Below are 57,671 nucleotides of genomic sequence, written 5' to 3' on the forward strand. Positions count from 1 at the left end.
TACATTTTAGCTCACGGCTATATTTGGACATAAAAAGACCCCCAATAATTGGTGTCCAACTATTGGGGGTCAGTTCATTACGCTCGGCTTTTAAATTCAGTGTCTAGACTAAAGCGTCTAAGCGACAGGTTGATTAACCTTCGTTACGCTCTGGACGACGACCACGGTTACCACCGCCATTGCCGTTACCATGGCCACGTTCGCCACGGAAGTTACCACGGTGATCGCCACCACGGTTACGGTCGAAACGACGTTCGCCATCACGTCCGCCAGCAGAGTTACCATCGCGAGCACCATCACGGTTGCCACGGTATCCACCACGACCGCCTTCACGGTTACCACCTTCGCGGTTGCCGCCTTCACGGTTACCACGGTAGCCGCCACCATCACGACCGCCACGGTTGCCACCACGGTTGCCATCACGACCGCCGCCGCCACGACGAGGCTCACGGAAGTCGTTGAAATCAACAACTACAGCGCCAGCTTCTTTTTGACGAATGCGAAGTTTGCTTAGCTTACCAGCAGTTTCAGAGTTCATTGCTTTTGGCAGTTGAACGTAAGTAGAACCTTGGTCTAGCTTGATAGCACCGATAGAACCTTTAGTTAGGCCAAGTTCGTTTGCTAGTGCGCCAACGATGTCTTTAACCTGAACGCCTTGCTCACGGCCAACTTGTAGTTGGTAAGTATCCCAATCTTGAGTATTGAAGTTGCGACCACCACCGTCACGGCCGTTGTCACGATCTTCACGACGCTCTTTGCGACGGTTCTTATCACGCTCAATAGCAGCGATCATTGGGTCTTCGCCAACGTAGAATAGTGGGCTCTTACCTTGCTGACGCTTAAGAAGCATTGCAGCTAGAGTAGCAGCATCAACTTCTAGAGACTCTTGAAGAGTAGAGATAAGACCTGCAAAGTTTTCTAGTGCTTTGCTTTCTTTCTCAGTTTCAAGTTCAGCGCCAAGCTTAGCAACACGTGCAGCAGCAACTTGGTCACGTAGAGGAAGTTGGATTTCTTCCATTTGAGACTTAGTTACGCGCTCGATTGTGCGAAGCATGCGAATTTGGTTAGTGCGAACTAGTAGGATCGCTTTACCTTTACGTCCAGCACGGCCAGTACGACCAATACGGTGGATGTAAGATTCAACATCGAATGGGATGTCGTAGTTGAATACGTGAGTGATACGTGGAACATCAAGACCACGAGCTACAACGTCAGTTGCAACTAGGATGTCGATAACACCTTGTTTGATGTGATCAACAGTACGCTCACGTAGAGACTGAGGAATATCACCGTGCAGTGCAGCAGCTTTGAAGCCACGTGCAGATAGCCAATCAGCTAGACGCTCAGTGTCTTGACGAGTACGTACGAATACGATTGACGCGTCAGTTTCTTCAGTTTCTAGAAGGCGAGACATTGCTTCGTCTTTTTCTACGCCTTTAACAACCCAGAAGTTCTGCGCTACTTTATCAACTGTGTGGTTAGTACCAGCAACGTCAACTTTAGCCGGGTTACGTAGGTAACGGTCAACAATAGTCTTAACCATTGGAGGCATAGTTGCAGAGAAAAGTACACGTTGTGCAGATTCTGGAGCTTGCTCTAGGATCCAAGTAACGTCATCTACGAAGCCCATTTTTAGCATTTCATCTGCTTCATCAAGAACAAATGTGTGTGCTTCATCTAGGTGTAGACGGTCACGAGTTAGTAAGTCTTTAACACGACCTGGAGTACCAACAACAATGTGAGCACCGCGGCTTAGAGCACGCATTTGGTCAACAATTGAAGCACCACCGTAGATTTCAATAACCTTAAGACCTTTGATATCACGGCCAAGGTTTTTGATTTCCGCAGCAACTTGAATCGCTAGCTCACGAGTAGGAGCCATGATGATTGCTTGTGGTTTGTGTTGGTTCAGGTTGATTTTGTTAAGTAAAGGCAGAGAGAATGCTGCTGTTTTACCAGTACCAGTCTGTGCTTTACCTAGTGCGTCACGGCCTTCAAGAAGAAGAGGAATAGCTGCTGCTTGGATTGGAGTCGGAGAAACGAAACCCATGCTATCAAGAGCTGAAAGAATGTTATCGTTTAGGGCTAATTCATTAAATTGAATTACAGATTCGGACATTGGGATCCCACTATATATAAGTAAACAAAAGGTCCCGGGAGCTCTATCAATTCCAATACTGATCCAATCAGATACTGATTCCATTCAGAGTTACGAAGCAGTAATAAAACACTTCAAGCCATTAGGGACGTCTAAGGGAGGCGGATTATTCCCTAAATGCATAAAAAAAGCCAGAAAAAATTGAAATACATCACATATTTTTCGGTTTTCTATCAATACTGGCTATCATATCGTCAAAACTTGATGAATATCTCGTCAGAGCGATAGAGTTCGACCAAATTGATAGAGTTAAATAAGAGGGCAATTAATTTACGCTCTCTTCGGCTTTAAGTAGTAATCGGGCCTCGCAATGATTATAGTGTGCTCAATTGTTCTCGTTAGATAAAAGTCAAATGTTTCAAGATAATCCTCTACTCGCTCAGCTCAAGCAGCAAATCCAAGAAACCCTCCCTAAAAAGGAAGGTACTATCAAAGCCACTGAAAAAGGCTTTGGTTTTCTCGAAGTTGATAGCAAAACAAGCTTCTTTATCCCACCTCCATACATGAAGAAATGTGTGCACGGTGACAAGGTGATTGCCATCATTCGCACAGAGAAAGAGCGCGAAGTAGCAGAGCCTGAGGAATTGGTTGAACAAGGTCTTACTCGCTTTATTGCGCGAGTTAAGCTTTTCAAAGGCCGATTGAACGTTGTTCCTGATCACCCGCAGCTGAAGAAACTGCAACTTAAAGCGAAAGCAATGAAGGGTCTGAACCCTGAAACGCTTAAAGAAGGTGACTGGGTTGTTGCTCATATCGTTCAACACCCATTAAAAGGTGACAATGGCTTCTTGGCTCAGATCTCTGAGAAAATCACAGACGCTGACGACAAGATTGCACCTTGGTGGGTAACGCTGGCACAAAACGATCTACCAAACAGCGAGCCTGAAGGCATCGACAACTGGCTAATCAACGATGACGCCGATCTTGAACGTGTAGACATGACGCACGTCCCTTTTGTGACTATCGATGGCGAAAGCACAAAAGATATGGATGACGCGCTTTACGCGAAGAAGAAAGAGAACGGTGATTTTGAACTGACTATCGCAATTGCTGATCCAACGGCTTACATCTCTCCAGATGATGCGATGGATAAAGTGGCACGCGAGCGCGGTTTCACTATCTACCTTCCTGGTCGCAACATCCCAATGTTGCCTCGTGATCTTGCTGACAACCTATGTTCACTAATAGAGAACGAAGTTCGCCCTGCACTTTGCTGCACAGTAACGGTATCTAAAGATGGTGTTATCGGTGATGACATTAACTTCTTCGCTGCAAACATCAAATCTCATGCTCGTCTTGCTTACGACAACGTATCTGACTGGCTAGAAACAGGTGCATCAGAGAAATGGCAACCATCAGAAGAGATTGCTGCAATTGTTTCTGATCTTCACCAATTTGCTCAAGCACGTTCAGCATGGCGCTCAGCAAACGCTGTTGTGTTCCCAGACCGCCCTGACTACCGCTTTGAACTTAGCGAAGATAACGATGTTGTTGCTATCCACGCTGACATGCGTCGTAGCGCAAACAAGCTGGTTGAAGAATCAATGATCAGCGCGAACATCTGTGCGGGCCGAGTACTAAAAGAAAGCTTCAACCAAGGTGTGTTTAACTGCCACTCTGGTTTCAAGGCTGAGAAAGTCTCTGACGTTCTTGAACTGGTAAACCCGCAAGCAGAAACGCCGTTCACTGAAGAGCAAATCGTTTCTCTAGAAGGTTTTGCTACTCTACGTCGTTGGTTAGGCTCTTTAGATAACAGCTACTACGACAACCGTATTCGTAAATTCCAAGCGTACAGCGAGATCAGCAATGAGCCTGCACCGCACTACGCGATGGGTTTAGATATTTACGCAACTTGGACTTCTCCAATTCGTAAATATGGAGACATGATTAACCACCGTATGCTGAAAGCGCACATTTTAGGTAAAGCGCCAATTCAAACACCAGATGAAACCATTGGTGATGAACTTGCTCTGCACCGCCGTCACCACGGCATGGCTGAGCGTAATGTTGGCGATTGGTTGTATGCTCGCACTCTAGCCAATGCTCCAGCAGAAGAAACTCGTTTCCAAGCTGAGATTTTCGATATTAACCGTGCAGGTATGCGTGTACGTTTACTTGAAAATGGTGCGGCTGCATTTATTCCTGGATCTCTCATTCTTGATAATAAAGAAAGAATAGAGTGCAACGGTGATATGGGTACTGTATCTATCGATAAAGAAATGGTATACAAACTGGGAGACGTTTTAGAAGTAGTTCTCTCAGAAGTTAATCAGGAAAACCGTAACTTAGTAGCAAAACCTACTCAAGTATTTGCGGACTTGCCTAGCGAGCCTGAAACGACAAACGAAACCGAAGCTTAAAGGCTTAAAGGCTTAAAGGCTTAAAGGCTTAAACAGCTACAGCTTTCAAAGTTACGGCTTTCAAGGTCAAAGCTTTCAAGGTCAAAAGCTTCAAAGGTTCACTTCTAAAGGCGCTAATTATTAGCGCCTTTTTTGTAAATGTCTCATGCTTAAACAATACTTAAAAAAAACAATCAATAAGCAATCAATTTACAACGTCAAAGAAGCTCACTATGTCATCAATCACAGTTACTCAGTTCAGAAACTTCATTCCCAGGAGACGAGAACGTTATCCTGCCTCTAAAAACGGTATCTTCATGGTATCGAAAGGCAGCATTTCTTTTGTGTTACCCAATGGTACTCAAGCCTCGTTGCAAGCCGGAGATTTCACCCTTTACAATTCTGGTCAGATTAAAGACATCACGGTTAACACTGAAAATGGCGAATTCAGTGCAACCTGCTTAGATTTTGATTTGGCTATCTTTCAGAAGTTCATTAATCAGTTCAGCGATTTAGAATCCACTCGAATCCCAGATAAGTACATTAAGTTCAATCAAACAGATACTGAGCTCTGTCAGTTGAAAGATCTCATCATGTCACTCGCCAACTCTTCTTCTCAGAATGACTACGCACTCACTCAGTTAGGCTTAAGCTTGCTGTCTTTGATGGTGGAACAGTACCCTGCTCTATTGGCTATTATTGCTCGAGCTTCAAGGTTAACCGTGACCCAAAGAGTCATTCATTACATCGAGCAAAACATTGAAAACAATATCTCTTTGGATACGCTCGCCAGTTACATGGGAATGTCACCGGCTACGCTTAAACGTCGCTTATCGGCTGAAGATCTGTCGTTCTCAAACCTATTAAAGATAAAACGTATTGCTCATGCGGCCACTCAGCTAAGAACATCGGATAAGTCGATCACTCAAATCGCGTATGAATCCGGTTTTAAAAGTGCCGCTCACTTCAGCACGGCCTTTAAAACGTATCACGGCAAAACACCAAAAGACTTCCGAGCGCTAGTGGCACAAGCACAACTGCAAAGCGTAAAGCCGCAAGTTTAAACAAACAAAGCAATAGATTGACGTGAACGTCTTAGTTGGGAACTGGTGTAAACCAAGTGGCTTCAATATTAAGCCACTTGGATGGGGGATGAGATCATTTGGCTTTGGGATTCAGTGGTTGAGTTTTCAGACTCATTGATTCAGCTTTGCGAGCAGGCCACCAGCAAACGTGAAACCAGAGTGACTATGACCAGAAATACGATTTAGGGTCTTTTTCTATCTCAACCAAGATAGCATCAAGATCCTTTGATTTAGGCAGGTACGGATAAGGCCCCCAATTAACAGAGTCGGTTTCGACATCCCCTTCAAGCGGCACCATCACTAACCAACAAGATAACGACTCATCAAAAGTCACGCAGGCGATCTCGTTTGTATAATCACTGTGAGATGAGTCGAGTAGATAATGCGCCTGAGAAAACAGCACACCACCCTCACACTCTTCATATAGGGATTTACCTAGCTCGACAGGTAAACTGCGATTTCGAGATGTACAGAGCTTCTCAGCCCCAATTAAAAGACGATTCAGTTCGATATGAATGACGGACATAACACCCCTTGTAACTTCATAGAAACTTCTAAGTAGTGAATTCCTCTACTTAGCTTAGGACTCAACAAACATTTTAGCGAACAAGCGCAATCAAAATACCCGCCCTGCTCCCAGAAACGAATTTTGCTCTCGTAAACCCAAAAAGCTATCACTCATCAATCAAACAGCTATACATCGAGCGTATGGAATTTCACAAAAGTGTCATATAACCGACCTATCATATGCGACAAATGTTATTAACTAGGAGTTGTTTATGTTACGAGTCGCGCTTGCCTCTCTTTTATCCTTAGCCCTGTCTTCTCATGCTGCTTTAGCACAAGAAACCACTATTTCGGGCTCCACTTCAGTATCACGAGTGATGGATGTATTAGCTGAGGAGTACAACAAGACTCACCCTGATAACTATATTGCGGTTCAGGGCATTGGTTCTACAGCAGGTATTACCATGGTTAATAAAGGTGTCTCTGACATCGGTATGAGCTCACGTTATTTAACCGACCGCGAACAGGACGATAAGTTGAAGGTATTTCCAATTGCCTTTGACGGCCTAGCTGTCGTAACTAACCGCTCAAACGCTGTAAGCAACGTTACACGTGAGCAGCTGTTCGATATCTACAAAGGCAAGATCACGAACTGGAAAGCTGTAGGTGGCGCAGATCAGCCTATCGCAGTTGTCACTCGCGAAGCCTCTTCTGGTTCACGTTACAGCTTCGAAAGCTTGCTTGGTTTAACGAAGATCATTAATGACCGTCTAGTGTCTGACATCAACCCAAATAACTTGGTTGTAAACAGCAACAGCATGGTTAAAACGATTGTTAACCATAACCCGCATGCGATTGGTTTTATCTCTGTTGGTTCGATCGACCGTTCGATTAAAGCAATCACATTTGAAGGCGTAGAGCCAACATCTAAGAACATTGCTAACCACAGCTATGAATTGGCTCGCCCATTCTTGTTATTGCACAAGACAGACTCAGTTTCTGACGAAAGCAAAGACTTCATCAAGTTCGTGAAGTCAAAGCAAGGGCAAGACCTTATCGAAGAGTACGGCTACACTCGCATTAAATAAGTGAGTGAGTTTTATCCTATGAAAAAAAGAGAGAGCATTAAGCTCTCTCTTTTTTTGGAATCTATATGGTTCGTTTAGAAGTGAAGTTGAATCACTGAAACGATCACAGCGCCAGGACGACGAATACCTTCGATTTCTACGCGGATTTCGCGTTCAATCTCTAGGCCTTTCTTAATTGGCGTTACTTTTGTTAGCGTACTCTTAGCACGAACGTTACTGCCCGATTTAACAGGGTATGGGAAACGTACTTGGTTAAGACCAATGTTTACGACCATCTTCGCTGTTGGGAATTGAGACTTGTCAGGGTCAACACTGTCAGTCAATCGAGGAAGCAGAGATAAAGTTAAAAAACCATGTGCGATGGTTGTTTTGAACGGAGAGTCTGTTTCCGCTTTTTCAGGCTCAGTGTGGATCCACTGCATATCTTCAGTAACAAGGCCGAACTGGTTAATACGGTCTTGACTTACATTGATCCAGTCGCCAGTATGGATGACTTCACCGATCTGCTGATTAAGCTCATCAAACACAAATTGTGCTTCTGGCTTAAGTACGATCGGCTGTTCCACCGGCATCTCTGGCGCATCTTCATTGACAGCAGGTTTGTGGTGATCACGAACCCACGCAAAGAAATGGCTATTTTGCGTACGATTAAGAAAGTCGCCCCAGTAATCTCTAAGAGCTGGAGACATCCATTGCATAAACTCTGAGTGTTGCGAAGACATGCTATCGCCTCGGTGTTTAAATAAATCAATGACCTTCATAAGAACCTCAATGCACAAAAAATTTCAATATAACTTCGTAATTTTGAAACACTTCACACTATTGTGCAAATGTTTTCGAGCATACACCCGTTAGCTGAACCTTGTTAAAATTATATTAAACATACACTTACCAATAAAACATCATTTTATTACAAAACCCAAATTAGAGTGTTAGCTCTATCACATAACAAACATTTGTTTATATAAAAGACGTTTTTATTCATAAGTGGAATAAAAAAGGCTTAGCGCAATGCTAAGCCTTAGTTTTTACAAGGATTTAATTCCCCAAGGGTTGGTCTTGTAAGAGACGAATCTTACAAGACACTCAATCCCCTATTCGTCATCAAGCGGAACCAGCTTGGTATTACCGCCGTGTGCTTTCTCACGCTTACGTTGCACGAATGCGTAGAAGCCAGGGATTAGGAACGTACCCGCCAGTAATACACATAGCAGACCGCCGATCAGTGAAATACCTAGAGAGTTCTGACTCACGTGACCTGCGCCCGCAGCGAAGATAAGCGGGAAGATACCTAAGATGAACGACCAAGACGTCATGTTCACAGCACGGAAACGCAGCGTACCGCCCTTCACCGCCGCATCTTCAATCGGTGCGTCTTTCTCTTCACGCTCAACCTTTGCGAATTCCACAATCAAGATTGCGTTCTTCGCGGCCAAGGCTATCAAGAGAACCAAACCAATTTGTGCATAAAGGTTCAGCGGTGTACCCGTTAGATTCAATGCTAAGAAGGAGCCTAAGGTTGCGACAGGTACCACGAGGATAATCGCAATCGGTATTGTCCAACTCTCGTATTGAGCCACCATAAACAGGTAGATGAAGATCAGAGCCAGTGCGAAAGCAAAAATAGCTTGGTTACCTGCTAGTACTTCTTGGTAAGCCATGCCAGTCCATTCGTACTGATAACCCTGAGGCAATACTTCTGCAGCTACGCGTTCCATTGCCGCAATCGCATCACCACTTGAGTAACCTTCTGCAGGTTGACCTTGAATCACGGCACTGCGGTACATGTTGTAACGCCATGCTACATCTGGTTCAAAGATCTGGTCGTAAGTCACCAATGTGCTTAACGGGATCATCTCGCCATTAGACGAACGAACGTGGAATCGTTGTAGGTCGTCCATGCTACTACGGTGTTCACTGTCAGCTTGCATGGTTACGCGGAAGTTCTTACCAAACATGGTGAAATCATTCACGTACAGAGAACCTAGATTACCTTGTAGTGTTTGGAAGATTTCCGACAACGGAATACCAAGTTGCTGCGCTTTCTCACGGTCAATGTCGACATAGTAGTGAGGTACATTAGCGCGGAAGGTACTGAATGTATGTGAAATCTCAGGCTGTTTTGCGGCCTCAGCAATCACGTCGTTCATAACCATCGCGAGATCAGTACGGCTACGACCTAGTGTATCTTCAAGAACGAACTCAAAACCAGACGCTGCACCCATACCTGGTACTGCTGGAGGTCCCATTGCAAATACAATCGCTTGAGGCAATTCTGTTGCTGCTCGACCGTTAATACGTTGTGAGATAGCTTGCGCTGAATGTTGACCGTCCAGTGCGTTACGCATATCCCAATCATGCAGTTTGATAAATAGCGACGCGCCATTCGAAGCAGAAGCGCCCGTCATGAATGCATAGCCATTAACCAGTGTTACGCCATCAACACCCGGCTCTTGCTCAACCATCTCTAGCAATTGCTCAGTCACATCTTCTGTACGAGACAGTGATGCCGCGTCAGGAAGCTGCACGTTAACCAGCAAGATGCCTTTATCTTCTTGAGGTACAAATGCCGTAGACGTAGTTTTCGCGAAGTAAGTTACCGCCGCTAGTGCCACAACAAAGAAGGTAAACAGTAGAACACCCTTTTTCACAAGGAAGCCTGCAATTTGACCGTACTTGTTGGTTACGGATTCAAGACCACGGTTAAACGCTTGGTACCAACGTGCTGTGTTACCACCGCCCTGTTTAAGAACCAATGAACACAATGCTGGTGACAGCGTTAGTGCGTTAATAGAAGAGATAACAACCGCAATACAGATAGTCAGAGCGAACTGACGATACATGATGCCGGTGATACCTGGCAGCATGGCTACTGGAATGAATACTGCTAACAGAACCAATGTAGAAGTAATGATCGGACCCGTTACTTCTTTCATCGCGATCAGCGTTGCTTTACGCGGCGAAATGGTTGGGTCTTTAGCCATCGTGGTATCAACGTTCTCGATAACCAAGATCGCATCATCTACTACGATACCAATCGCTAGTATCAAACCAAACAGGGTTACCGTGTTGATGGTAAAGCCCGTCATCTGCATGATTGCAAAGGTACCAATCAAAGATACTGGAATCGCGACCACAGGAATCAAGGTTGCACGCGCACTACCCAAGAACAGGTACGTTACCGCAATAACCAGCAAGATAGCTTCGATTAGGGTCTTTACTACCCCTTTGATCGACTCAGCAACAAACAGTGTGGTGTCATAGCTCGCCTCATAAGCAACGCCTTCAGGGAAATTCTTGCTTAAGTTTTCCAGCATCGCCATCACCGCTTTGCCACTTTCCAGAGCATTAGCGTCTGACTGAAGTGACAGCGTTACGATAGAAGCGTCTTGACCACGATATTTACCATTGCCGTCGTAGAACTTTTTACCAAGCTCAACACGTGCGATGTCTTTTAAGTAAACCGTTGAACCATCTTGGCTAGCGCGAAGCACAACATTTTCAAACTCATCAGCCGTTTCTAGTCGGCCTTTTGTTACCAAGTTGAACTGCACTTCTTGTGCGTTGTCGTAAGGTGCTGCACCAATACGACCAGCCGCTACCTGAACGTTCTGTTCAGCCAAGGCGCGATTCACGTCAGAGGTGGTTATATTGAGGTTAGCCATTTTCTCAGGATCTAACCAAACACGCATCGCGTATTCACCACCACCCAATACGTTAACTTCACTGATGCCCTTCACACGAGCCAGCTGATCTTTAATGTTCAAGTTCACGTAGTTGATCAGGAATTGGTCGTTGTACTCACCGTTTGGCGAGTAGAAGTTCAATACCATCAACAGGTCCGGAGAACGCTTCTTAACCGTTACACCCACCATTCTTACTTCTTGTGGAAGCTTCGATTCGATCTGAGCAACTCGGTTCTGAACGTTGACCTGAGCCATATCTGGATCAGTACCAACATCAAAGGTCACGTTAAGGTTGTATGAACCATCGTTAGCACTTTTAGAAGACATGTAGATCATATCTTCTACGCCGTTAACCGACGTTTCTATGGGGTCGGCTATCGCCTGTTCCACCACTTCAGCACTTGCGCCCGTGTAGAATGCCGAAACACTGACCGACGGTGGACTAATTTTTGGATATTCAGCCACTGGCAAGATAGCGAGAGAAATCGCACCCGCCAGCGTTAAGATTATAGATATAACAAGGGCGAACTTAGGCCTTTGAATAAAGAAACGACTTAACATAAATAGCCCCCTTACTCAGCTTGTTCAGCAGAAGCTTGAATACGAACAGACATACCATTACGTACACGCTGTAGGCCTTGAGTGATGACCGCGTCGTTTTTCTCTAGTCCAGAATGAACAATCACGCCACCTTCAATCTGGCGACCCATCTCGATGTTTCTGCGCTCAGCAACGGGTTCAGCTTCGCCTTCAACCAATACCATCACAAAGTCACCTTCGAGGTCGGTTTGCACTGCGCGACGAGGAATAGTCACAACATCAATAGGTTGTTTTTCACGTAGATCAACGCGAACGTGTTGGCCTGGAAGTAATTGCTGATTCGGATTATCGGCAATCGCGCGCATCGCGATCGTACCAGTATTGAGGTTGATACGGTTGCCCAAGAAGTCAAGCTGACCTAGGTGTTCGAACGCTTCACCATTTTCAAGCATGATCTGAACTTCAACACCTGCAGAGTCGCTGCTGCCATCGCCTTCGATACGGTCCATACCCAGCTCAATACGCTCACGCTCACTGATGCTGAACGATGCGTGGATTGGGTCTAGGCTAACCAAAGTCGTCAGCACACCTGAAGACGGTGAAACCAGATCACCCGTGCTCACTTTGGTATCGCTAATACGGCCAGAGAAAGGCGCGATGATTTTGGTATGAGAAAGCTGAACATTCGCAGCATTTAGCTGTGCTTGGCTTGCTTCAAGCTGTGCTTGAGAACCTAACAAGTTTGCGGTTAATGCATCGAATTCAGATTGAGAGATACTGCCTTTCGGAAGTAGGTTTTTACCACGATTAAAATCAAGCTCAGCTTTTTTAAGGTTCGCGTTCGCTTGAGCAACAGACGCTTTTGCGCTTGCTACTTCGGCTTCAAACGAAGAAGGTTCAATCGAGTAAAGCAATTGACCCTTTTCAACCATTTGGCCTTCATTAAAATGACGGCTTTGTAGGTAGCCAGAAACCTGCGCTGTAATAGCCGTGTCTTCAACGGCTTCTATACGACCGATATACGACTTACTTTGCTGGTGAGAAACAACGCTAACATCCTGTACAGCTACGAGAGGTAAAGGTGCTTGCTTGGCATTTTGAGCATCTTGCCCACACCCAGCAAGAATAAGAGAGCTTGCAAGAGCCGTAAGGATCAACTTTTTACGCATGGTTATACCGTCACTTATTAGTATTTGAACAGCATAAAATTTACGTAACACGTCTGTTACCATTGTCCGAGGAATATCAATTATAACTAGGCAAAGTGTATCAATATGTTAATTGAAACCAAGTGCTTATAAAGTGATTACAAACACGCTACAATTCCTAAGTAAATCAATCTCTCAGCTTTTGTTCTCTATGGATATTGTCTAACATAATGTATTGTCAGACAGATAAGCATTCACATTTAATTGTTAAGGAATTCTCATGATTTCAAAATGGGCTAAACGTTTCTATCAAATGGCGGAATTGGTCGGTTCTTGGAGTAAAGATCCTTCAACTCAAGTCGGCGCCGTAATCACTAAGCACAACCGCATTGTTTCTGTTGGTTTTAATGGCTACCCACATGGCGTGTCTGATAGTGCGGATACTGATGACAGAGAGATGAAGTACCTAAAGACGCTTCACGCTGAAGAAAATGCAATTTTATTCGCTAAGCGTGATTTGGACAGCTGCGAAATCTGGGTGACGCATTTCCCTTGTCCAAACTGTGCTGCAAAAATCATCCAAACTGGGATTTCAGCGGTACATTGCCCAGAGCAAAGTGAAGATTTCCTTTCTCGCTGGGGCGACAAGATTAAAGTTAGCCAAGATATGTTTGAGCAAGCTGGTGTACAAGTGGATTGGTTACCACTAGCTGACCTAGATTAAGCTAACAGATAGCAAGAACAAAAAAGCCGAGAGTCGATATTATCGCTCTCGGCTTTCTGTTGTTTGGACTTATAGTTTGGTCGCTATATTTTGGAAGCTATAGTTTAGAGGCTATAGCTTGGTCATTGTAAACTGATGAGCAAACTAAGCGCTCGTTGGGAATGCTTCCGCGTACGCTTCCATAAAGTCTTTACGAATATCTTGCTCTAAATGAATCGCTTTTTCGGTCGGACAGAAGATCATAAAGTGCACTTCTTGCTCACCTGTCGAACTACTTGTGATATGGATGTGAGGCTCAGAACCCGGAAGGTCAACGCCAGCGTGCTTTTCGATCACACCGTTGTAACGGCGGGCAACATCGATAAACTCTTCGCAATGCTCTTCAATTTTCACAATAAGACCCGGTACCATAGGGTATAGGTTTACAAAGTCTTTCACCGTCACAAAAAAGTTATGATAAACATAACGCTTCATGAAGTTGAGGTTCTTTACCGGATAAGTGAAGAACATACTATTAGGCAGCGTGGCTGTCTTGCCAGTGAAGTGATATTGCCCATGATACAAATCGATTTCTTGAATCACAGTCGCCATCAAATTGTGCTCAATCACCTCACCGCTGATTTTACCCACTTCGATCCAGTCGCCAATTCTAAATGAACGAGAACTCGCACGCTGAATAGAACCAGTGAAACACAAAATGATCTCTTTTGAAGCGACGACTATAGCAACAGCAATGGCCGTTACTGACAGCGCAAACTCGCTGATTTCGGATTTCCACAGCACAAATAACGTCACTACAATAATCGCGAATGTGCCGTTTTTGGTTCGTGACATCCAGTTACGTTGGTCTTCGCTAAGGAAAGCAACATCACCTCTTATTTGAGATAAGGTGATTCGGCGAATGATTAAAATAATAGTGATAATCAACGCACTAAAAATAAACTTATGAGCGAGTAGAAAATCAATTACTTGCCACAACTTTTCCATTACTTATTCCTTAGCATTACAACAGTTAGCTTTACAACGGTTAGCTTTACAAGAAAGCCGCTAATATCCTTTCTATGAAAAAGCGCTCAACTCCTGAGCGCTCGTATACATTCTGGTATTAGCCTAGCTAAGGCTATCATTTTATCTTGGCAGAAGTAATAAATTGACCAAAAGTTTCACACCAAATCACAACCGTATTAAATCGATTAAGATCAGTACCTTCAGGCAGCTCAACCATAAACCGATCAAATGTTTTCACATCTCCGACTCGAAGTAATTCGCTCTTGCTGTCATTGAATGCCTGCTCGGTTTCAATAAATTTAGGTGATAGGTAAACTTTGTAATCAGGCCCCGGTGCCAGTTCACCTTCAAAAGCTATCGCATTTTCAGAAACCGAGACGATACCTTCTCCCCAATGCAAGAAGTCACTGTCTTGTCGATCTTTAGTGAACTCACCCGTGTAAATAGCCTGTTGGCTGATCGCTTCAACCGAACTTGAAGACGGAGAATCAGGCTCAATCAAGATAGGTAGTGCATAGACACCAAGCCCAAAACCAAAAGCACCCACGGCTAAGTGGGTGCAAAGTAAAACTAACTTTTTCATCGCGTACTCCCTTATGCTTAAAGAGAGTATTATTGAATACTCTTAAAAATACAAAGAGATATAACGCTTTGATATCCTATTTTTGGTAATGAGTCGCCGTACGCTGAGACAATTCGACAATCACTTTTACCGCTTGCTCCATGCCTTGAATAGTAATGAACTCATGAATACCGTGGAAGTTATAGCCGCCAGTGAAGATATTCGGACACGGTAGGCCCATGAAAGATAAGCGAGCGCCGTCTGTACCGCCTCGGATCGGTTTGATCATTGGCTCAACATCGCACTCGATCATCGCTTGCTTCGCTAATTCAATAATATGTTGATGCGGTTCAACCATCTCTTTCATATTGAAGTAGCTATCGGTTAGCACCAGCTCAACACGGCCTTTCTCAAGACGCTCATTCAGCTCATCCACTTTCTGTTGCATGAATGCCTTACGCGCTTCTACACCCTCACGTTCAAAATCACGGATGATGTAACCCAGTTCAGATCGAGCCACACCCACTTCCGCCGATTTCAGGTGGTAGAAGCCTTCATAACCTTCTGTGCACTCAGGTGTTTCTTGCGCAGGCATCATCAATTGGAATTGCGCTGCAATGTTCATCGAGTTCACCATTTTACCTTTTGCGGTGCCCGGGTGAACGTTCACGCCATGACAGATAACATCGGCGCTCGTGGCATTGAAGTTCTCAAATTCCAACTCCCCTACTGGGCCACCATCGATGGTGTACGCCCACTCAGCGCCAAATTTTTCAACGTCAAACAGGTTCGCACCGCGACCAATCTCTTCATCCGGCGTGAAACCAATACAGATGTCGCCGTGCTTGATGTCTGGATTCGCTTTCAGGTAAGCAATTGCACTGATGATTTCAGCGATGCCCGCTTTGTTGTCGGCACCAAGTAGAGTTGTGCCGTCAGTCGTAATAAGGTCGTGACCATGTAAAGAATCAAGGTCTGGGTATTGGCTTGGGTTCAAACTCTCGCCACTTTCCCCTAATTCAATCGTTCCACCTCGGTAATCTTTAATCACTTGTGGTTTCACGTTGGCTCCTGATGCGTCAGGAGCGGTATCCATGTGCGCCACAAAGCCAATCGCAGGCGCTGGATAATCGACATTCGACGGCAGTTTCGCCATCAAGTATCCATTGTCATCTAAAGACACATCAACTAAGTCTAATGCCATCAATTCTAACTTTAAGGCTTCAGCAAAGGTAATTTGACCCGGTGAACTTGGGCATTGCTGATTAGAAGGATCGGATTTGGTATCAAAAGTAACGTAATTCAGAAAACGTTCTACAAGCTTTTCCATAATTCATCTCACCATGGATTAAGTAATTGATTTACTGACTTAATTATTATGTCGATAAGTGATACATCGTTAAATAAATACGAGCACAGAGTCAGTAACGAGGGTTTTCATCTTACGCCCCTGACCATGTATGTAATTGCTCTAAATCATTATTGTGCGAAATTAGATGCGCTTCCTATACTTGAAAACAGAGGGTTTCGTCAGTTCAACATTGCATACGGATGATAAGAGATCGCTTTGTACGCATTCTACGCCCTCCGCTCTCAGCCTAACAAAAGTACAAAGTGGATGATGATCACAATTTATCCTTGATGCAGAATCTGTCATACGTTACACGGAGACACAGTTATGACGATTAATAAATATTTCATTTTCTCTCCTCAAGCCTCTGAGGAAACGCTTCGACCAGTATTAACTGAGAAAGAAGTTCAAAGGCAGGAAGCTCTAAGACAGGCGCAAACCCAGGGTGGGTTAGACACAAACGCGACCTCGTAACTCAATGAATACCTAGCACTATCAAGACCCCTATAAAAAAGCTCTACGCTCTATCCTGTAGAGCTTTTTTTCTTTTTGATCTGTTCTCCTATCCCCCACTCCCAAAAAAACTGAACATTAAACCTTCACTCATTGCTTGTTGTTCTTCACTTCTCGCTCACCGTTTGTCTCATAGTCTCTCGCGAATGTATTTTCACGCATTGCACACGCTAGCTTGCAGCGCTGAGAAATGACTCACTAAACTCCCCGATGCCATACCTTATCGTGTCATTTTATGCTAATAATTCATATTCGTTTTCATTCCTCACTCGCCCTCTTTTCAAAACTATAATGCGAGCACCAGAGAACCTAACCACAGGAACCCCGAATTCAATGGAATATTCAAAGCTAGGAAGTAGTCAAATTCCCGTTTCCCGTATCTGTCTTGGCAGCATGACTTGGGGGCTACAAAATACGCAACAGCAAGCCGACCAACAGATCGAATACTCATTAAGCCAAGGCATTAACTTTATCGATACTGCAGAGATGTACGCGGTTCCACCTTCTCCAGGTACCTACGGCAAAACAGAAGCGATCATTGGTAACTGGTTATCGCGTAACCCACAGCGTCGCCAAGAGTTGATTATCGCGAGCAAAATTGCCGGGCCAGGGCTTCCTTGGGTTCGAGATGGCGGTCCTATAACCGGTGAAGCTGTGATCGCAGCCGTTGACGCGTCATTACAACGCCTACAAACAGACTATATCGACCTTTACCAACTTCATTGGCCAAATCGCACAACGCCTCACTTTGGTAAGCATTTCCCGAATCACATTCGATTCAGTGATATTGACCGAAAACAACATGAAGCTGAGATGTTGGAAATCCTACAAGCACTGGCAAGCTGTATTAAGGCGGGGAAAATTCGCCATGTCGGGCTTTCAGATGATTCTACTTGGGGCATTAACACATACCTCAAGCTGAGTGAAAAACACGATTTGCCACGTATGGTTTCGATTCAGAATGAATTTAGCCTACTGCACGCAAAAGACTGGCCATATCTGATTGAGAACTGCGTGCATGAAGATGTCGCTTATCTGCCATGGTCGCCTTTGGCTGCAGGCATGTTGAGTGGAAAGTACATCGATGGCGCAAGACCAGAAGGCAGCCGTTGGACTTACATGCAACGTAAAGGCATTTTCCGTGATACTGAATCTGCCAATGAAGCGGTTAAAGGCTATGTTGAAGTGGCAAATGCTCACGGGTTCACTCCGAGCCAACTGGCATTGGCTTGGTGTAATCAAGTTGATGGGGTGACGTCCACCATCATCGGTGCAACGACCATGGAGCAATTAAAAGAGAACGTAGCCGCTTTTAGTAAACCGCTATCAGAAGAGATCCTGACTGATATCAATACAGTATTTAAACGCTATCCTGCTCCGTATTAGGCTGTCAGTTCAGCTTAACTTAACTTAACTTAACTTAGGTGAGTAAATCCCATAAGAGCGCGCTATTTAGTGCGCTTTTCTTTTTTAAGTGAGTTGCTTTTGCTTTTTATATGGATCGCATTGAGCTATCACGCTTTTGGTTCTCCAACCTTTGCTCTATAATGCGCGGGCTTATATCTAGGATAAAAACATGATTTCAAAAAACCAATTAAAACTCCTTCGTGCTTTGGGCCAAAAGAAACAACGTAAAGCCCACGGCCTGTTTCTAGTTCAAGGTGAAAAGAACGTTCTTGAGCTGTTCAATAGTGACTTAGTGGTGAAGAACGTCTTTGCTACCGCTGATTTCTTATCTGAAAATCATGCTTCACTGATTGAGTTTGATTGTGTTGAAGCCTCACTGGATGACCTCACCAAAGCGAGCACTTTGGTAAGCAACAATGCCGCGATTTCGGTTGTTGAGATCCCAACGTTTGAGCTACCAGAAGCAACAGGACTGATGATCGCGCTTGATGGCGTTTCAGACCCTGGCAACCTAGGTACGATTATTCGCGTAGCAGACTGGTATGGCATCAAGCATATTGTTGCGAGCAGTGATTGCGCAGACCCATACAACCCTAAAACGATCAGCGCGACTATGGGCAGTTTTGGCCGAGTTCACGTAAGCCAAACTGACTTACCTGCTTACTTAGAGCAAGCGAACCTGCCTGTTTACGGCGCGTTTTTAGAAGGTGAAAGTGTTCATAAGACTGAGTTTACTGCTAACGGCATTTTGTTGATGGGCAGTGAGTCTCACGGCATCCGTGAACACGCGGCTAAATACGTGACGGATAAGATTACGATTCCAGCATTCGGCGGCGCAGAGTCTTTGAACGTGGCAATGGCGACAGGCATTATTCTCGACAACATGCGTCGTCAGCATAGCTAGACCTCTAAGCTAACTAGCCAATCGACAGTGTTCAGATATTAAAAAAGGCGTATTGATTAAATCAGTACGCCTTTTTATTTGAGTTCTTTTCAACAATTACTTTTCTAGCATTGCCAACTTATCAGCTACACCGTTCCACTTTTCAGCTTCATCCATTGGTGCTTTTACTTCCGTTTGCACCGGCCAAATCTCAGCGAGCTCTGCGTTCACTTCGATAAAGATCTTTTGATCTTCTGGCAACTCATCTTCTTGGAAGATCGCCTGAGCATCACATTCAGGTACACACAAGCCACAATCAATACATTCGATTGGGTTGATTACCATGAAATTTGGGCCTTCATGGAACGCATCTGCGGGGCACACTGCCACACAGTCTGTGTATTTACATTGAATACAATTATCGCCTACGACAAATGCCATGATGCTCTGCTCTATAAGTTAGTCAAAATTGAAGAATGGGGATAATACTCATCCCAAAGCAAAATTCAACATCATACGGCTCTAATATCGTGTCTATTTGCTCCATGTTTCCAAATTAGTATGACAGATAAATCAATTTCTCGTAAAATGCGCGCCATTGTGAGCTTATCGCTTCTTTGAACATCAGCGTTTTCATCAAACTCTGTATTAAGAAACGATCAAGCTAAGACACCTATAAAAACGAGACATCGAAATGATACGTTTAACCGAAATTAAACTCCCACTAGACCATGAAGAGTCAGCTATTCAAGACGCTATTGAAGCGAAACTTGGTATTAACTCTGATCAGGTACTTTCTTTTAATATCTTTAAACGTGGCTACGATGCTCGTAAGAAATCAAAGATCTTACTTATCTACACGCTTGACGTTCTCGTTGAAAACGAAGCTGAGTTGTTAGAACAATTCATTAGCGACCCGCACGTAAAAGTGACTCCTGATATGGAGTACAAGTTTGTTGCTAAAGCGGTTGAGAACCAAACTGAGCGCCCCGTGGTTATCGGCTTTGGCCCATGTGGTCTATTCGCTGGCCTAGTGCTTGCTCAAATGGGTTTCAACCCAATCATCGTTGAGCGTGGTAAAGAAGTTCGTGAACGTACTAAAGATACCTTTGGTTTCTGGCGTAAGCGCACACTGAACACTGAATCGAACGTGCAGTTTGGTGAAGGTGGCGCAGGTACATTCTCGGACGGTAAACTGTACAGCCAAGTAAAAGATCCAAAGCACTACGGCCGTAAAGTAATTGAAGAGTTCGTTGCTGCGGGTGCACCAGAAGAAATTCTATACGTAAGTAAGCCGCACATCGGTACCTTTAAACTGGTTACCATGATCGAAAAGATGCGCGCTTCTATCATTGAACTTGGCGGCGAAATCCGTTTCAGCACTCGTGTTGACGACGTTCATATGGAAGATGGCCAAATCACAGGCCTAACGCTTTCTAACGGTGAAGAGATTAAATCTCGTCACGTGGTATTGGCTGTTGGCCACAGTGCTCGTGACACGTTTGAAATGCTGTACGATCGTGGCGTTTACATGGAAGCGAAGCCTTTCTCTGTTGGTTTCCGTATCGAACACAAGCAATCGATGATCGATGAAGCTCGTTTCGGTAAGAACGCAGGCAACCCTATCCTAGGTGCAGCGGACTACAAACTGGTTCACCACTGTAAGAATGGCCGCACTGTATACAGCTTCTGTATGTGCCCAGGCGGTACTGTAGTAGCGGCAACGTCTGAAGAAGGCCGCGTAGTAACAAACGGCATGAGCCAATATTCTCGTGCAGAACGTAACGCAAACAGCGCAATCGTTGTAGGTATCGACCCAGAGCGTGATTACCCAGGTGACGCACTGGCTGGTATCCGTTTACAACGTGAACTAGAAAGCGGCGCTTATGTTCTTGGTGGTGAAAACTACGATGCACCAGCTCAGAAAATCGGTGACTTCTTGAAAGGTCGCGATCCAAGTGCAATCGGTGAAGTACAACCGTCATTCACGCCAGGTATCCACCTGACTGATATTTCAAAAGCGCTGCCTGATTTTGCTATCGAAGCGATTCGTGAAGCAATCCCAGCGTTCGAGAAGAAGATCAAAGGTTTCTCTACGCCAGACGGCCTACTAACCGGTGTTGAGACTCGTACGTCTTCTCCTGTATGCATCAAACGTGACAAAGACTTCCAAAGCATCAACCTTAAGGGCTTCTTCCCCGCTGGTGAAGGTGCAGGCTACGCAGGCGGCATCCTATCTGCTGGTATCGATGGCATTAAGGCTGCAGAAGCGCTAGCACTATCAATGGTAGAGCATAACCAAGCTGAGAAGATTGAGATCGCTTAAGCGCTCAGTCTGCATATCTAAATTGGTTTGTATATCTAAATCAGATAACGACTAGCAAATGTCAAAAAGGGCTCAATGAGCCCTTTTTTAGATCTTTATACTAGTCATAGAGATTAATGCCTGTAGATGCAATTACTCCTCGCTTGACTTGATTTGCTCTGCATTCCACTTACCTTCGTGAATCGCGGAATTGACGTCTCTTCTTGGTAGCCACCCCATGGTTTCAAGTTCTGGTTTATCTTTGAAGTGATCAACGTAGCCGATACATAAATACGCCACGATATCGATGTTTTCTGGGATATCTAAAGCGTCTCGCAGTGTTGAGTCGTGAAGAATGCTCACCCAACCTACCCCAAGGTTTTCGGCTCTTGCTGCGAGCCACAAGTTTTGAACCGCACACACGGTGCTGTAAAGATCCATCTCTTGCTTGATTGTTCTACCAAGCACAACTTTTCCGGTTCGGTTGCGATCGCAAGTCACACAGATTCCGATAGGCGATTCAACAATTCCTTCAAGCTTTAATCGCTTATACATCGCCTGCTTTTCATCGGTGAACATTTCCGCTGATTCGGCATGAGCTTGATTAAAACCGGCTTTGATCTGTTGCTTGGCTTCGATATCACGGACGACGACAAAGTCCCAAGGTTGCATAAAACCGACACTGGGAGCATGGTGCGCTGCGGTTAACACACGCATCAAAACGTCTTCTGGGATCTCATCAGGAAGAAACTGACCACGAACATCTCGGCGAGAAAAAATCGTTTTATATACTGCATCGCGTTCATTCGGCGTAATTTCCATACATCCCTGTCTTATCGTCGTCTTATTGAACCAGTATTATCCAACTAAAGTGTCTATGTTACTAGCGGTACACAAGCAACATGGTAGAATGCCGCCATTAATCTTATCCTTGTATAAGATTGTTGAACCTTTCCATCGCTATTTAGCCAAATCATACCGAGAAACTTATGCCATTTTCCAAGCTTGGATTAAGCTCACCTATTGTTAAAGCCGTTGCAAAACAAGGCTATGAAAAGCCAACCTCTATTCAAGAAAAAGCAATTCCGATTGTGCTTTCTGGTAAGAACCTAATTGCTGCTGCACAAACAGGTACAGGTAAAACTGCGAGCTTTGTTCTCCCTATCTTAGAAATGCTAAGTAAAGGTGAAACACAACGTAAAAAACGTATCCGCGCAGTTATCCTGACGCCAACTCGTGAGCTTGCGATTCAGGTTGAACAGAACATTACTAAGTACGCGAAATTCCTAAACCTAACATCACTAGCGATGTACGGTGGCGTGTCTTACCAACACCAGAAAGATCGTCTTATTGAAGGCGTCGATATTCTTGTGGCAACACCAGGTCGTTTGATCGACATGTACGGACAACGTGCCGTTCACTTTGATGAAGTTGAAGTTCTGGTTCTTGATGAGGCTGACCGCATGCTAGACATGGGTTTCATTGAAGACATCAACAAGATCATCGCGCGTTTGCCACAAAACATTCAAAACCTGTTGTTCTCAGCAACGCTATCAACGCCAGTGCGTGCGCTAGCGAAAAGCGCAATCAGTGAAGCGGAAGAGATTTCAATTGCCAAAACTGACGCTTCTAAAGCGAACATTGAGCAATGGTTGGTAACCGTCGATAAAGACCGCAAATCTGCGCTATTAAGCCACATGATCACTGACGGTGAATGGGACCAAGCGCTTATCTTTATCGAGACCAAACACGGCGCGGCTAAGCTAGTTGCCCAACTTGAAAAGCGTGGTATTCAAGCGGAAGCTTTCCACAGTGGACGTAGCCAAGCGATTCGTGAAAAAATCTTGGCTGACTTCAAGAAAGGTCGCCTGAAGTATTTAGTCGCAACGGGTGTTGCAGCTCGTGGTATCGATATCGACAACCTAAGCCGCGTAGTCAACTACGACATCCCATTCCCAGCGGATGACTATGTTCACCGTATTGGTCGTACAGGCCGTGCTGATGCATCTGGTGAAGCAATCTCTTTCCTATCGAAAGACAACTTCAAGAACCTGTGCATTATCGAAAAACGTCTTGGTCACTTGATTGAGCGTCGCGTTGTTGAAGGTTTCGAACCACGCAAAGAAGTACCAATTTCAGTATTGAACTTCGTTCCTAAGAAGAAAAGAGAACAGCAACAAGACTAAGTAATTTCAGCGACAGAAAATGCAAAGTTGCATTAATCAAAAGAAAAGTCGCGTTAGCCAAAATGAAAATAAAACGAAGCCCTATGTGGCTTCGTTTTGTTCTTTGAAATACATATAACGTGAGGCAATAAGATGATCACTCCTATCGCAACGAGATTAACCCGCGGGCAAGACCTAAAGCTTGAGCTCCAAAGGCTAGTGACCACACACAACATCTCGGCAGGCTCTATCGCGTCTTGTGTCGGTTGTGTCTCTCAGCTCAATATTCGTTTAGCTAATGCGAACAACACCAAGCTACTCCAAGCTCCGTTCGAAATTGTGTCACTTATGGCGACGCTAACCCCAAACCACCAGCATGTTCACCTATCCGTTGCTGATGAAAATGGTAATGTAATTGGCGGTCATTTACTTGAAGGGACGATTATCGCAACCACAGCTGAACTGATCGTTCACCGCTACGATACTTTGACCTTCAACAGAGAGCATGACGATTCGACGGGTTACACTGAGCTTGTTATCGGCACTAGCAAATAACTGATTTACCCAAAGCAACACCAAACGCCCCATATAAAGCGATACTACCAAACAGCAATTAGGAAACACGATGGCTTCAAACTCCGCAGATTCCGTTATCGTTCTCGATTTCGAAACCACAGGCTTATCACCCAATATGGGCGACCGAGCGATTGAGATCGGTGCGGTAAAACTCGTTAACGGCGAAGTCGTCGACACCTTCCAACAACTCATGAATCCAGGGTTTCGTGTGAGCGGCTTCATTGAAAGCTACACCGGCATTACTAACCGTATGCTGAGCACCGCGGCCAGTTGCAGTGAAGTGATGGATGAGTTTGCTGACTTTATTCAAGGCAGCCAACTTGTTGCTCATAATGCATCGTTTGATAAACGCTTTCTCGACGCAGAATTAGACAATATAGGACGTGATTACAACGGACAGTTTGCATGCTCGATGTTGATTGCTCGTCGGCTAATCCAAGACGCACCAACCCATAAATTGGGCGACCTAGTTCGATTCAAGCGCATAGATAACGACGGTACATTCCACAGAGCGTTAGCCGATTCAGAAATGACAGCTAGACTGTGGTTATTGATGATTGATGAACTACAAAGCGACCACGGCATTCAACAGCCAAGCTTCCAATTAATGCAGAAAATATCCAAGACAGCCAAAGGTTCGATTCCAAAACTACTGATGAGTAACAGGGGTTAGGTTCCGAAATTCACCTTAAAGTTTGGTGAAAGGCTAGCTCGACAATAACCGCTAGCCTTTAAAAGGGACGCTTTACTCTTGCAGTGACTTCAACGTTCCTTTGAGGCTTTCTAATTCATTCATAAAATACGCCCACTGCTTGTTACTGCTGGTCGCGGCCATATCTACTAAAAACTTGGCTGATGTTTCCATGTTTTGGTTGAGCTGCTGCTCAAGTTCATCAGGATAATAAGCTTCATTGTTTAAAAGCAATTTCATGATAATCGGCTGAGCAATATGCAGATCGCTCTTCTTTGCCATCAGCGTCGTTAGCTCTTGATAGGTGTTGTTTTGATATTGTCGCCAACTGCTATTGGTATTTACCCACTCTTTAGACCAAGCCAAAATAATCTGTTTTTGTTCTTTCGATACTGAACCTAACCACCGTTCTGCACGCTCTTCTATTCTGCTTCGGTATCGCTCTCTCGAATCGTCATCGTTCAACGACAACCTTTCTTCATAATAGTCTTGCTGCTTTTCACGAAAGTTCTTTAAAAACTCCCTGTCTTGCTTAGGGCTAAGCTGCATACTCAAGGCGTAAATATCTGGAGCGAACTTATTAACGATTGAGCGAATATGCTCTTTAGTTTCTTCACTTTGACCCACAATAAAAGCGAGATTCATATCCGACCGATCTACGTTCTGAATCGCTTCTAATTGCGAGATATACAGAGGTAGCTGAGTTTCTTTGTGCCATTGCTGTAATAAGTCGAGGCGCTCTTCGAGCTCTGATTCTTGACTGTTGGATAGAGAAACAAAGTCTTCAATATAGCTAACCGCAAACCAGCTTATATTGTTATAGGCGAACTTGGTCCCGCACCCATTAAATAGAAAACAGATCACTAAAACTAACCACCGGCACTTTCTCATTCTACCCTCTCACGACATTCAACAAAGCCACAAACCGATTAACTCATCCCTTTAAGGTTAGCCCAGTTCTTATAACGCTAATTCTAGCTCTTATAAAAGTAGCCTTAATAAACAGTGGTCGTAAAAACTTTGAGATAAATTGAGACCCAGACTTGCTAATCTAGCTATTTAGGCAAATGATTAAACTAAAAATAATTAACAGCAGTGATGTAACTTGATTTTTATTACTCATTTGACGTAATACGACCCTTTACAAGAGTTAGGGGAACGTATTTTCAAATGATTGATATTTGGGAGGGAAGCTATGGCCGCTATTCCTGATCATACAAGCGATTTAGAATATGAGCTTTGTTATTTTGACGATGGATCAATAACCACAATCACGATATTCGTTCACAATCGACAGGAAGCGATGACTTGGTATCTTAGCGAAGGAAAACATATCAACGATCTTTATTCGATAAGACCCGATGAATAATGCTTTGGTATAGAGGACTAGGTCGATAAACCTAAGAGAAGAAACTTGAGTGGCATTTTGTGGAACACCCTTTACTGCAATGCCATAAATTAGCAATGTCATTAATTAGACATATCGCAGCAAAGGGATTCAGTCTCGAATTACTTCAGGATTCGGGCGCGGAATTGACGACCCTTCATTTTACCTGATTCGATTTTGTTCAGTGCTTTCTTAGCCACAGATCTTTCTACTGCTACGTAAGCACGCATTGCGAACAGATTGATCTTACCTACCGATTTACCATCAATGCCGCCTTGGCCCGTCAATGCGCCAAGAATATCGCCAGCACGAAGCTTAGCTTTCTTACCGCCATCAATTTGGATGGTAACCATGTTTGAGTAGTACGGCTTAGCAATTGGTTTTGCTGGCAGTTCAGATGGCTCGATTGGCATGTCCATGTACTCATCGATTTGAGCAACACGGTACATCTCTTTTTCGCTAAAGAAGCTGATCGCTACGCCTTTGCTTCCTGCACGGCCAGTACGACCAATGCGGTGAACGTGAACTTCAGGGTCGCGAGACAATTCAAAGTTGAACACAGCATCTAGGTTATCAACATCAAGACCGCGAGCCGCAACGTCTGTCGCCACTAGAATCGAGATGGTTTTGTTTGAGAACTGAACCAAAGCTTGGTCACGTTCACGCTGTTCCATGTCACCATGAAGTTCGATAACACTGAAACCGCGGTGGCTTAGCTCATCGTTTACGTTCTGCACTTCTTTCTTAGTGTTACAGAACACAACCGCAGATTCCGGTTGGTGATGAAGTAACAGCAACTCTAGAGCGTCATCACGAGCTTCAGAACCTTCTAATTTGTAGAAGTGTTGTTGGATGCTTGAGTGATCGTGTGTTGATTCAACCTTCACCATTTCTGGATTGCGCATGATGCGGTCTGCAACAGATTTGATCTGTTTAGGGAAAGTCGCACTGAATAGTAGAGTTTGGCGTTCTTTTGGCGCCGCTTCAATCACTGCATCCAAAGCATCTTGGAATCCCATTTCTAGCATGCGATCGGCTTCATCTAACACAAGTGTGTTCAACTCAGACAGGTCAATACGCTCTCTCTCTAGGTGGTCAAGGATACGACCAGGTGTGCCCACAAGAATGTGTGCGCCATGCTCTAGTGAACCAATCTGTGGGCCCATTGGCATACCGCCACATAGTGTCAGCACTTTAATGTTGTGAATACCACGAGCAAGAGTACGAATCTCTTTTGCTACTTGGTCTGCAAGCTCACGAGTCGGACATAACACTAAAGACTGAACACGGAAACGCTTAACGCGTAGGTTCTGCAGCACGCCTAAACCGAAAGCAGCTGTTTTACCTGAACCCGTTTTACCCTGACCGATAACGTCCTTGCCATTTAGGATAGTAGGAAGACTTAACGCTTGGATCGGCGTCATTTCAGTATAACCAAGAGAATCTAACGTGTTTAGAAGCTCTGGTTTAAGGGCGATTGAAGAGAATTTTGAAGTGCTCAATGGAAATATCCAACTGGTGAAAAACAGAGTGCATTATGAGTGTTTTTGAAAATTATTCCACCTTAATCACAGTTTTGAACGAACAAACAACCATAACAAATATTTATCAGTTGGCAGTGTTAATTACAATTAAAATACGGGATACTATAAAAGTGTAATTTACCCCTGAGGATTGAACAGTATGAAAAGATCACCGTTACAAAAAGGCTTCACACTTTTGGAACTGATCGTTGTTATTGTCATACTCGCCGTTATCGCTGTGGTCGCCGCTCCACGCTTTTTGTCTATTGCAGATGATGCAAGAGAAGCGACTAGCAGAGCTCTGTTTGATAACTTCCGCGCAGGTGCCGAAATCTACCAAGGGGCATGTCTAGCTCGAGGTGGAGATGTAACCGAATTACGAGGACAGGATACTTCAGATTTCAATATCGACGGCATTTACTCGAACTTCTCGGGCAGTTGCTACCCAGTGCGCAATAGCAATGCAGGTGTGCGTAGAGATATTAACAATGCGAGAGGCTGTTACGAACTGTTCCAAGACATCGTCAACAGCGATCATTTCGAAGATATCAACTTTGGTAGTGGCGGCTGGAAAAATGGGGAAACGGTTAAGGAAGGTGAGTTGATAGCGGCTCGTGATGCTGGTTATCAAGTGTATATACATCAAAGATCGAAATACTTTTCATACTGCCACTACTACAACATCGAAGGTGATTTAAGTAACGCACCTTACCTGCTTTACAACGCGGTTGATGGAATCATGGTGTCTGGGACAAAAAACCTATCAAATGGATTTAGCTGGGCTAGTGAGCTTCAAGAATACTCGGTAGCCACTCCCCCGCCATACAACGAATAAGTAGCTCTGAAATAGCCTTTTCGAAATTAAAGAGCCTCCTACCCAAAACGCAAAAAGCCAGCTTACTTAGCTGGCTTTGATTTCTAAACGAATTGCTTTCTATGGCACACCGTGACCTTTAGATGCAACCCATACGCGATACCACTGTTCGCGCGTCAGCTCGATTTTTAGTGCATCAACCGCAGTCTTCACACGCTCAATCTTACCTGAACCAATAATCGCGATCGGATTCGATGGTAAACGACGAACCCAAGCGTAAATCACTTGATCAATGCTGTCTGCACCCACTTCTTGACGAATCGCCTCTAGCTCATCACGAACGCGAACCGCTTGCGCTGAATCGCCACTAAAGATGCTACCACCACCGAGACAAGACCACGCCATCGGGCGAATGCGGTTCATCTTCAGTTGATCTAGCGTGCCATCATGAGCCACTTCAAAGTTCAATGGGTTGATTTCAACTTGGTTGGTCACTAACGGCTTACCGAGTCGAGATTGAAGCAGTTCGAACTGACGCGGTGAAAAGTTAGAAACACCGAAGTGCTTAACTTTACCTACTTTGTGTAGCTCTGCGAACGCTTCTGCTACTTCATCAGCATCCATTAACACATCTGGGCGGTGAATCAACAATACATCGATATCGTTAACACCTAAGCGCTCTAGTGAATTATTTACTGATTGGTAAATATGCTGCGCGCTGGTGTCATAGTGATTGATCTTACGATCAGGAGTGTGGTCACCACATAGGTTGATATCGCACTTGGTGACGATTTGAATATCATCACGAAGGCTTGGTTCAAGCGCTAACGCCTCACCAAACAACTTTTCACATTGGTAGTTACCGTAAATATCCGCGTGATCAACAGTTGTGATGCCAAGATCAATATGTTGCTTCAGGAAAGTCAGGCGTTGTTGAGGGGTCATGCCCCACTCTGCTGTACGCCAGTATCCTTGCACCAACTCAGAAAGTTCTGGGCCTTGTGGCGCTATCGTTACTCTTGCAACCATGGGTTGTCTCCTTTATCAATACTGAACGTATCCTAAGCTCGTTTTACCGAAGGCTCAACGTATAACAAATGGCAAAGGTAAACGCTTATTAAAAATGTGAGAGCCGCAGAAAAACGAACACTTAAATAAATTATAACTTGCTGTCTGCCCGTGAGCCGTTCTCCTGAAAGGCTTGTTTAGCCTAATAAATAACGAAACTATCTATAAATTTGAGCAATTAAAAACGATTAAGTTCAACCGTTAAGTTGTCACCATCACTCTGTAACTGAATCCAAGGAGAAGTAGAGCTAGAAGAAGATAAGCTAGGCACATTCCACACACTCAGTTGCTCTGCTGAACCGTGAGGCGCATTGATAAATTCGACCAGCTGTTTATCCACCTTATCGAAACCAACACCTTCATTTCGAGCTTGTTCGAGTTGAGCAGTAACATCGAATTCATCTTCACCAATACGAATTGAACTGAGAGCAAAGCCATCTTGACGAAGGTATGCCTGAAGCTTTGTGTAACTTAGGTCCGAATATGGCAGGTTTAAGCGAACTGTTTCAACGCTTGAGTCACCCAACTCCAGTTCAACATAAACATCCAGATCATAATATTGGGTTAAGTCACTGCACAACAGAGTACCTTCGATCTCACCACAATCCATCAACTCGATATCATTAATATAGTTTTGAGAATTCGGCAGGCTTGGGCTGCTGTTAAATACTGTTCTTAGCCACCAGCTTTCGGTTGCTTGCGCTGAAAATGAAATAGCATTGAGGGACAGCATTAGAGGCAAGATTAGAACTTGAAAGATTTTCATCGACTGGGCTTATTTAGCGCTATATGAAGTGTCCATTATACGTGACCAATCGACAAACAACTGCTCGAGTCGCAAATTTTAGGCGAAAAAAAACGGGCATACATGCCCGCTAGATAATTTCATCACCGAATAACGTAATCCGTCACGTTGAGAACCATTACGAAAGAGAGAATATCACTCTCCCACAATAGTTACAACATGACATACCCATTACTTGTAGCCACCTTCAATAGCAGGCTCTTCAAGCGACAATCTCACTTTGTTACGTTGAATAGCTTCTGGCGGCAAGCTGATGAAACCGTATTGGTTCAAAACGCCTTGATGATCTTGTGACAAGGTAAGCCCAACAAAGAACTCCTCTTGTTCCGTAAAGCCTTTGCGATGCGCTGGAATATTCAAGTACATGTAATAAACCGTTGCTAACGGGTAACGACCAGAGAGGATCGTTTCTTTGTTTAGGTCGTAGTTCACACCTAGGTTATCAACCACACTCAACCATTTCACGTCTGAGATTTGGTCTGAGTAGACGGTGTACCCAATGGCTGCATCCTCGTCTTCAATCTTGTTAATCAGGTCCGGCAGATCCGCCAAGAACTGAGTATGGGCATATTCTCCTTCCGTTCCACATTCGACCCAACTTGAAAAAGTAGTATGTCCTTTCAGGTTGTGATCAATGGCAAAGGGCAACATATGAGTATCTAGGCTTTCACCGTTACGAATATCACTGCTTGGTGACCATTTGGGATGTTTAGGATCGTTAGAACAACCAAACACATCAATTAATTCAGCGACGGTGATTGATGTTGCTGGGTTATTTTCATTGGCTAGAATCGCTATGACATCGGCGGTGAACATCAACTCTGTTGGCCTATAACCGTAACGCATATCAAACCTTGCCATCTCTTTGTCAGTCCACTTTTTGGAAGTGATACCAACACGCGAGCGCTGCATAATCATCTGCTCTGGGACGCTGTCACTCAACAAGATTTCTAAGTCGATCTCTTGGCTCTTAAGCAGATCTTCAACAAGCCCCTGCATATTCGGCTCAATCGCGACCAAACCCATGTCAGTGGCGTCATTCGCAAATGTCGATACAGAGAACAACGCAGGTACAGCAGCAAGCAGCAAGCCCGATTTATTAGCTAGACATTTCATTACTGGCCTCCTACTGGATCAATCGACGTTTTAGACTCAACATCGCTATTACTATCGAGCTGCATTTCTGAAGTGAAGATGTTCCAAGATGGATTCACTTCCATGCTTTCTGTCTTAATCACCGCAATCGTTCTGCGCTTACGCTTGTGAAGGTGCTGAGTTAAGCTGGTTATCTGAGTAAACTCTTGTTCGAAGATTCGCTCACCATTGATGCCTCTATCAATCAATGCGTCTCGAATCACGCCCGTTCTTTTCTTCGCCAATGCCTTGTTATACACGTTTGTACCTTCAGCACTAGTGTCACCAACTAAGGTAACCGAAGCATCAGGCTGCTCTCCTAGTAAACGCACCAACTCATTTAATACAGCGGTATGATCAGGTTTAAGGTCATACTTATCAAAATCAAATGCCACACTTAATACTTCAACATCTTCGACAATTTTCCAATTGGCACACCCTTTAATGTCTACCGTTACACCTTCTGGCGTATCGGCACATAGATCTCGCTGGTTGATCACACCATCTCGGTCATGATCGGCTAAGTCATCAATTTGGTGGCGTGTCATTGTCGTATCAGGCGTTTCTGCACATCCCATTAGCAAGATAGAGCTAAGTAGCGCTAGTTTAAAATATCTCATTACTTATTCTCCCCTTGCCACTCTTCTGGATGTTCAATCCTCAACGCATACGTCAACATGCCCATCGCATTTAATACTCGATAAGCCGCTAACGTTTGATCATATTCAGTGCTGATGAAATTTCTTCGAGCCAAAAACACTTCTACTTTTGCATCAAGTACATCAAGAAGGCTTCGTCTGCCAACATTGAATTGTTGGATATAGCCAAGCTCTGCAATTTTCGCTGCATCAACGTTCTGTTGAAGTAACGATTTCTGCTGCTCAAGCATCTTGTATGCGTTCCAAGCCAGTTGTGTGCCTTCTCTAACCTCACGTTCTGTTCGTAACCGGATCGCCCTTGCCTCTTCCACTCGCCAAGCTGACGACTCAACCCTAGAGTCGGTAGAGAAGCCATTAAACAGGTCATAATCCATCGTCAACATCAGTCGAGCGTCTTCATCGACACCGCCTGGAGGGTTAGATACGTTGTCATTCTTGTTCGCATGAAGTTCGAGTTTTAGCTCTGGGTAGTAATCCCCTTTCTCGCGGCGCATCTCTTTACGAGCCGCGTCGATATCAAGCAAAGAGGCTTTGATTTCAGGGTGGTTCTCGACAGCCTGTTCTAGGGCGACTTGAGAAGAGCTTGGTAACAAGGCGTAATCAAAACGTGGATATACCAAGTTCACCGCAGGTTTGCCAACCAAGCGTAGATACTGAGTTTGCAAATCAAACAGGTTGTTCTGAGCGGCGATAAGTGAAGACTGCGCGGTCGCGACACGGGCGGAGATCTGAGCCAGATCCGAGTTACTACTCAAGCCTTTGCTCTTTTTATCTTGGATATCTTGGTAGATCTCTTGGTGCTCTTTTACGTTACGCTTAGACAGTTCAAGTAGCGTCTGTGCTTTGAGGATATCGAGGTAATTTCTCACCACATCTAACGATACGTTTTCAGCTCGCGAAATCAGAGTTAGACGCTCAGCTTCCGCTTCGAACGTCAGTCGATCGACATTCGATGTGGTTTTAAAACCATCAAATAGTAACTGGGATACTTTAACGCCGATTTCCGTTCTCGTTAGGCCTCGATCATCGCTGTCGAGTTTGCTGCCACTGTTGTAGCGAGTCTCTTCATAACCTGCTGCCGCGTACAAATTCACTTGCGGCATATACAAACCACTCGCCGCGTCTCCGTCTCTGACCACCGATTGGTATCGGGAGTATTGCGCCAATATCTCTGGGCTATAGTCGATGGCAAAGGCCACGGACTCTTCTAATGAAGCTGCTTGAGACAGCCCACTCATTAGCAAGCAAGAAGAGAGTAAGAATTTTGAATGCATTACACTTCCTTTTATATTTATGCTTAACGCACTTCATCGTTCGCGAAGTGAGTTTTCCTTAGCTCGTAAAATAGGTTTTAACCAATAACTCAATACTGTTTTCTCTCCGATTAATATATCAACCGCGACTTGCATCCCTGGGATAATGCTAAAGGCAGAGTTTTGTTGCTGGTCTTCGTTTAACTGAATATGGGCGCGATAATAGGCGTTTCCGTCTTCCGTTTGTAAGGCGTCGGCACTCACGTAAATCACCTCGCCTTTAAGTCCGCCATAAATGACGAAATCGTAGGCCGTGAATTTCACTGTTGCACCTAACCCGTTATGAACAAACGCAATATCTTGCGGAGAGATTCTCGCTTCAACAATCAGGTCACTGTTTGATGGAATGATCTCAATGATCGGCTCGCCAGGACGAACTACACCACCAATGGTACGCACAAAAATCTCTTTGACTGTGCCATCAACGGGCGCGACAATTTCAGTACGCTTGAGTTGGTCGGCAATCGCCTGCTGGCTTTCGTTCAACTGCGCTATCTTGCTCGCCACTTCATTCAACTGGCCTTGCACTTTGGTACGAAAATCTAAGGCAATGCTTCGATGATCCGCTATCGACTCTGAGTAGGCAGCTATCTGCTTCTGCGCTGCTACTTTTGAGCTAGCAATATCACCTTTGAGTTTGACTACATCACGGTTGAGTTTAAGTAGCTCAACTTCCGCAACAGCACCGCTCGCTACCACGTCTTTCAGCATGTTGCGCTCACGAATCACAATTTCGAGGCTGCTTTCGAGAGTCTGGATATTATTAAGCGTATCGACACGAGCTTGGTCTTGTTGCTCGATACGAAGTGCCGCCTCTTCCAGTTCAGACTTCAATTGTCCTAAACGCTCTCGGTAGTTCGCCTTGGCATTCATTAACGCAGGATGGCTTGATACATCAACCGCAATGTCTTGAGGCACCAAGACCACTCGTTCATACCACTCTTTTGCGTCGTTATTTAAAACGACCGTCGACAGCTCAGCCTTTAATCTTAATTGCTGAGCCAGTAACGTATCCGCTTGTTGAGCCGACTCTAAAAACGCCGCCTTAAAACGTGTGTCTTCTAGCTTAGCTAGAGGTTGCCCCTTCACTACAGATTGGCCTTGTCGCACCATGATCTCTTGAACCAGTCCACCTTCTAAGCTCTGAATGGTTTGCACCGAAAGACTTGGAACGACTTTGCCTTCACCGATCACGACTTCTTCTAATGTTGCCCACGTTGCCCAGCCGATAATTGAGACAATGAGTAGAGCACTCAACCAAATCAGCTTACGAGAGCGGAATGCTAAGTGGTTGTTGGTCCATTGAATATCATTACTCATGACGACCTCCCTTCACCACAGATACCGTCTTAAAGCGACTGGTTCCTTTAGGTACACTTTTCTTCTGTAAAGAGAGAATTTCTTTAGGCTCACCTTCTGCCACGATTTGACCTTTATCCAATACAATCACTCGATCACACATCATCAAGAATGAAGATTTATGGGAGCTGATCAGCATTGAGGTTTCTCTCGGCATACTTTGCAGCGCATTGAAGAACTGAATCTCAGCCTGATTATCTAGCGCGCTGGTTGGCTCATCCATGATCAATAACTTTGGACAGCGATACAGAGCTCTCGCGATGGCAACGGCTTGGCGCTGACCACCAGAAAGTAACCGACCACCCTCACCGACAGGTGTTTCAAGGCCATTGCTTAAGCGCCCCATGTAACCATTCAAACCTGACTGTTGAAGCGCTTGTCTTAGCTTTTCTTCATCAACGTTGGTCGCACCAAGCGTAACGTTGTCGTAAACACTGCCAAAAATAAGATTGGTGGTTTGCCCTACCCAACCCATGCCACTACGCAGAACACTGGTTGGCCATAATTGCCCATCAATCTCTTGATAGAAAGCTTGCCCTGTTGTTGGCAAATACTGGCGCGCAACAATCGATAATAAGGTTGTTTTACCCGCGCCTGCCGCGCCCACAAGACCAACTCGCTCACCCGGTTTGATCTCAAGGGAAATCTCCTTTAGTGCAGGGCTTTGAGTGTCAGGATAAGTAAACGTCACTTCATCTAACCTAACCCCACCATCAAAGTCTCCTTTATCGATAACCTGGTGTTTGGACTCTTCCTGAGGTAGCTCCATAATCTGATTCAGCCCTTCTACAGCCGAACGTGTTTGTTGGAACCTCAGCAATAGAAGAGAAAGCTGGTTCACCGAACTTGCAGCGCGCCCACTCAACATCACAACGGCTATCAAACCACCCATACTCAGCAAGCCTTCAGAGATCTGATACACACCAAAAATGATCAGAGTGATGGTAACGATCTGCTGACTGGACTGAATAGAGTGCGTCACGATATTGGAGTAATGACGAGATTGAGTCTGCCATTGAGATAGTGACGAAATCGTCTGTTCCCAACGCTTCTGGGTAATACCCTCAGCATTGTTTTGCTTGATATCCGGAAGGGTTGTTAAGCAATCAAACAGCTGGGCTTGTCTTTGTGTCGACAAACGTGCGGTTTCATCAAATGTTTTCTCGACTTTGCCTTTCATCGCAATGCTCAGCACGATCAAGACCAACATGATCGCGACAGGAATAAACATCATTGCGCCACCAAGCCAGCCGATAAGCAGTAGGAATAACAAAGTGAATGGCAGGTCGACTAAAGTGACTAACGAGATAGAAGTGAAGAAATCTTTCACGCTATCGAAGTCTTGAAGCTGTCTTGCAAATGCGCCTACCGATTGAGGTCGATTTTCGAGCTTCATACCAAGGACTTTCGAGAACAGTTGAGAAGACAACTTGTTATCAATATAGCGCCCAGCCATGTCGGTCACAGAGCTTCGTGAGCTTCTCAATACCCAATCAAAAATAACAACAATACCAACGCCTGCTGCTAATACCCAAAGCGTGTTAAACGCTTGGTTTGGCACCACACGGTCATATACATTCATGGTAAACAGGGGAACCACCAACGCTAGCACGTTGATCAAGAACGAAGCGATAAACAGATCGCGATACCAAGGCTTCACTTCTTTGACCACACGCCATAACCAACGGGTGTTGGACTTATTCTCGCTACGTTCATGGGACTGAATACGCGCATCATCAAGCGCTTGAGCACCCACTTGCCAAACAAATGAGTCCACTTTAATGACTAAATCTTTAAGGAGAATTTGTTGGCTTAAGTTGGATTCACAATTCAATACTTGAAAATCGCCAACGGATCTTTGGGTTACGACAAGAGGAGACCCTGTCGCAGACTCAACAGCAACAACAGGGAACTGACATTGATTCAGTAATTCTTTTTTAACGTGGCTCAGCGTTAACCCCGATTTCTCAATCGCTCTTGGAAAAAGGGATTCATTAAGCCTGCCTTCATCTAAAGGTAGGCCAGACACTATTTTGGAAGGGTGACTGCGAACATTAAAATGCTCACACAACCACTCAACACAACCTAGCCAGCTGTCTTTTTGTTCTACCAATCTAAACTTCCTTTTATAGACTGTACATCTAACTTACAGCGTTAAATTATTGTCATCTATCATTTTTTGTAAAATTTGAGCCTCTGATACGATGCTACTATCGCCGTGAGTCAAGTCATCATACGTGACTTCGGTTAACAAGATATTTTGTTGAACGTCATCGTCTCCATTAGGTTTAATAGAAATGGTCACGCCTTCACCAGATTCTTCTAAATCTAGATATTGTGTTGCCCCTAGCCCTGTATTAAGCCCTAGGCTTCCCAAAATACCCGAGAGGTCAATTGCATCAGTGTCTTGAGACGCATCAAAATCTTGAATCACATCGTAGCTTGGGGCTTCTACACTCCCTAAGCCTGAAGATGCGAACACAAAACTATCCGAGCCAGTTCCACCAATCAGCAGATCGTTATCGTCTGTTGCGGTGATGGTTGAATCACCTTCATCCACTAATTCGACCGAGACAATCTGTGATAAGCCCACAGCTTGGTCATTGCCTAGCTCTGCCGCAGGTTCAATAGTCAAATCAAAGGTTGTTGCACCACTGTAGCCACCTGTAATAGCCAAGTCGGCAACATCCTCTAGATTTACGACGTACTGCCCATCAACATAAGACCCGTGAGATAACGTCAATCCTGAAGGAATATCGTAAATAGTGATAAACCCTTCTTCAGAGGCTGCTGGATTAATCAAAGATAACTCGAGCCCTAGCGGAATCGTGCCGCTGGCTTCCGCCACAATCGATGAGTATTCAATATTCAACAGAGGAGCGTCGGGTTCAGGTGTGATGATGAGTGTCATGTCTTGTGAACTTGGGTCACCAGTATCAGTCACTAGATTTCCAAGTACCGTATTTTGATCAACGGTTTGCCCTGTGATCGTAATATCAAGGTTGCCAAATGCATCGCCAGCAAAGAATTCGAGCTCATTAACAGAGCTTGCCGCCACTAAAACGGTCGCTTGTGCTGTTCCATTCCCCAACGTTACAAACGCACTGGTTTCCGAGCCAATTCTAATTCGGTCTAAACCGACGAGTCCTGTTGCGTCAGAGGTCGCATTCACTGTCACTGTGATTGACAAAAACTCGTCGCTGTTGGTTTCAAAACTATTGGCATCAAGAGGAATAACAATAACGTCGTCCTCACTTCCCGTGAGCTGTTCAGGTAAGTCAAAGAACTCAACTTTATCGCCTATTGGGTTAACACCAACGGTAAATTCAGACTGAGTGTAGCGAATATCAGTAGTACCAATTTCTTGAGTAATCGCTTCCAGGGTTAACCCGATATCACCACTAAAATCTCTTGGCGGTAAAATAACCAAATCAGAAAGCTGACTTGGGTCTAGTTGCCATTCATAGGTTGCACTTCCATTAAATGATCCACCATCAGGGCCATTGTTTGGAACCAACTCATAAGTGTCTCCTACTTTAATCGCGACAACTGCGCCTTCAGGAACTCCCTTTAACGAAAGCGACATGTTTTCAGAACCATCTTGGTCAATCAGCTCTGCGCTAAGTGATGACAACGAAATGTAATTATCTTCATCTCCGATAATATCCTCTGTTATCAAGTTCGCCGCATCAGCGACTGGCTCAACAGTAATAGTCACGACCGTCGTTTTATCTTGCGTATCCGTTTCTGTCACGCAATCCGCTTCATCGGTAATATTTGCTGTCACAGTGAGGGTGATTTCACCACTGTAATGCTCAGGTGGCGTAACTAACACATCACTCAAACGGCTAGGGTCTGTGACCGTCCAAGTCCCATCGCCATTATCAACTAACAACCCGGTGTCAGTTGGAGTTTCAGACAAGGTCGCTCCATTCGAAATGCTCACCGTTAGAGAGTTAACGGTTTCTTTACCGGTAGCGCTATTGCCTTCACCAGTGATTAATTGTCCATCTTCAACGCTATCACCAAGAACCAGTTCAAGGTTAAGGTCTGTCGCGATGTCTTCTTGAATGGTTGTGGAGTCGGTTTCAACCGTAATGTCATCGACCACAGGCAGAACTTGGATACTAATAGTTTGGGCCGTCGTCACCGTATCACCGCTACATGGTGAGGTTTCAATTGTCTCTATGGTGAAATCAATACACCCTGCAAAATCTTCATCCAAGCCCGTTAACGTTAGTTTCGAGAGTCCATCTGCAGTGATTGAATAACCGACGATCTCACCAGAAGCATCGTATTCAGCAATCACACCATCACCGGAGATCTCAACGCCTTCAGGAAGTGAATCGGCAGGAATATAGAAAGAGATTTCATTGTCTGGATCACTGCCAACATCGGTGTTTAACAAGCCAGTGAGATCAATATCTTCCCCTTCAGGTGTTTTAATTTCGCCATCGGGTTGAATCGGGCTCGGTGGGCCAACAGGGTCACAAGAACCGCCACCGCCGTCATGACCAGTAATTTGCAGCGGGAAAGTCGCATCAATATATCTCGCATCTTCACCATCAATCACACGAGCACGAACCACAATATCTAGTACCGGAGTATCACTTGGGCTGGAAATCGTCGCATTATCTAAAATGTACGCTGCGAGCTCTTGGAAAGAGTCACTCGTTAGCCCATCCGCCGATATGATCCAATTCCCAGAGCTATCTTGCGCAGCACCATTAGGGTGCTCAACAATCAACGAATAGCCGTCGGGAATCTCGATCAAAATATAATCTAGGTACTCTGACCCATCGATATCCGCGTCGACGAACGTCACGGCGTTAGAGATATCAACAGGCGAGCCATCTGTACTCTGTAACAGCTCTGTAGAGCCTTCTAATCGAGTATCGAGCTCGACACGAGCATCGACAGTCACGCTAATGGATCCGGTAATATCTTTAATATCCTCGGCACCAGTTGGAGAGGTATCCGTGACTTCATAGGTGATTGGAATTGAGAATGTTCCGCTTAGATCTTCTGTCGCTGTAACAGAAAGCCTGCCGCTGCTTAGAAGATCCGAAAGCGTTGGCGTTGTTGAGTCCAGTAGAGTATCCAAATCTAAGCCTGAAGCTGGGACCTGAATAACACTCCCATCAAAATAAAGAGTGAGATCTGCAGGTAGGCTATCAATGACATATCCCGTCAAGGATTCGCTGCCATCAATATCCTGATTCACTGAAGGCTCAAGGTTCAGGCCGATTTGACTGTCTTCGATGCCTTGAGTACTGACCACTTGACCGTCTTCTTGATCAACGACCGGCGCTAGCTCTACTTTAAGTGTCATGGGAAACTCGCCCGAATCACCATCGGGCTCAGTTGAGATAGCAATAACGGTGAGTTCTAATTCACCACTAAAATCAAGAACTGGCTTGAGATACAGGTCATTCAGTTGAGCGTTAGAGACTTGGAATACAGGTCCTGTCACATCATCAACATACGCAATCGTCAGAGAGACAGGCTCACCCATCGCATCCACCAGCAAAGTGCCTTCAGGAATGTTGGTAAGCAGTATGTTGATCTCTTCTGAAACATCGTCATCGGTTGTTTGGACGACAAAATCAAGTCGAATCAAACCTTCCTCATTTAATACCGATTGGTTGCTGATGACTTTACTGTCACTGTCGTATTGCCAATGACCATTACCACCGTCTACCGCGATAGGTTCATCCACAACACCTTTCAAAAAGATGTTGATGGTTTTGGTATCGCTTGACGCTTGCCCATTGATAGGAATAAGTGAATCGATCGTCGACTCGGTCGCTATCGCTGTAACGTTTATTGACAGATCTTCAGTAAAGGAACTGATGTCTTCTTTAGGTTGAATATAAGCAACACCATTAGCGATTGCTTCAGCAGTGACTGAATAAGAGTTATTGCCTATCTTAGCGGTACCATCGCCTTCAACAGACCAACCATCTTGAACTTGGATAATATAACTTAACGATTCAGAACCATCGGTGTCCGCCAAAGCGCCTTCAATAACGTCTTTGAGGTAAATAGCTTCATCCTCTAGTCCCTTGTAGTCTTTAACAGACACATGAGGAGTATCAGCATCAGGTGAAATATCGACAGTAACGGTATGTACAATACTTGCCGTTTTATCATTAGGGTCAGCGAATGAATTGCCAGACTCTGTTGCAACCGCAGTAATCTCAAACTCAAAGCGACCCGCTAGGTTGTCGTCAGCTCTGATTTCCATTTTATCAATCTGAGCCTGTGTGTAAGATTTCCCTTCTTTGACTGCGTTGCCATTTAACGTCAAATTCAAGCCGTCAGGAATCCCACTAATCTGGTAGCTCAATGTTTCTGACGTATCTTGATCCACCAGCTGAGCCGTTATGTCCAAACTGACTGGGTCTGAGTCATCTTCTACTGAATGATAGGAGAACACGGAAGCCGACCAATCCGGTGCATCAGCCACCGGCAAAACAGACACTGCAACATCAGCAGTCAGTTCTTTAGGATCCGTATCAGTGCTAATGATTGCGTTGATCGCTAGGATAACCGTTGAGGTGGTATTGGATTCATGAAGCGCGGGACGATAAGTCAACTGTCCATTAGGCCCAGTGAACTGACTATCAATCGCTACCAATTGACTTCCAGACAAGGTGACCTTGCCGTCTACAACTTGAAGCAGCACCCCATCAAGGTACAAGCTACCACCGTTTAGCGAAGCTTGTGAGAACTCGATAGCAGTAACGGTTTCGCTTTGGTCGACATCGCCGGTTGCCACACTTACAACGATAATCGCGTCATTGTCTTCTGTGGTTTCAGAATCTTCATAACGAATAAAGCCTTCGTTATCATCAAGAATAAGCTCAGCAGTACTGGTAACTTCATCACCGTCCGCATCTCGCACCAGATAATCGATGTCATCGACGATCTTAGGATCATCTGGATCAGTCGTTACATTAGGATTCGTGGTTAGTTGGTAGCTACCATCTGGTGAAAGCGTAAACTGACCGTAAGTAGACCCACCATCATAATCATTAATTAGATTAATCGTGATAGGAGTGCCTGCGTTATCAAAGGTATAGGTAGTGCCGCGATAGTCAAAACTTACAATGGTTGCGCCATCGGCACCTGCGAACTTTTCTGTTAGAAATTGTCCATTAAGGTCATCACCCTCAACCATTTCAATTGCCCCTGAACGCGCAACTGGGACAGCATCTGTAACGTTGACAGAATAAATTGCCGGATCAGAGCTATCGCCGTCGGCATCGTTGACCACCAGTTCAAAATTGAGGGCTAGATTATTCTCTCCATCAGCGTTTGCGTGATCGAGAGGTGCATAAAGGTCGAACTCTGTTGTCCCGTCAGTATTAAAACGAATCCTAAATATATTGTTTCCATCAGAATCTTGACCGTAATACCAACCATCAGAATCGACAGCTTGCAGTGAAATGTCTTTCCCTGCACTCGAATATGAAAGTGCATCAAACGCAGCGGTGTCGACCGTCACAGAGACAACATCATCGGAACCTTCGATGATTCCTAACGAAGGGCTAGAATCTTCAACACCAACCTGTTCGCTGTCTCCAAGCAGACCGTCTTCATCAACAGAAATGCTTCCGATAACAGTAATTTTAGGGTTTGCACCATCGTAAATCTTAATATCAGATTCTTGTGTATCTCGTGAACCGTCTGAATCGATGGTGACGATTGAGGCTGGAATCGACAGCTCTGTGTCCTTCACACCGGTTCCGTGGTCTATTGACTGGTACAAATCAATCTCAACCGTGACATTCGTAGAACCATTGGCTTCTAAACTAAAATCTTCAGGTAGTCTCACTTGGAAAACAGCATCACCATTCGACAACACCGCATCAAACGTTCCATCCCCATTATCTCGCCAAGACAATGCTTCTCCATTACGCGTCACCGCCTCACCATCACTATCGAGAACGGCTTGGCCAGTTGTCACATCTAACCCCAAGAACACGAGTGGATCGTTGCCCGCACTCACGGCTAAGCTTGCACTCGCTGTTGTTCCAACACCAGACGGGGTTGTATCAGAAACAGGGTTTTCACTCAACTCGACCATGCCAGAGCCAATCGTAGGTTCCCCACCATCCTTAATCGAGACGTTCAAGGTTAATTGAGTTTCATCGTTGTCATCATCTTTTGCTGTAATGACAAAAGGAATTTGGTCGGTTCCATTCGTTTGGTCGAGGCCCTTGAATAGTTCAAAGGTGTAAGTGACATCAGTATCGGCCTCACCTGACAGAGAGGAAAAGCTCAAGGTGAACGCTTTATTTTCAGCACTTTCAGAGCCAACATAACCAGTAAGTTCATTTCCGCCTGCAGAGACCACATAGATAATCTGTTCGCCCCCACTAAATAACTGCGGCTGATCTCCAACATCAAAAAATACAGACTCAACAAAGTCACTTCCGACGTTGAGATTGAAAATGCCAGTATCTGAAACACTGCCGTGAATAAAATCTGATTCGTCCACAGCAGCACTGCTAGTTGAAGTTAATATTGGGTCGACTCCATCCTGGATGATCCAGTCGAATTGCCCTTGATCTAAAGAAGTACCATCTAAATCCGTTCCATCAATAATAAGTGGCAGGGTGATGGAGTCGTTGCTGAACAGGTGGTTTATAGGTTGTTCTAACACTAATGTGACATCTGCTAGAACATCGATACCACTAGCGACTGCACTCAACGTTAGCGTGAATATCGTTTCACCATTTGCTTGTGCGGTGATCGTTTTTCCATCATTCGCTAACGTGTAGGTTAGAGGGAAGTTCTCATCTCCGGTCGTCAAGCCCAAGGCGTCTAACTGCACCAGAGTATTTGCATTAAATACAATAGAAGCGGGATCTGGATTATCTGATCCAGCGGAAACGGTAAACTGACCGACTACAGTTTGAATTCCATCAGACACATCACCTTCAGAGCTGGTCGTTGTCCCATCAACAACTAGCCCTGCATCACCATCAAAAATATCAATGACCGCAGTGCCGTTTCCGAAATCATTACTGATGTCGCCAGCAACATAGTTGAAGGTGATGTTCTGATCAACGGTGTGGTCCAAATTCCTGTTGGCGACGAACGTCCAGTGGCCATTCGCAAATACGGTCAAGGTGCCTTCGCTAGTAGCAAATGAAACCGGAGAGCCACCAACAATCGTCTTGGTCGTACCATCAACTTCAACACTTTTTATCGTAAGTTGAGTATCCAAATCGATGTCGTTATTCAACACGTTCCCTGACGCAATATCACCCTCGATCATTTGATAAGACTCATCAAAAACCAGAGGTTCAGAATCTTTGATGACAATAGGTAAATGTCCTATCACTAACTCCGTTGTACCATCAGCATCGGTTTGCAAACCTTCGATGAGCAGAGCCGTCAGAATTGAATCTAACCCAGCTTCCTGATCAATCGCCTTATAAAAATTGATATTTACGTTGCTGCCGGAAATTGACGCATCGAATACTTTTTGCCCATCGCTTCGTGTGCCGATGAGGCTTTGTTTATCAGCCGATACAGCAACGGTTATCGATAGGGTTTGAGAAGTTAGTGACTCTGCGATGCTTTGATCATCGCTAAAAGAGAAGTCCGCATAATCGATGCGAATATCAGAGGTCTGAGTTTGATTTCCAAAAATCCCGACAACAGTTTCTGAGAACACAACCGACTCGGGCAGGATAATGCTTGGCATATCATCGATAGCTTGATTGCCTACCGTATTGAAAACTTTGGCATCAACCGTCCATTCTGACGCCAAGTTTAGGGACGAGACATCAATATTTTCAACAACCCAATTACCTGATGCATCAACAACACCCTCAAACACAAGAGTCTGAGAGCCATCATTAACTTCAATATAAACAGGAAGACCTTCGGCAACATTGGTTGTGCCTTGCATGGTTGTCAGTTGGCCGCCACGAAATGCCAAAATGCTAAAACCGTCTAGCGTATCAATGTCTATAACAGGCGAAACAGTATCAATAACAATTTGCCCTGCGCTATTAATTGCTGAAGCAGGGTTACCGGCAACGTCAACAGTGTCAGCCTCAATTTGAATGCCACCATCGGAAAAGCTGGTTAGATTAACGCCTTCAACTGACCAAGCACCATCAATCACGGTTGCCGTCAGAACAATGACATTCGTTGTGCTGTCAGAAATACGAATATTGACCGTTTGGCCATCTTCTACGTTCTGTACCGTACCAAAGAATTTAGCCGACTGAATTTCGAAGCTATTGAGGACACCGTCACCACCATCATCAACCGCAGCGGTGATGTTCGCTAGCGTATCTTTCACGATCGTGTCGGTCGCTGTTGTAGGGTTTCCAGCAATATCGATAGTATTGGCAACAACGGTCAGCTCACCTTCTGCAAAGCTTGAGTAGTCTTGAAGAGTCAGAGTCCAAGTTCCGCCGGAGACTTCCGTTGTGTATTCTTGTATCGTTCCTTGGCTATCGGTAATTGAAATGTTGATGGTTTGCCCATCTTCTACATTGGCTATCGTACCAACTAGCACCCCATTCGATATTTCAAATTGATTGTAAAACTCATCACCAAAGCCATCGAAGTCAACCTCAATGTTGGCTAATGTGTCTTTGATTGTGGAATCGTTAGCTGCAATGCTATTGCCAAAATCATCAGCAATAACCGCGTCGACTTGAAGATCCCCCTCCTCCAATGAAGAGAGGTCGACGCCATTGACGACATACGTTTCATCGCTTGTGATGGCTGTGGTGGTTACTGTGTTTCCGTTAACATCAGTGATGGTCAGAACAACGGCACGCCCGTCTCGAACATCCACAGCCGTGCCCGTAATCGTGACACCTGGTACTTCAAACTGGTTTTCGTAACCGTCTCCACCATCCAAAATATCAACGGTTAATTGTGCACTAGGTAACAGAATATCAAGGTTACCCTCATTCGAGGTTGTATCTTCGTCGGCATATTCTGTAGGACGAGTATCAAAACCCGCCTGTGCAAGCGTTTCATCTAAGGTGGAACGAACATAAGCAATAAAAGAGGCACTGGAACTAGGTTGGTCATTTACTGAGTTAAGCTGTTGAGGTGCGCTTTCAATGTTGTTGACGAGTTCGGTGACCACCTTTTCCAACTGTTGTTCAACTGCGGCTATTTGTGGTTCAGTTAAGGGCTGAGCCTCTTGTAAATTCTGAGGTTCAATGCTGACGACTTGCACGCCTTCAACTTTTGGCTGCGTAGCAGGTAATTGAAGCCAAGTACCATCAGGGAATACTTGCCAAACAACACCACCAACTTCGATATATAAAATAGGATCCATCCTAAACCTCTTCCTTACAAAAGCGCTGACCTTGAGTACATCAATTTACTCAATAAAAGGCTGGATAAATCAGCGAACTATTTCTAATTAATACTAGCAAACAACAAATCATTAACAGTTAATTAATTATCACTAATACGCTGTAAAGTAAACCGATAGGCTGTGACTTGCATTCAGTTATATCTATCGTCACAAAATACATTCAATGAATGTGTCATAATGTTGAAATTACTGGTTAAATTTCAAGGAATATCATGACTGCAACGAACTATCTCAACCAATTGAATCAAAAGTATCTTGCGACTCATAAAGCGAAAGAAGACTTCTTTTGGGATACATATATGGGTATCAGTGACGACCACGATGGTTCGACACTCGCGCAGACTCAGTGGACAGAATTTCTTAGCTCTGCCGAACAGATTGCTGCTATCGAAACGCAACTTGCTGCTATCGATGAAATTCAAGATCCCCGAGAAAAAGAGAGTACGCTAACAGGCTTGAATGGTTGGTTAGCGACCTTTAGATCTCACGCTATTGAGTCTGAGCAGTCACAGAAGCTTAAAGCCCACCTCATAAAATTTGAGGCTGAACTGTTTGAGAAAAAACAGAATCATGTGATGACTTACGTAAATGAAACAGGCGATGAAACAGAAGGGTCACTGCCCGTTTTAGGCTCAGCCGTTAGAAGTAATGGTAATGAACAAGTTAGGCTTTCTGCACACCAAGCACTATTAGATTTAGAGCAATGGCTGCTGGCTAACGGCTTTATTGAGCTAATCAAAAAACGTAACCAATTTGCTCAATCACTGGGGTTTAAAACCTTCTTTGATTACTCGGTGGTTAAAACCGAACAGATGACGACAGAGCAACTGTTTACGATTCTGGATGACTTCGAAGCACGCACGCGTGATAGCCATCAGCAAAGTCTAGCCTATTTGGCAGAGCAGAAAGGCGAGAATGCACTTCAAGCCCATAACTTTACCTACTCTTTTGCAGGTGACGTTATGAATGATCTTGATCCTTATGTTCCATTCTCAAAGTCACTTCGACGCTGGATTGAATCTTTTGGTCGCCTCAACATCGAATACTCTCAAGCGACATTAAAATTGGATCTGCTTGATCGCAAAGGTAAGTACCCTAATGGCTTCTGCCATGGTCCTATCCCTTCTTTCTACGACCAAGACACTTGGGTAGCGGCTCAAGTTAACTTCACGAGCAACGCAAAGCCCGATCAAGTTGGCAGCGGTTATGATGGCATCAATACACTATTTCACGAGGGTGGTCATGCAGCACACTTTGCTAACGTAAAAATGAACGCACCGTGTTTCTCTCAAGAGTTTGCACCAACCTCAATGGCTTATGCCGAAACGCAATCCATGTTCTGTGACAGCTTGTTGAATGACGCCGATTGGCTCATACAATACGCGCTTAATGCAGATGGCCAAGCAGTACCTGACGAGTTAATCAAAGCAATCATCGATAACAAACAACCCTTCAGAGCTTATCAAGAACGCAGCATTTTAGTGGTTCCGTATTTCGAGCGAGCACTTTACGAATTGGCGGATGAAGATCTGACACCGGAAAAGATCACTGCTCTTGCTCGTAGAAGTGAGAAAACGATTCTTGGATTAGCTTGTAGCCCTCGCCCATTAATGGCGATCCCGCATCTATTGTCGGATGAAGCCTCTTGCGCGTATCAAGGTTACCTGCTGGCTCATATGGCGGTGTATCAAACTCGTGCGTATTTCACTGATAAGTTTGGCTACTTAACGGATAACCCAGAGATCGGCCCTTTGTTAGCTAAGCACTATTGGCATCAAGGAAACAGCGTAAATCACAATGGGACAATCGAAAGCCTGACTGGGGAAGGTTTTAATGCCAAATACCTAGCTGACGAGTGTAATTTATCGCCAGAGGAAGCTTGGGCGATTGAGGAGCAAAAAATCAAACAACTGTCGACAAGAGAACGTGCACCAGTCGCGGATTTGAATGCGAAGATATCGATCGTTGATGGGGCAACCGAGTTGGCGAATAATGACAAATCAAATCATCAGATGTGTGATGAGTTTGAGAAATTCATTGTTGGGCAATACGGTCGATAACGGGTTCTGAGCACCTGTAACCAAGGTTGAACCCAAAACTCAAACGAAAAAAGGACGATAATTTATCGTCCTTTTAGTCTTCAGCTTTGGATTTATTCCGTGACACATGCCGAGCGAGTTTCAGTATCAAACTCAACATCAACAGAATCAGCACTTCGCAATGATTTTCGATGAATGCCAAATACTTGCCCCGTCAAAACAATATAAAACTTCTCTGTTTTGAGTAGATTCCAAGCTTCATCAAGGGATTCAGCATAAACCTTATTCTTGAGATCTTGTGGGCGGGTACCTGCGACTCTTCCATGTTTACGCGCCAATTCAAATAATCCATTACGATTTGGTTTACACGTAAACAGGGTATCATTTCCATAAATAACACCCTTGGCTGTAATGCTTTTAATCATTACATTTCTCCAGATAATAATTTCACTCGTAGCACTTGAGTGACAAACCACATATCAATCTGTGGATGCTTACACTGCAAAAAGAAGAGAACATGGTGTAACGACCGGGCAAGCTATTACACCATTACCATCAAATGTCTTAGAAGCTCTTATGAGGCTAAGTTCTTAGAAGTAGTAGTAAGCTGCTGCGAATACGTGTGTTTCTTCGTCGTATTGTGCGCTAGTTGAACTAATACGTGCACCGTCGATGTCTTGCTTGATATCGATACCCATGTCAGCGTTGTCAGCGATACGGTACATTGCCGCGATGTTGATGTAAGAAGCATCTACATCTGCGTGGCCATCAAGTTCATTGTTGCTAGACGCGTAACCTGCTGCGATTGTTAGGTCTTCAGAAACCGTGTAACCACCTGAAACGTAGTAGCCTGTGTTCTTAGCAGAATCACTCTCTTCAATCCAAGAGTTCATACCCAGTTTAAGAGCACCAACCTTCACGTTACCTGTTACTGTGTAAACTTCGTAATCAGCATCGTCATCACGAGCTTCATAACCTGCGTATACGTTGAATACCTCTTGCTCTAAACCGATGTAACCATTAATGCCTTTATCCGCATCATTATGATCATCACCTGTTTCAAAGTAAGAAATACCGTAAGCGATACCGCTTGTCGCACCTTGGAATTTAACAACATTGAAGCCGTCAGAAGCATCACCAGCAGAAGCGCCAAACTCGTAAGTGTTATCGCCAGCGCCATCCACTTTGTCTAGTGCTGTGTCGTTTTCCCAACCGAATGAAGCGATACCGAAACCAGTATCGAAACCAAGCCATGCTTTATCTACATCGGTTGCTGGACCAGTATCGATACCGTTTGTCCAACCAGCTGTTGCTGCGTCATTCGCAGATACGTTGTTGTCTGTCGTGTAATTCACCATTAAGTCAGTTTCGAAGTAACCAACAATACGGTTGTTACGGTAGTTAACTGCAAGAGTAAGGCCTGTTGCCCAGTCATCGTAGAACGCTTTGGAGCCAGTATCGTAGTAACCACCAACACCGAAAGAGCCTGAGACTGAGAATTGATCTTTGTGCATTGAATCGAATGCAAACATGTCTTCGTTTTGGCTGTTTTGGCTGCTTGTGCTTACAGCGAAAGCTGAACTTGAAATGCTCGCAATCGCAAGTGCTACTAATGTTTTTTTCATGATAACCACTACCTATATATATTGATTCGGCCTTGTTAATCCAGCCTTTTGGAGTGGCGCTATTGTTCAAAAAAACACGTTATTGATATACCGTAAATTTACTGAAAATTTTATAGCTTTGGTGAATTTCATGAAATAAGAATATATTAATGTGCCTTTTATATTGAAAAACGTAATTCGAGTGTAAAGCCTATATCCGTGCTGTTATCCATATTACGAATGTTCTCAATCATCAGCGCTTCGACTTCGAGTTGTGTTGAAAGTACATTTGAATGAAAGGGTGACTGAGCATACACAAACATTGGAGAATCATTTGCTGTGCTGTCGGATGAAAAAGCTCAGCATCGAGACTGAAATAGACAGTAACGTCCTTAAACTTATCACAGTGTTTACTCGGTTATAGAAATGCCCGATTTTATTAAAAAACACCGTTCAATTAATGCAGTAGATGTACTGCTTATCACCCCTCCAGATAGAACCAAGAGTTATAAAAAACTTTAGATTAGAACCTATGATATATATAAGAATCTTATCTTGCACTGAGCGACTCGAACGAATATCTTCTGTGCATTGATGAAATGAATGTATCTATAAAGGAAAAATGTGTCTGCTTTAAAGCTAAGTTTTGAACAACTGTTAATGAAACAATCGACATCTCTCATTAATAGCGATCCAAAAAACTTTCAAACAACTTGGTCAGAAGCAAGCTTTGATGTACTCGATTGGTTTGGGATTGATCGTTTGACACTCTACCCTAATTCAATGGTCTTACTTGAAGAAGGAAAAACGTGTTCAGTTTCCAAAGCACACATACCTCCTGTTGATATAAAAAGTTTGGTCGGCGGTAACTACCTTGATTACCTCAAGCTTTTAAAAACCAATGAAACTTACCTCGCTTTTACCAGCAACGAACTCGTTTCAAGTAAAAACTATGTGTTAAAGAAGCTCTATAAAGAAGGGGGAAGATGGCACTGCATCATCCCTTTACAGCTCTTTAACCAACGCTGGGGTGCGTTGTCTTTTACTAACTTTCACGACAACGATACTACCTTCGACCTCGAAGACATCCAGCGCTTAAAGTTAGTCTGTGAACTTTGGCTCTGTTATTGGCAACATTCAACATTAGCCAGAACACTAAAGCAAAACGAGAACTTGTTAGAAGATGACAGTGAGAAGCTATTGTTGCTCACCAAAAAACAAACCAAAGTTCTGGCGCTGATTGCTCAAGGATTTAGTGCAAAAGAGTGTGCTGATAAGCTTCACTTAAGCTCACGAACCATTGAGTCGCACAAATACCGCATGTTAGGTTTGCTGAATTTAAACAGCCACAATGACCTGATTCAGTTCGCCTTACGCAATGGTTTGGGGATTGCAGAGAACATACACACGACACGTTAGAGCAAGTTGTTCGATGCCCTTCTGCTGTTTATATCTTAAGGTTAGATGTTTCTTGAGCTCAACTTTTCTTAAGCTCAATCACGCACGCTACTCATTGCCTTCACTCAGAGCAAATTTGATCTCGTCAGAAGAGAACCCCTTTCGACTTAGCATCGCGTAAGCCTTGGAGCGTTCTTTATGGTCGTTTAGGTCATAAGACTTCTTCTGCAACTGTTCTAAACAAGAAGAATAGAAATCTAGCTGCTCTTCATTAATCAATCGGTCGATGAGCGATGACAGCTCACTGGTGTCGATTTGTCGTTGTCTAAGTTCTTGCTGAATGGCCGTCAGTCCCTTGCCTTTACGAGCATACTTGAGTACCTCTTTTTCCAAGTCGGCTTTCTCGGCCTTAAGTTGAATATTACTTTTCAGTTGATGCGCTTGTGGGTGCTGGTCAATCGCTACCTTAACTTGTTGATAGCTAAAACCACGCTTTTGCAGTGTCGCAACCAGCTTTTCACGGCTCATGGTAAAGCTTGAGTAGTAGTGGTTGATTCGGTCTATCAAGATGGTTTGTTCATCAATAGACTTTTCGAAGGACACTTTATGGATTGCATCAGAAATCACTGAATCGGTCAGGCCCTTCTTCTTCAGTTTTTCGACAATGTATCGAGAACCAAATTCACCAGAGAAAGCTTGTTCCACGAATTGTTCTGCAAACACTTGGTCAGACTTGAGATATCCAAAGCCTTTCAAAGTATTCAACGTTTCATCGATCCATTCTTGATTGTCAGTTTTCACTTTGAGCTTCGCAGTCAACTCGCTTTCCGTCATGTCTCTCTGAGTTAAATGCCACATCGCAGAGTTCATAACGCTTTCAATTCGCGTCGCTTTTCTTACCGTTGTATTTCTACTATTCGTTTTTTGCTGGGAATCATCCATTCGCTTTCAACTGTCCAAATTAAGCCTGCCCCATCATAACTTAATTCTAAGGCGGTTGAGTGACATAAAAGAATGGAGCTCAACATAAGCGGTAGCCAATAAAAATGGACGCTTGTTCAGCGTCCATTTGATATCACATTAAAAATGATGGCTCTAAGCCATGCTTAGCTTTTTCGTATTAGCTTTTTTCGTAATAGCTCTATTCGAAATTGCTTTTCATACTAGCTCTTTCGCTTAGTTCTCTTCGTGATTGTAAATATGTACATCTCGTTGAGGGAATGGGATCGTGATGCCTTCTTCATCGAAGCGTTTCTTCACGGTTTCCGTTACATCCCAGTACACATCCCAATAGTCATCAGTCTTAACCCAAGGTCGTACTACGAAATCAACTGAAGAGGTATTCAAGGTATGAAGCTTGATCATATGCTCTGGTTTTTTCAACACTAGAGGGTGCGCAAGAATGATGTCATTCAATACCGCTTTCGCTTTATCGATATCATCTGAGTAACCAATACCGAAAACCATATCAACACGCCTTACACGCTCTGCCGTGATGTTGTTGATCACGTCACCCCAAATCTTGTTGTTTGGGATCACCAAGCGTTGGTTATCGATGGTTTGAACGGTCGTCGACACTAAGCTCATGTCTTTTACCGTGCCTTGCACGCCTGCCACTTTAACCATGTCACCTACGTCATAAGGACGGTAGATCAAGATCATCAAACCCGATGCAAAATTAGATAGCGTGTCTTGCAATGCGAAACCGATGATGACACCGGCAACACCGAAACCTGTAAGAAGTGGTGCTAGCTCTATCCCTATTTGAGACAGTGCGATAAGCAAACCAATAAACACGACCGCTTTAGATGCGATGGATACGAAAAACTCCTGCATCAATACGCTGAAGTCCATTTTAGAGTGCGAGACACTCTTACGAACGGTCTTACGAGCCACATTAGCAATAAGGCGAGTTACGTACAAAATACCGAGAAACAGAGCGAGTTTAACGACAAAAGAAGGGGTATTTTCGAAAGCCCATGAACTGAACGAACGAAGCCAACCATCCAACAGTTCCAGTGCAACATCAACATCCAACACATCGGCGTTAATGTCGCCTGTCGTCGCTAGCAAAACGCGTTTGTATGAAGTCACATCGACGCCAAACGGTTCCATTAGCGTGATGGTTTCTTCTAAGCTAGCAACCATAACGCTAGTGCGCTCGCTGAAACGCTCAAGCTCCTTTTTAATGGTCGCTTTCTCTTCTTCATTCACAAAAGACAAACGCGCTTCTAGATCTTGTCGCTGTGTGTCTGTGTAAAGAATGGCATTTGTCAGGTATTTAGAACGAGCAATTAACGCCGTTTTAAGTTCACCTTCAGGAACAGAAACATCAACACCACGCTCTTTCGACCAATTTAAGGTCTTAGCAAGCTGCTGATAATAGACATCCATCATTCCGATCCGTTTTTGAATACGCAATTCAAGGCGTTTTTTAGCATCACCCTCAGCGGAACGGTTTTCTTTACTCATTGAAACGATTTTAGTTTCATTCAATGACAGCAATTTTTGTAGCAGTTCAACCTGCTGAGCAAGAGTGACATCCAGCCCCTCTTTTTTATCTGACGATAGCTGTGAAAAAATCTCTTCGCGTAGACCCTGATTCTTACGCCTTAAGATATCTTCAAGAAAGGGTTTCTCAGCATCATGCGCCGTTTCTAATGTTGCCAGATCGAGCATTAACTGATCTTGTACTTCTGCGATTTTCTCAACGCTCTGCGCATAACTTCCAAATGCGACAAACGCCAACATTAACAATAGACAACGCCAAACCTTCATCATATTAATTCCTATTACTGTCTAAATTGACTCTATAAATAGTAGTAAAAAGAATATGGATAACAAGCATTTAAACGTATGTTATGTTAAAAATTCGCAAATTAGCAGCCAGCTTCTAATATTTGAGAGTTCCAATCCCCTCTTATGACCTGTAGAGTACGCATCCAACAAAGAACAACGGCCAATATCTTCACTCTGGTGCATGCCCTAAAGCACCCTAAATACGATGTTGGCTCACAGCAAGAGAGCATAAAAATGAACAACGAACTTGATATTATTGAGTCTCTAGAAGAACTAGAGCAATTCCTAATTTCAGTGGAAGCTGGCGGTTTAGGCCTTGAAGGCGTTGAAGGTGTAGGCATGGCAACCAATAATTCAGATGGTCGTCACTTCGTTGCTGTATTCAACAGCAGCCACAAAGTTCTGCTTGCTCGCTGGATCACCAAAGAAGTGTTTGATAACGGTAAAGACTTAGTGCGTAACGGCCCTCGCCGCACTCATTAAACCTTTCCAATAGCACCAATGATTAAAGCCCAACACGTTCAACGACGATCTGTTGGGCTTTTTTGTATCGCCTCATCTTGGATAGACCACTCGATAAAGAATAAATTAGCGATAACTTTCAGTTGTTGTGAACTTTAGCTAGAACTCAAGGTCGTATTGCGTGAATTGGTGTTTATGCGTCGTTTATCGTGTACCTGCCGTTTTCCGCGTTTATACATAGTTTCACTTTAACCATTTTATGACTTGTGGCGCGAAGAGAACTTATCTAAGCTAGCCACAATTCAATGAGCTGGCTTTAACTAATAACAGATTTGATTACTGACTAATTTGCTGAACACATCACTACTTTTCTTATCCACACAGAACCGCCGACAAAAGCACTCGCTTTGGGCGCTCTTCCTTACCGGACTGGTTATCGTAACTTGTCTGGCGAGTACTCTGGCCGTAAAGAAAGTATCGTTATCTGCATCCGCTAATGGTCAATCAGTCCTTGTTGGCGCGCAAACTCATACTGAAACCAGTAATCCTCAAACCGACATCGCTTCTTCAGAAAAAATGGCCACTCTATACGCCAGTGTTTTCGGCTTAGAAGCGTCAAAAATGCTAATGTCCCCCAATTCAAGTTCATGCAGCCTGAGTTCGAAAATGCTGACCTTTGCCGCCCCAAAAACCGGCTGGCTGATCCCATTCGTACTTATTATTGCTGTTGCATTTAACTTACCTCCCCACATATCGAGATCATCTAGAGACAATCATCGCTCTACTCGACCGACAAAACACAGATTGCATCTAAAGCACTGTATATTTAGAGAGTAAATAACCGGGCTACTACACCCTTTTATTTATTTTTTGGAGATACATTTGTGTACAACACACTACTAACTAAGTTTGTCGATTCATTGGCATTCTCTATGCGTACATGCGCGAAAACCTTAGTCACTGCCCTTTTGGTTATGACGTCATTTACCGCCTTGGCACAGACAACAGGCTGGCTTAGTGTGCCTGAGCATCCGCCTGTGAAGATGCGAATGATGTCGACGGGTGAACAGTCGGATGACGGCTCTAAGATCCAAACCGTGCTCGATGTCGTGCTCGACGGCGACTGGAAAACCTATTGGCGCAGCCCAGGCGAAGGTGGTATTCCGCCAAGCTGGGACTGGTCTGGTTCAACAAACATTGAGTCAGTAGAGTGGCACTGGCCGATACCTAAGTACTACGAGCAGCTTGACGTCATGACGTTAGGCTACAAAAAGCATGTCAGCTTTCCTGTCACGTTAACCCTGAAAGACAACACGAAGCCTGCAATATTCAGGGCGTCGTTTACCTTTCCGTCGTGTACCAATATCTGTGTGTTAACCGATTACGATATCGAACTGCCGATTGACCCACAAACCTTAGCGCTCGATGAAGAAGCGATGTTCTTGTTCAACCAAGGCATGAGCCAATCTCCAAGAGAAGCTAATCGCACTTCGGTCAATGGTCTATTTTGGGACAAGAGCAAGCAGCAACTGGTTACTCAGCTGACGAGTAAAGATGGCTGGGATAAGCCGATGGTGTTGATTGACGGGCAAGAAGTGATTGATGACTTCTTCTCTCAACCAAGCGTCCAGATCACAGACAATACAATGACGGCCGTATTTGATGTGAGCAACTGGATAGGTGAAGTCGACTTAACGGACCGTACAGTAAGTGTCACCGTTTCAGACACTAATTTCGCCGAAGAGATGACGGCCCTAGTAGGCTCAGAACCGATCGCTTACCAAACAAGCAACAACGGCTTTTGGGCGATGATAGGCTTCGCTTTAATTGGTGGTTTGATCCTCAACATCATGCCATGTGTGTTGCCAGTATTAGGAATGAAGTTAAACAGCATCATTCAAAACCAAGGTGCATCTAATCGTCATATCCGACTCTCCTTCTTAGCTTCTGCTTCAGGTGTCATTACATCATTTGCGCTGTTAGCCCTAGGTATGACCGCTCTAAAAATGGGGGGTAATGCTATTGGTTGGGGAATCCAATTCCAAAACGTTTGGTTCATCGGATTCATGCTGATCATCACTTTGCTGTTCTCAATTAACCTGCTTGGGTTATTCGAATTCAGACTACCATCAGGTTTAAACACTTGGATGGCAACCAAAGGCGATGACTCACATTCAGGCCACTTTGTTCAAGGCATGTTTGCGACACTGTTAGCAACGCCGTGTAGCGCGCCATTCCTTGGCACTGCGGTTGCTTATGCACTTGGAGCAAGCTATCAAGAGTTATGGGCAATCTTCATCGCGCTTGGTATCGGTATGAGTGCGCCTTGGTTGATCTTTGCGCTATTCCCAAGCCTAACCAAATTGCTTCCAAAGCCTGGGGCATGGATGTTCAAAGTTAAGCTTATCTTTGGCTTAATGATGTTCATTACCAGCTTATGGCTAACAAGCCTTCTGAGCCCATTCATTGGTAAATTCCCAACTATCCTGCTGTCGCTATTTATCGTGATTTCAGTACTGGTTTGGATTGGCATGAAACTGGGTCGCAAGGTACTGATTCCTATCATGGCAACCACTACCTTGATGTTTGGTGCAGCTCTTATTGTCGGCAGTGTTACTGCAGATAACTGGGCGACACCTATCGTTGATGACCTTGCTTGGCAAAAGCTGGATGCGAAGCAAATCCCTCAGCTCGTTGATGAAGGCAAAACGGTCTTTGTTGATGTAACTGCTGATTGGTGTATCACTTGTAAAGCCAACAAGATCGGCGTCATCCTTCAAGACCCTGTCTACAGTCACCTACAGCAAGAAGACATTGTTTTGATGAAAGGTGATTGGACAACACCAAGTGAAAGTGTCACTCAATACTTACAAAGTAATGGGCGATTTGGTGTGCCATTTAATATCGTCTATGGTCCGAGCTATAAAAGCGGTATTCCACTGCCTGTCATTCTCAACAGTGACACTGTCGTTCAAGCCATCGATGCTGCGAGATAACTGATGAAGACTCCCAACAATGAAGAGAAATCTAGCACGGCTGCAGACAACGCAGCCAAAAAGCCAAGTCGTCTTAAGAAGTGGGGAAAGGAACTGGTTTCAATGATATTGATCGTTGGCGTGGTTTCATTTGCCATGGACTTTTATCACAGCAGAAGCATGCCTCAAGGCGACGCGATTCCTATTGTGGGTCAGTCGCTCCAAGGC

43 protein-coding genes and 1 pseudogene (1 of these 44 running past the window's edge) are annotated in these 57,671 nt (G+C 44.4%); 18 read left to right on the forward strand and 26 right to left on the reverse strand.

Annotated features, from left to right (window positions below; all coding sequences use genetic code 11):
• Positions 1 to 133 precede the first annotated feature (133 nt).
• Positions 134 to 2,203 carry a DEAD/DEAH box helicase gene (locus MSG38_RS13985; protein WP_080582207.1) on the reverse strand — a complete coding sequence of 690 codons (2,070 nt, stop codon included), beginning with the start codon at positions 2,201 to 2,203 and terminating at the stop codon, positions 134 to 136.
• Positions 2,204 to 2,511: 308 nt separating this feature from the next.
• On the opposite strand from MSG38_RS13985, the gene rnb reads away from it, so the two are divergent.
• Together rnb and MSG38_RS13995 are read left to right on the forward strand one after the other, a co-directional pair.
• Positions 2,512 to 4,518 carry an exoribonuclease II gene (gene rnb, locus MSG38_RS13990; RefSeq protein WP_048614810.1) on the forward strand — a complete coding sequence of 669 codons (2,007 nt, stop codon included), beginning with the start codon at positions 2,512 to 2,514 and terminating at the stop codon, positions 4,516 to 4,518.
• Positions 4,519 to 4,730: 212 nt separating this feature from the next.
• Positions 4,731 to 5,561 (forward strand): AraC family transcriptional regulator, encoded by an 831-nt coding sequence (locus MSG38_RS13995; protein ID WP_248402019.1) that lies wholly within the window; start codon positions 4,731 to 4,733, stop codon positions 5,559 to 5,561.
• 184 nt (positions 5,562 to 5,745) lie between these two features.
• On the opposite strand, the gene MSG38_RS14000 is transcribed toward MSG38_RS13995, so the two are convergent.
• Positions 5,746 to 6,108 (reverse strand): DUF3024 domain-containing protein, encoded by a 363-nt coding sequence (locus tag MSG38_RS14000; protein ID WP_248402020.1) that lies wholly within the window; start codon positions 6,106 to 6,108, stop codon positions 5,746 to 5,748.
• Positions 6,109 to 6,361: 253 nt separating this feature from the next.
• Here MSG38_RS14000 and MSG38_RS14005 point away from each other — a divergent pair, with 253 nt between their 5' ends.
• A complete protein-coding gene (locus MSG38_RS14005) occupies positions 6,362 to 7,177 on the forward strand; it encodes a phosphate ABC transporter substrate-binding protein (protein WP_048610785.1) in 816 nt (271 codons plus the stop codon).
• Between the two features lie 74 nt (positions 7,178 to 7,251).
• On the opposite strand, the gene MSG38_RS14010 is transcribed toward MSG38_RS14005, so the two are convergent.
• From MSG38_RS14010 to MSG38_RS14020, 3 genes are all read right to left on the reverse strand, one after another.
• A complete protein-coding gene (locus MSG38_RS14010; RefSeq protein WP_248402021.1) occupies positions 7,252 to 7,938 on the reverse strand; it encodes a MaoC family dehydratase in 687 nt (228 codons plus the stop codon).
• A gap of 333 nt (positions 7,939 to 8,271) precedes the next feature.
• Complete coding sequence (locus MSG38_RS14015) at positions 8,272 to 11,424, reverse strand: multidrug efflux RND transporter permease subunit (protein ID WP_050644317.1); 3,153 nt, start codon at positions 11,422 to 11,424, stop codon at positions 8,272 to 8,274.
• 11 nt (positions 11,425 to 11,435) lie between these two features.
• Positions 11,436 to 12,572 (reverse strand): efflux RND transporter periplasmic adaptor subunit, encoded by a 1,137-nt coding sequence (locus MSG38_RS14020; RefSeq protein ID WP_048614803.1) that lies wholly within the window; start codon positions 12,570 to 12,572, stop codon positions 11,436 to 11,438.
• A 259-nt stretch (positions 12,573 to 12,831) separates the two neighbouring features.
• Here MSG38_RS14020 and MSG38_RS14025 point away from each other — a divergent pair, with 259 nt between their 5' ends.
• Positions 12,832 to 13,275 (forward strand): cytidine/deoxycytidylate deaminase family protein, encoded by a 444-nt coding sequence (locus tag MSG38_RS14025; RefSeq protein ID WP_004737813.1) that lies wholly within the window; start codon positions 12,832 to 12,834, stop codon positions 13,273 to 13,275.
• 144 nt (positions 13,276 to 13,419) lie between these two features.
• Here MSG38_RS14025 and MSG38_RS14030 read toward each other — a convergent pair whose 3' ends face one another.
• The 3 genes from MSG38_RS14030 to pepT all read right to left on the reverse strand — a co-directional run bounded on the left by MSG38_RS14030 (position 13,420) and on the right by pepT (position 16,175).
• On the reverse strand, positions 13,420 to 14,262 hold the full coding sequence (locus MSG38_RS14030) for a mechanosensitive ion channel family protein (protein WP_048606011.1): 843 nt from the start codon (positions 14,260 to 14,262) through the stop codon (positions 13,420 to 13,422).
• 136 nt (positions 14,263 to 14,398) lie between these two features.
• On the reverse strand, positions 14,399 to 14,866 hold the full coding sequence (locus MSG38_RS14035) for a DM13 domain-containing protein (RefSeq protein WP_048606009.1): 468 nt from the start codon (positions 14,864 to 14,866) through the stop codon (positions 14,399 to 14,401).
• Positions 14,867 to 14,942: 76 nt separating this feature from the next.
• Positions 14,943 to 16,175 (reverse strand): peptidase T, encoded by a 1,233-nt coding sequence (pepT, locus tag MSG38_RS14040; protein WP_248402022.1) that lies wholly within the window; start codon positions 16,173 to 16,175, stop codon positions 14,943 to 14,945.
• Positions 16,176 to 16,523: 348 nt separating this feature from the next.
• Here pepT and MSG38_RS14045 point away from each other — a divergent pair, with 348 nt between their 5' ends.
• From MSG38_RS14045 to MSG38_RS14055, 3 genes are all read left to right on the forward strand, one after another.
• The gene (locus tag MSG38_RS14045) at positions 16,524 to 16,670 is read left to right on the forward strand and encodes a hypothetical protein (protein WP_012600995.1); all 147 of its coding nucleotides are present in this window, start codon (positions 16,524 to 16,526) and stop codon (positions 16,668 to 16,670) included.
• Between the two features lie 372 nt (positions 16,671 to 17,042).
• Positions 17,043 to 18,095, forward strand: a complete 1,053-nt coding sequence (locus MSG38_RS14050; protein WP_282450450.1) for an aldo/keto reductase — start codon at positions 17,043 to 17,045, stop codon at positions 18,093 to 18,095.
• Positions 18,096 to 18,285: 190 nt separating this feature from the next.
• The gene (locus tag MSG38_RS14055; protein WP_248402023.1) at positions 18,286 to 19,020 is read left to right on the forward strand and encodes an RNA methyltransferase; all 735 of its coding nucleotides are present in this window, start codon (positions 18,286 to 18,288) and stop codon (positions 19,018 to 19,020) included.
• 96 nt (positions 19,021 to 19,116) lie between these two features.
• On the opposite strand, the gene fdxA is transcribed toward MSG38_RS14055, so the two are convergent.
• Positions 19,117 to 19,440: a ferredoxin FdxA gene (gene fdxA / locus MSG38_RS14060; RefSeq protein ID WP_050650887.1), complete on the reverse strand. Its 324-nt coding sequence runs from the start codon at positions 19,438 to 19,440 to the stop codon at positions 19,117 to 19,119.
• A gap of 253 nt (positions 19,441 to 19,693) precedes the next feature.
• Between fdxA and MSG38_RS14065 the strand changes: the two genes are divergently transcribed.
• Positions 19,694 to 21,325 (forward strand): NAD(P)/FAD-dependent oxidoreductase, encoded by a 1,632-nt coding sequence (locus tag MSG38_RS14065; RefSeq protein WP_248402024.1) that lies wholly within the window; start codon positions 19,694 to 19,696, stop codon positions 21,323 to 21,325.
• Between the two features lie 132 nt (positions 21,326 to 21,457).
• Here the strand turns inward: MSG38_RS14065 and bluB are convergent, their stop codons facing one another.
• Positions 21,458 to 22,126 carry a 5,6-dimethylbenzimidazole synthase gene (gene bluB / locus MSG38_RS14070; RefSeq protein ID WP_248402025.1) on the reverse strand — a complete coding sequence of 223 codons (669 nt, stop codon included), beginning with the start codon at positions 22,124 to 22,126 and terminating at the stop codon, positions 21,458 to 21,460.
• Positions 22,127 to 22,293: 167 nt separating this feature from the next.
• Between bluB and MSG38_RS14075 the strand changes: the two genes are divergently transcribed.
• The 3 genes from MSG38_RS14075 to MSG38_RS14085 all read left to right on the forward strand — a co-directional run bounded on the left by MSG38_RS14075 (position 22,294) and on the right by MSG38_RS14085 (position 24,718).
• Positions 22,294 to 23,490: a DEAD/DEAH box helicase gene (locus tag MSG38_RS14075; protein ID WP_010431064.1), complete on the forward strand. Its 1,197-nt coding sequence runs from the start codon at positions 22,294 to 22,296 to the stop codon at positions 23,488 to 23,490.
• A 132-nt stretch (positions 23,491 to 23,622) separates the two neighbouring features.
• Entirely contained in the window at positions 23,623 to 24,024 is a 402-nt protein-coding gene (locus tag MSG38_RS14080) for a DUF296 domain-containing protein (RefSeq protein ID WP_248402026.1), read from the forward strand.
• A gap of 70 nt (positions 24,025 to 24,094) precedes the next feature.
• Entirely contained in the window at positions 24,095 to 24,718 is a 624-nt protein-coding gene (locus MSG38_RS14085) for a 3'-5' exonuclease (RefSeq protein ID WP_248402027.1), read from the forward strand.
• Between the two features lie 72 nt (positions 24,719 to 24,790).
• Here the strand turns inward: MSG38_RS14085 and MSG38_RS14090 are convergent, their stop codons facing one another.
• Positions 24,791 to 25,627, reverse strand: a complete 837-nt coding sequence (locus MSG38_RS14090) for a DUF6279 family lipoprotein (RefSeq protein WP_248402028.1) — start codon at positions 25,625 to 25,627, stop codon at positions 24,791 to 24,793.
• A gap of 304 nt (positions 25,628 to 25,931) precedes the next feature.
• Between MSG38_RS14090 and MSG38_RS14095 the strand changes: the two genes are divergently transcribed.
• Positions 25,932 to 26,105, forward strand: coding sequence for an RNA helicase (locus MSG38_RS14095; RefSeq protein WP_065677708.1), 174 nt, complete (start codon positions 25,932 to 25,934; stop codon positions 26,103 to 26,105).
• Between the two features lie 140 nt (positions 26,106 to 26,245).
• Here the strand turns inward: MSG38_RS14095 and dbpA are convergent, their stop codons facing one another.
• A complete protein-coding gene (gene dbpA, locus MSG38_RS14100) occupies positions 26,246 to 27,625 on the reverse strand; it encodes an ATP-dependent RNA helicase DbpA (protein WP_248402029.1) in 1,380 nt (459 codons plus the stop codon).
• Positions 27,626 to 27,806: 181 nt separating this feature from the next.
• On the opposite strand from dbpA, the gene MSG38_RS14105 reads away from it, so the two are divergent.
• A complete protein-coding gene (locus tag MSG38_RS14105; RefSeq protein ID WP_248402030.1) occupies positions 27,807 to 28,481 on the forward strand; it encodes a prepilin-type N-terminal cleavage/methylation domain-containing protein in 675 nt (224 codons plus the stop codon).
• A gap of 99 nt (positions 28,482 to 28,580) precedes the next feature.
• Here MSG38_RS14105 and MSG38_RS14110 read toward each other — a convergent pair whose 3' ends face one another.
• The 8 genes from MSG38_RS14110 to MSG38_RS14145 form a co-directional block, all read right to left on the reverse strand.
• Complete coding sequence (locus MSG38_RS14110; RefSeq protein ID WP_248402031.1) at positions 28,581 to 29,489, reverse strand: aldo/keto reductase family oxidoreductase; 909 nt, start codon at positions 29,487 to 29,489, stop codon at positions 28,581 to 28,583.
• Between the two features lie 217 nt (positions 29,490 to 29,706).
• A complete protein-coding gene (locus MSG38_RS14115; protein WP_017071598.1) occupies positions 29,707 to 30,294 on the reverse strand; it encodes a hypothetical protein in 588 nt (195 codons plus the stop codon).
• A 210-nt stretch (positions 30,295 to 30,504) separates the two neighbouring features.
• A complete protein-coding gene (locus MSG38_RS14120) occupies positions 30,505 to 31,449 on the reverse strand; it encodes a substrate-binding domain-containing protein (protein WP_248365696.1) in 945 nt (314 codons plus the stop codon).
• A complete protein-coding gene (locus MSG38_RS14125; protein ID WP_248402032.1) occupies positions 31,449 to 32,087 on the reverse strand; it encodes an OmpA family protein in 639 nt (212 codons plus the stop codon). The genes MSG38_RS14120 and MSG38_RS14125 overlap by 1 nt, the downstream gene beginning before the upstream one ends.
• Complete coding sequence (locus tag MSG38_RS14130; RefSeq protein WP_248402033.1) at positions 32,087 to 33,400, reverse strand: TolC family outer membrane protein; 1,314 nt, start codon at positions 33,398 to 33,400, stop codon at positions 32,087 to 32,089. The genes MSG38_RS14125 and MSG38_RS14130 overlap by 1 nt, the downstream gene beginning before the upstream one ends.
• Positions 33,401 to 33,433: 33 nt before the next feature.
• Entirely contained in the window at positions 33,434 to 34,759 is a 1,326-nt protein-coding gene (locus MSG38_RS14135) for an HlyD family type I secretion periplasmic adaptor subunit (RefSeq protein ID WP_248402034.1), read from the reverse strand.
• Positions 34,752 to 36,911 (reverse strand): type I secretion system permease/ATPase, encoded by a 2,160-nt coding sequence (locus tag MSG38_RS14140; RefSeq protein ID WP_248402035.1) that lies wholly within the window; start codon positions 36,909 to 36,911, stop codon positions 34,752 to 34,754. Before MSG38_RS14140 ends, MSG38_RS14135 begins: the two co-directional genes overlap by 8 nt.
• Before the next feature lie 33 nt (positions 36,912 to 36,944).
• Entirely contained in the window at positions 36,945 to 46,124 is a 9,180-nt protein-coding gene (locus MSG38_RS14145) for a type I secretion C-terminal target domain-containing protein (protein WP_248402036.1), read from the reverse strand.
• A gap of 254 nt (positions 46,125 to 46,378) precedes the next feature.
• On the opposite strand from MSG38_RS14145, the gene MSG38_RS14150 reads away from it, so the two are divergent.
• Complete coding sequence (locus MSG38_RS14150) at positions 46,379 to 48,226, forward strand: M3 family metallopeptidase (protein WP_248402037.1); 1,848 nt, start codon at positions 46,379 to 46,381, stop codon at positions 48,224 to 48,226.
• A 92-nt stretch (positions 48,227 to 48,318) separates the two neighbouring features.
• Here the strand turns inward: MSG38_RS14150 and MSG38_RS14155 are convergent, their stop codons facing one another.
• The 3 genes and pseudogenes from MSG38_RS14155 to MSG38_RS14165 all read right to left on the reverse strand — a co-directional run.
• Positions 48,319 to 48,630, reverse strand: coding sequence for a hypothetical protein (locus MSG38_RS14155; RefSeq protein WP_248402038.1), 312 nt, complete (start codon positions 48,628 to 48,630; stop codon positions 48,319 to 48,321).
• A 165-nt stretch (positions 48,631 to 48,795) separates the two neighbouring features.
• On the reverse strand, positions 48,796 to 49,830 hold the full coding sequence (locus MSG38_RS14160; protein WP_248402039.1) for a porin: 1,035 nt from the start codon (positions 49,828 to 49,830) through the stop codon (positions 48,796 to 48,798).
• Positions 49,831 to 49,988: 158 nt separating this feature from the next.
• Positions 49,989 to 50,084, reverse strand: a pseudogene (locus MSG38_RS14165) (DUF3187 family protein); the annotation flags it as partial.
• A gap of 349 nt (positions 50,085 to 50,433) precedes the next feature.
• Here MSG38_RS14165 and MSG38_RS14170 point away from each other — a divergent pair.
• Positions 50,434 to 51,228, forward strand: a complete 795-nt coding sequence (locus MSG38_RS14170; protein WP_050712398.1) for a LuxR C-terminal-related transcriptional regulator — start codon at positions 50,434 to 50,436, stop codon at positions 51,226 to 51,228.
• Positions 51,229 to 51,315: 87 nt separating this feature from the next.
• Here the strand turns inward: MSG38_RS14170 and MSG38_RS14175 are convergent, their stop codons facing one another.
• Positions 51,316 to 52,149: a regulatory protein RecX gene (locus MSG38_RS14175; RefSeq protein WP_248402040.1), complete on the reverse strand. Its 834-nt coding sequence runs from the start codon at positions 52,147 to 52,149 to the stop codon at positions 51,316 to 51,318.
• A 234-nt stretch (positions 52,150 to 52,383) separates the two neighbouring features.
• Complete coding sequence (locus MSG38_RS14180) at positions 52,384 to 53,988, reverse strand: mechanosensitive ion channel family protein (protein WP_122081171.1); 1,605 nt, start codon at positions 53,986 to 53,988, stop codon at positions 52,384 to 52,386.
• 252 nt (positions 53,989 to 54,240) lie between these two features.
• On the opposite strand from MSG38_RS14180, the gene MSG38_RS14185 reads away from it, so the two are divergent.
• The gene (locus MSG38_RS14185) at positions 54,241 to 54,489 is read left to right on the forward strand and encodes a hypothetical protein (protein ID WP_017062732.1); all 249 of its coding nucleotides are present in this window, start codon (positions 54,241 to 54,243) and stop codon (positions 54,487 to 54,489) included.
• 527 nt (positions 54,490 to 55,016) lie between these two features.
• On the opposite strand, the gene MSG38_RS14190 is transcribed toward MSG38_RS14185, so the two are convergent.
• Positions 55,017 to 55,241: a hypothetical protein gene (locus MSG38_RS14190; protein WP_248402041.1), complete on the reverse strand. Its 225-nt coding sequence runs from the start codon at positions 55,239 to 55,241 to the stop codon at positions 55,017 to 55,019.
• Between the two features lie 159 nt (positions 55,242 to 55,400).
• Between MSG38_RS14190 and MSG38_RS14195 the strand changes: the two genes are divergently transcribed.
• Both MSG38_RS14195 and MSG38_RS14200 read left to right on the forward strand, forming a co-directional pair.
• Positions 55,401 to 57,464 (forward strand): protein-disulfide reductase DsbD domain-containing protein, encoded by a 2,064-nt coding sequence (locus MSG38_RS14195; protein ID WP_248402200.1) that lies wholly within the window; start codon positions 55,401 to 55,403, stop codon positions 57,462 to 57,464.
• A 3-nt stretch (positions 57,465 to 57,467) separates the two neighbouring features.
• Positions 57,468 to 57,671, forward strand: partial view of a protein disulfide oxidoreductase gene (locus tag MSG38_RS14200; RefSeq protein WP_248402042.1) — the 5' end (the start) only. 354 nt of this gene lie beyond the right edge of the window; the window shows 204 of its 558 coding nt (coding positions 1–204); it begins with the start codon at positions 57,468 to 57,470; the stop codon falls past the right edge of the window.

The organism is Vibrio sp. 1CM24A, from assembly GCF_023161725.1.
In the GTDB taxonomy this organism is placed as follows: Bacteria; Pseudomonadota; Gammaproteobacteria; order Enterobacterales; family Vibrionaceae; genus Vibrio; species Vibrio coralliirubri.

Bases quoted from the DNA above. Each gene is read 5' to 3' on its own strand.
- MSG38_RS13985 (WP_080582207.1), bottom strand. From the start codon at position 2,203: ATGGAATCAGTATCTGATTGGATCAGTATTGGAATTGATAGAGCTCCC.
- rnb (WP_048614810.1), top strand. From the start codon at position 2,512: ATGTTTCAAGATAATCCTCTACTCGCTCAGCTCAAGCAGCAAATCCAA.
- MSG38_RS13995 (WP_248402019.1), top strand. From the start codon at position 4,731: ATGTCATCAATCACAGTTACTCAGTTCAGAAACTTCATTCCCAGGAGA.
- MSG38_RS14000 (WP_248402020.1), bottom strand. From the start codon at position 6,108: ATGTCCGTCATTCATATCGAACTGAATCGTCTTTTAATTGGGGCTGAG.
- MSG38_RS14005 (WP_048610785.1), top strand. From the start codon at position 6,362: ATGTTACGAGTCGCGCTTGCCTCTCTTTTATCCTTAGCCCTGTCTTCT.
- MSG38_RS14010 (WP_248402021.1), bottom strand. From the start codon at position 7,938: ATGAAGGTCATTGATTTATTTAAACACCGAGGCGATAGCATGTCTTCG.
- MSG38_RS14015 (WP_050644317.1), bottom strand. From the start codon at position 11,424: ATGTTAAGTCGTTTCTTTATTCAAAGGCCTAAGTTCGCCCTTGTTATA.
- MSG38_RS14020 (WP_048614803.1), bottom strand. From the start codon at position 12,572: ATGCGTAAAAAGTTGATCCTTACGGCTCTTGCAAGCTCTCTTATTCTT.
- MSG38_RS14025 (WP_004737813.1), top strand. From the start codon at position 12,832: ATGATTTCAAAATGGGCTAAACGTTTCTATCAAATGGCGGAATTGGTC.
- MSG38_RS14030 (WP_048606011.1), bottom strand. From the start codon at position 14,262: ATGGAAAAGTTGTGGCAAGTAATTGATTTTCTACTCGCTCATAAGTTT.
- MSG38_RS14035 (WP_048606009.1), bottom strand. From the start codon at position 14,866: ATGAAAAAGTTAGTTTTACTTTGCACCCACTTAGCCGTGGGTGCTTTT.
- pepT (WP_248402022.1), bottom strand. From the start codon at position 16,175: ATGGAAAAGCTTGTAGAACGTTTTCTGAATTACGTTACTTTTGATACC.
- MSG38_RS14045 (WP_012600995.1), top strand. From the start codon at position 16,524: ATGACGATTAATAAATATTTCATTTTCTCTCCTCAAGCCTCTGAGGAA.
- MSG38_RS14050 (WP_282450450.1), top strand. From the start codon at position 17,043: ATGGAATATTCAAAGCTAGGAAGTAGTCAAATTCCCGTTTCCCGTATC.
- MSG38_RS14055 (WP_248402023.1), top strand. From the start codon at position 18,286: ATGATTTCAAAAAACCAATTAAAACTCCTTCGTGCTTTGGGCCAAAAG.
- fdxA (WP_050650887.1), bottom strand. From the start codon at position 19,440: ATGGCATTTGTCGTAGGCGATAATTGTATTCAATGTAAATACACAGAC.
- MSG38_RS14065 (WP_248402024.1), top strand. From the start codon at position 19,694: ATGATACGTTTAACCGAAATTAAACTCCCACTAGACCATGAAGAGTCA.
- bluB (WP_248402025.1), bottom strand. From the start codon at position 22,126: ATGGAAATTACGCCGAATGAACGCGATGCAGTATATAAAACGATTTTT.
- MSG38_RS14075 (WP_010431064.1), top strand. From the start codon at position 22,294: ATGCCATTTTCCAAGCTTGGATTAAGCTCACCTATTGTTAAAGCCGTT.
- MSG38_RS14080 (WP_248402026.1), top strand. From the start codon at position 23,623: ATGATCACTCCTATCGCAACGAGATTAACCCGCGGGCAAGACCTAAAG.
- MSG38_RS14085 (WP_248402027.1), top strand. From the start codon at position 24,095: ATGGCTTCAAACTCCGCAGATTCCGTTATCGTTCTCGATTTCGAAACC.
- MSG38_RS14090 (WP_248402028.1), bottom strand. From the start codon at position 25,627: ATGAGAAAGTGCCGGTGGTTAGTTTTAGTGATCTGTTTTCTATTTAAT.
- MSG38_RS14095 (WP_065677708.1), top strand. From the start codon at position 25,932: ATGGCCGCTATTCCTGATCATACAAGCGATTTAGAATATGAGCTTTGT.
- MSG38_RS14105 (WP_248402030.1), top strand. From the start codon at position 27,807: ATGAAAAGATCACCGTTACAAAAAGGCTTCACACTTTTGGAACTGATC.
- MSG38_RS14110 (WP_248402031.1), bottom strand. From the start codon at position 29,489: ATGGTTGCAAGAGTAACGATAGCGCCACAAGGCCCAGAACTTTCTGAG.
- MSG38_RS14115 (WP_017071598.1), bottom strand. From the start codon at position 30,294: ATGAAAATCTTTCAAGTTCTAATCTTGCCTCTAATGCTGTCCCTCAAT.
- MSG38_RS14120 (WP_248365696.1), bottom strand. From the start codon at position 31,449: ATGAAATGTCTAGCTAATAAATCGGGCTTGCTGCTTGCTGCTGTACCT.
- MSG38_RS14125 (WP_248402032.1), bottom strand. From the start codon at position 32,087: ATGAGATATTTTAAACTAGCGCTACTTAGCTCTATCTTGCTAATGGGA.
- MSG38_RS14130 (WP_248402033.1), bottom strand. From the start codon at position 33,400: ATGCATTCAAAATTCTTACTCTCTTCTTGCTTGCTAATGAGTGGGCTG.
- MSG38_RS14135 (WP_248402034.1), bottom strand. From the start codon at position 34,759: ATGAGTAATGATATTCAATGGACCAACAACCACTTAGCATTCCGCTCT.
- MSG38_RS14145 (WP_248402036.1), bottom strand. From the start codon at position 46,124: ATGGATCCTATTTTATATATCGAAGTTGGTGGTGTTGTTTGGCAAGTA.
- MSG38_RS14150 (WP_248402037.1), top strand. From the start codon at position 46,379: ATGACTGCAACGAACTATCTCAACCAATTGAATCAAAAGTATCTTGCG.
- MSG38_RS14155 (WP_248402038.1), bottom strand. From the start codon at position 48,630: ATGATTAAAAGCATTACAGCCAAGGGTGTTATTTATGGAAATGATACC.
- MSG38_RS14160 (WP_248402039.1), bottom strand. From the start codon at position 49,830: ATGAAAAAAACATTAGTAGCACTTGCGATTGCGAGCATTTCAAGTTCA.
- MSG38_RS14175 (WP_248402040.1), bottom strand. From the start codon at position 52,149: ATGGATGATTCCCAGCAAAAAACGAATAGTAGAAATACAACGGTAAGA.
- MSG38_RS14180 (WP_122081171.1), bottom strand. From the start codon at position 53,988: ATGATGAAGGTTTGGCGTTGTCTATTGTTAATGTTGGCGTTTGTCGCA.
- MSG38_RS14185 (WP_017062732.1), top strand. From the start codon at position 54,241: ATGAACAACGAACTTGATATTATTGAGTCTCTAGAAGAACTAGAGCAA.
- MSG38_RS14195 (WP_248402200.1), top strand. From the start codon at position 55,401: ATGCGTACATGCGCGAAAACCTTAGTCACTGCCCTTTTGGTTATGACG.